At 48.0% G+C, this 57416-nt stretch carries 60 protein-coding genes and 1 pseudogene (2 of these 61 only partly in view); 31 read left to right on the top strand and 30 right to left on the bottom strand.

Translation table 11 applies throughout. The features are described 5' to 3' along the window. Both ATL17_RS12250 and ATL17_RS17245 read left to right on the top strand, forming a co-directional pair. Nucleotides 1-519, top strand: the end of a protein-coding gene (locus ATL17_RS12250) for an MFS transporter (RefSeq protein WP_133573071.1). 708 nt of this gene lie to the left of the window's left edge; the window shows 519 of its 1227 coding nt (coding positions 709-1227); the start codon falls outside the window, past its left edge; its stop codon occupies nt 517-519. Nucleotides 520-1311: 792 nt separating this feature from the next. Further along, nucleotides 1312-1419 (top strand): annotated as a pseudogene (locus ATL17_RS17245) (DNA-binding response regulator); the annotation flags it as partial. Nucleotides 1420-1789: 370 nt separating this feature from the next. Here the strand turns inward: ATL17_RS17245 and ATL17_RS12245 are convergent. The 4 genes from ATL17_RS12245 to ATL17_RS12230 all read right to left on the bottom strand — a co-directional run bounded on the left by ATL17_RS12245 (nt 1790) and on the right by ATL17_RS12230 (nt 7739). Further along, nucleotides 1790-2746 (bottom strand): sensor domain-containing diguanylate cyclase, encoded by a 957-nt coding sequence (locus ATL17_RS12245; protein WP_166639022.1) that lies wholly within the window; start codon nt 2744-2746, stop codon nt 1790-1792. Between the two features lie 209 nt (nt 2747-2955). Then, nucleotides 2956-4791, bottom strand: coding sequence for a putative bifunctional diguanylate cyclase/phosphodiesterase (locus tag ATL17_RS12240; protein ID WP_166639021.1), 1836 nt, complete (start codon nt 4789-4791; stop codon nt 2956-2958). Between the two features lie 315 nt (nt 4792-5106). Then, nucleotides 5107-6258, bottom strand: coding sequence for an HPP family protein (locus ATL17_RS12235; RefSeq protein ID WP_133573068.1), 1152 nt, complete (start codon nt 6256-6258; stop codon nt 5107-5109). A gap of 167 nt (nt 6259-6425) precedes the next feature. Further along, complete coding sequence (locus ATL17_RS12230; RefSeq protein WP_133573067.1) at nt 6426-7739, bottom strand: putative bifunctional diguanylate cyclase/phosphodiesterase; 1314 nt, start codon at nt 7737-7739, stop codon at nt 6426-6428. Nucleotides 7740-8044: 305 nt separating this feature from the next. On the opposite strand from ATL17_RS12230, the gene ATL17_RS17240 reads away from it, so the two are divergent. From ATL17_RS17240 to ATL17_RS12210, 5 genes are all read left to right on the top strand, one after another. Further along, nucleotides 8045-8347: an ArsR/SmtB family transcription factor gene (locus ATL17_RS17240; RefSeq protein WP_133573066.1), complete on the top strand. Its 303-nt coding sequence runs from the start codon at nt 8045-8047 to the stop codon at nt 8345-8347. Between the two features lie 829 nt (nt 8348-9176). After that, nucleotides 9177-9458 carry a DUF1127 domain-containing protein gene (locus ATL17_RS12220; protein WP_133573065.1) on the top strand — a complete coding sequence of 94 codons (282 nt, stop codon included), beginning with the start codon at nt 9177-9179 and terminating at the stop codon, nt 9456-9458. Nucleotides 9459-9553: 95 nt separating this feature from the next. Continuing rightward, nucleotides 9554-10057, top strand: a complete 504-nt coding sequence (locus ATL17_RS12215; protein WP_133573064.1) for a PTS sugar transporter subunit IIA — start codon at nt 9554-9556, stop codon at nt 10055-10057. A 178-nt stretch (nt 10058-10235) separates the two neighbouring features. Then, on the top strand, nt 10236-10373 hold the full coding sequence (locus ATL17_RS16950) for a hypothetical protein (protein WP_162889368.1): 138 nt from the start codon (nt 10236-10238) through the stop codon (nt 10371-10373). Then, nucleotides 10342-11211, top strand: a complete 870-nt coding sequence (locus ATL17_RS12210) for a uroporphyrinogen-III synthase (RefSeq protein ID WP_133573063.1) — start codon at nt 10342-10344, stop codon at nt 11209-11211. The genes ATL17_RS16950 and ATL17_RS12210 overlap by 32 nt, the downstream gene beginning before the upstream one ends. A 40-nt stretch (nt 11212-11251) precedes the next feature. Here ATL17_RS12210 and rnk read toward each other — a convergent pair whose 3' ends face one another. Next, nucleotides 11252-11665, bottom strand: coding sequence for a nucleoside diphosphate kinase regulator (gene rnk, locus ATL17_RS12205; protein WP_133573062.1), 414 nt, complete (start codon nt 11663-11665; stop codon nt 11252-11254). A 322-nt stretch (nt 11666-11987) separates the two neighbouring features. Between rnk and ATL17_RS12200 the strand changes: the two genes are divergently transcribed. The 7 genes from ATL17_RS12200 (at nt 11988) to ccoS (ending at nt 17041) form a co-directional block, all read left to right on the top strand. After that, nucleotides 11988-12506, top strand: coding sequence for an RrF2 family transcriptional regulator (locus tag ATL17_RS12200; protein WP_208111196.1), 519 nt, complete (start codon nt 11988-11990; stop codon nt 12504-12506). Further along, nucleotides 12481-14115 (top strand): cytochrome-c oxidase, cbb3-type subunit I, encoded by a 1635-nt coding sequence (gene ccoN / locus ATL17_RS12195; RefSeq protein WP_133573061.1) that lies wholly within the window; start codon nt 12481-12483, stop codon nt 14113-14115. The genes ATL17_RS12200 and ccoN overlap by 26 nt, the downstream gene beginning before the upstream one ends. Nucleotides 14116-14131: 16 nt before the next feature. Next, complete coding sequence (gene ccoO / locus ATL17_RS12190; protein ID WP_133573060.1) at nt 14132-14860, top strand: cytochrome-c oxidase, cbb3-type subunit II; 729 nt, start codon at nt 14132-14134, stop codon at nt 14858-14860. After that, entirely contained in the window at nt 14860-15021 is a 162-nt protein-coding gene (locus ATL17_RS17235) for a cbb3-type cytochrome oxidase subunit 3 (RefSeq protein ID WP_133573059.1), read from the top strand. Before ccoO ends, ATL17_RS17235 begins: the two co-directional genes overlap by 1 nt. After that, a complete protein-coding gene (ccoP, locus tag ATL17_RS12180) occupies nt 15011-15928 on the top strand; it encodes a cytochrome-c oxidase, cbb3-type subunit III (protein ID WP_133573058.1) in 918 nt (305 codons plus the stop codon). The genes ATL17_RS17235 and ccoP overlap by 11 nt, the downstream gene beginning before the upstream one ends. A gap of 169 nt (nt 15929-16097) precedes the next feature. After that, on the top strand, nt 16098-16895 hold the full coding sequence (locus ATL17_RS12175) for a DUF2189 domain-containing protein (protein WP_208111195.1): 798 nt from the start codon (nt 16098-16100) through the stop codon (nt 16893-16895). Beyond that, complete coding sequence (ccoS, locus tag ATL17_RS12170) at nt 16892-17041, top strand: cbb3-type cytochrome oxidase assembly protein CcoS (protein WP_133573057.1); 150 nt, start codon at nt 16892-16894, stop codon at nt 17039-17041. Before ATL17_RS12175 ends, ccoS begins: the two co-directional genes overlap by 4 nt. An 821-nt stretch (nt 17042-17862) precedes the next feature. Here ccoS and ATL17_RS12165 read toward each other — a convergent pair. From ATL17_RS12165 to ATL17_RS12135, 7 genes are all read right to left on the bottom strand, one after another. Next, on the bottom strand, nt 17863-18300 hold the full coding sequence (locus ATL17_RS12165; protein ID WP_133573056.1) for a hypothetical protein: 438 nt from the start codon (nt 18298-18300) through the stop codon (nt 17863-17865). 1107 nt (nt 18301-19407) lie between these two features. Further along, nucleotides 19408-19881, bottom strand: coding sequence for a gamma-glutamylcyclotransferase family protein (locus ATL17_RS12160; protein ID WP_166639020.1), 474 nt, complete (start codon nt 19879-19881; stop codon nt 19408-19410). Between the two features lie 13 nt (nt 19882-19894). Then, nucleotides 19895-20938, bottom strand: a complete 1044-nt coding sequence (locus ATL17_RS12155; RefSeq protein ID WP_133573054.1) for an ABC transporter ATP-binding protein — start codon at nt 20936-20938, stop codon at nt 19895-19897. A gap of 9 nt (nt 20939-20947) precedes the next feature. Then, nucleotides 20948-21814, bottom strand: coding sequence for an ABC transporter permease (locus ATL17_RS12150; protein ID WP_133573053.1), 867 nt, complete (start codon nt 21812-21814; stop codon nt 20948-20950). Nucleotides 21815-21823: 9 nt separating this feature from the next. Further along, the gene (locus ATL17_RS12145; RefSeq protein ID WP_133573052.1) at nt 21824-22795 is read right to left on the bottom strand and encodes an ABC transporter permease; all 972 of its coding nucleotides are present in this window, start codon (nt 22793-22795) and stop codon (nt 21824-21826) included. Then, nucleotides 22788-23795 (bottom strand): oligopeptide/dipeptide ABC transporter ATP-binding protein, encoded by a 1008-nt coding sequence (locus ATL17_RS12140; RefSeq protein WP_133573051.1) that lies wholly within the window; start codon nt 23793-23795, stop codon nt 22788-22790. Before ATL17_RS12140 ends, ATL17_RS12145 begins: the two co-directional genes overlap by 8 nt. A gap of 22 nt (nt 23796-23817) precedes the next feature. Then, nucleotides 23818-25428 carry an ABC transporter substrate-binding protein gene (locus ATL17_RS12135; RefSeq protein ID WP_133573050.1) on the bottom strand — a complete coding sequence of 537 codons (1611 nt, stop codon included), beginning with the start codon at nt 25426-25428 and terminating at the stop codon, nt 23818-23820. A gap of 143 nt (nt 25429-25571) precedes the next feature. Between ATL17_RS12135 and ATL17_RS12130 the strand changes: the two genes are divergently transcribed. Further along, entirely contained in the window at nt 25572-26483 is a 912-nt protein-coding gene (locus ATL17_RS12130; protein ID WP_133573049.1) for a LysR substrate-binding domain-containing protein, read from the top strand. Nucleotides 26484-26864: 381 nt separating this feature from the next. On the opposite strand, the gene ATL17_RS17020 is transcribed toward ATL17_RS12130, so the two are convergent. From ATL17_RS17020 to ATL17_RS12090, 9 genes are all read right to left on the bottom strand, one after another. Next, nucleotides 26865-27107, bottom strand: a complete 243-nt coding sequence (locus ATL17_RS17020) for a cytochrome c family protein (protein WP_208111194.1) — start codon at nt 27105-27107, stop codon at nt 26865-26867. Further along, nucleotides 27088-27327, bottom strand: coding sequence for a c-type cytochrome (locus tag ATL17_RS17015; protein ID WP_208111193.1), 240 nt, complete (start codon nt 27325-27327; stop codon nt 27088-27090). The genes ATL17_RS17020 and ATL17_RS17015 overlap by 20 nt, the downstream gene beginning before the upstream one ends. Nucleotide 27328: 1 nt before the next feature. After that, on the bottom strand, nt 27329-27994 hold the full coding sequence (locus ATL17_RS12120; protein WP_133573048.1) for a L,D-transpeptidase: 666 nt from the start codon (nt 27992-27994) through the stop codon (nt 27329-27331). Between the two features lie 63 nt (nt 27995-28057). Further along, a complete protein-coding gene (locus tag ATL17_RS12115; protein ID WP_133573047.1) occupies nt 28058-28381 on the bottom strand; it encodes a hypothetical protein in 324 nt (107 codons plus the stop codon). Between the two features lie 56 nt (nt 28382-28437). Continuing rightward, on the bottom strand, nt 28438-29847 hold the full coding sequence (locus ATL17_RS12110) for a multicopper oxidase family protein (protein ID WP_133573046.1): 1410 nt from the start codon (nt 29845-29847) through the stop codon (nt 28438-28440). Further along, complete coding sequence (locus ATL17_RS12105) at nt 29831-30736, bottom strand: c-type cytochrome (protein WP_246028698.1); 906 nt, start codon at nt 30734-30736, stop codon at nt 29831-29833. Before ATL17_RS12105 ends, ATL17_RS12110 begins: the two co-directional genes overlap by 17 nt. After that, nucleotides 30736-31338 (bottom strand): c-type cytochrome, encoded by a 603-nt coding sequence (locus ATL17_RS12100; protein ID WP_133573045.1) that lies wholly within the window; start codon nt 31336-31338, stop codon nt 30736-30738. Before ATL17_RS12100 ends, ATL17_RS12105 begins: the two co-directional genes overlap by 1 nt. A gap of 42 nt (nt 31339-31380) precedes the next feature. After that, nucleotides 31381-31728, bottom strand: a complete 348-nt coding sequence (locus ATL17_RS12095; RefSeq protein WP_133573044.1) for a hypothetical protein — start codon at nt 31726-31728, stop codon at nt 31381-31383. Further along, nucleotides 31721-32128: a c-type cytochrome gene (locus ATL17_RS12090; protein ID WP_133573043.1), complete on the bottom strand. Its 408-nt coding sequence runs from the start codon at nt 32126-32128 to the stop codon at nt 31721-31723. The genes ATL17_RS12095 and ATL17_RS12090 overlap by 8 nt, the downstream gene beginning before the upstream one ends. Before the next feature lie 266 nt (nt 32129-32394). On the opposite strand from ATL17_RS12090, the gene ATL17_RS12085 reads away from it, so the two are divergent. The 3 genes from ATL17_RS12085 (at nt 32395) to ATL17_RS12075 (ending at nt 35183) form a co-directional block, all read left to right on the top strand. Beyond that, the gene (locus ATL17_RS12085; RefSeq protein WP_133573042.1) at nt 32395-32766 is read left to right on the top strand and encodes a c-type cytochrome; all 372 of its coding nucleotides are present in this window, start codon (nt 32395-32397) and stop codon (nt 32764-32766) included. Nucleotides 32767-32793: 27 nt separating this feature from the next. Beyond that, entirely contained in the window at nt 32794-34125 is a 1332-nt protein-coding gene (locus tag ATL17_RS12080; RefSeq protein WP_133573041.1) for an APC family permease, read from the top strand. A 236-nt stretch (nt 34126-34361) separates the two neighbouring features. Then, complete coding sequence (locus ATL17_RS12075; RefSeq protein WP_133573040.1) at nt 34362-35183, top strand: hypothetical protein; 822 nt, start codon at nt 34362-34364, stop codon at nt 35181-35183. A 39-nt stretch (nt 35184-35222) separates the two neighbouring features. Here ATL17_RS12075 and ATL17_RS12070 read toward each other — a convergent pair whose 3' ends face one another. Next, nucleotides 35223-36380 (bottom strand): hypothetical protein, encoded by a 1158-nt coding sequence (locus ATL17_RS12070; RefSeq protein WP_133573039.1) that lies wholly within the window; start codon nt 36378-36380, stop codon nt 35223-35225. 5 nt (nt 36381-36385) lie between these two features. Then, entirely contained in the window at nt 36386-36829 is a 444-nt protein-coding gene (locus ATL17_RS12065; protein ID WP_133573038.1) for a hypothetical protein, read from the bottom strand. A 136-nt stretch (nt 36830-36965) separates the two neighbouring features. On the opposite strand from ATL17_RS12065, the gene ATL17_RS12060 reads away from it, so the two are divergent. Continuing rightward, entirely contained in the window at nt 36966-39155 is a 2190-nt protein-coding gene (locus tag ATL17_RS12060; protein ID WP_166639019.1) for a sensor histidine kinase, read from the top strand. Then, complete coding sequence (locus ATL17_RS12055; protein WP_246028697.1) at nt 39152-39793, top strand: LuxR C-terminal-related transcriptional regulator; 642 nt, start codon at nt 39152-39154, stop codon at nt 39791-39793. The genes ATL17_RS12060 and ATL17_RS12055 overlap by 4 nt, the downstream gene beginning before the upstream one ends. Here the strand turns inward: ATL17_RS12055 and ATL17_RS12050 are convergent. From ATL17_RS12050 to ATL17_RS12035, 4 genes are all read right to left on the bottom strand, one after another. Continuing rightward, nucleotides 39790-40377, bottom strand: a complete 588-nt coding sequence (locus tag ATL17_RS12050) for a hypothetical protein (RefSeq protein WP_133573036.1) — start codon at nt 40375-40377, stop codon at nt 39790-39792. The two genes, ATL17_RS12055 and ATL17_RS12050, sit on opposite strands and share 4 nt — an antisense overlap. Continuing rightward, nucleotides 40374-40634, bottom strand: coding sequence for a hypothetical protein (locus ATL17_RS12045; RefSeq protein ID WP_133573035.1), 261 nt, complete (start codon nt 40632-40634; stop codon nt 40374-40376). Before ATL17_RS12045 ends, ATL17_RS12050 begins: the two co-directional genes overlap by 4 nt. 7 nt (nt 40635-40641) lie before the next feature. Further along, a complete protein-coding gene (locus tag ATL17_RS12040) occupies nt 40642-42195 on the bottom strand; it encodes a COG3904 family protein (RefSeq protein WP_133573034.1) in 1554 nt (517 codons plus the stop codon). A gap of 288 nt (nt 42196-42483) precedes the next feature. Continuing rightward, nucleotides 42484-42927 carry a MaoC family dehydratase gene (locus tag ATL17_RS12035; protein WP_133573033.1) on the bottom strand — a complete coding sequence of 148 codons (444 nt, stop codon included), beginning with the start codon at nt 42925-42927 and terminating at the stop codon, nt 42484-42486. Between the two features lie 91 nt (nt 42928-43018). On the opposite strand from ATL17_RS12035, the gene ATL17_RS12030 reads away from it, so the two are divergent. The 11 genes from ATL17_RS12030 to ATL17_RS11980 all read left to right on the top strand — a co-directional run bounded on the left by ATL17_RS12030 (nt 43019) and on the right by ATL17_RS11980 (nt 53210). After that, entirely contained in the window at nt 43019-43576 is a 558-nt protein-coding gene (locus ATL17_RS12030; RefSeq protein ID WP_246028696.1) for a MaoC family dehydratase, read from the top strand. Continuing rightward, nucleotides 43577-44716 (top strand): type 2 periplasmic-binding domain-containing protein, encoded by a 1140-nt coding sequence (locus tag ATL17_RS12025; protein ID WP_133573032.1) that lies wholly within the window; start codon nt 43577-43579, stop codon nt 44714-44716. Further along, nucleotides 44713-45894, top strand: a complete 1182-nt coding sequence (locus ATL17_RS12020; protein WP_133573031.1) for a CaiB/BaiF CoA transferase family protein — start codon at nt 44713-44715, stop codon at nt 45892-45894. Before ATL17_RS12025 ends, ATL17_RS12020 begins: the two co-directional genes overlap by 4 nt. Before the next feature lie 27 nt (nt 45895-45921). Next, complete coding sequence (locus ATL17_RS12015; RefSeq protein WP_133573179.1) at nt 45922-47235, top strand: extracellular solute-binding protein; 1314 nt, start codon at nt 45922-45924, stop codon at nt 47233-47235. 113 nt (nt 47236-47348) lie between these two features. Further along, nucleotides 47349-48242, top strand: a complete 894-nt coding sequence (locus tag ATL17_RS12010; protein ID WP_133573178.1) for a carbohydrate ABC transporter permease — start codon at nt 47349-47351, stop codon at nt 48240-48242. Continuing rightward, nucleotides 48242-49087: a carbohydrate ABC transporter permease gene (locus tag ATL17_RS12005; RefSeq protein ID WP_133573030.1), complete on the top strand. Its 846-nt coding sequence runs from the start codon at nt 48242-48244 to the stop codon at nt 49085-49087. Before ATL17_RS12010 ends, ATL17_RS12005 begins: the two co-directional genes overlap by 1 nt. Before the next feature lie 2 nt (nt 49088-49089). Continuing rightward, entirely contained in the window at nt 49090-50208 is a 1119-nt protein-coding gene (locus ATL17_RS12000; RefSeq protein ID WP_133573029.1) for an ABC transporter ATP-binding protein, read from the top strand. Beyond that, complete coding sequence (locus ATL17_RS11995; RefSeq protein ID WP_133573028.1) at nt 50201-51310, top strand: mandelate racemase/muconate lactonizing enzyme family protein; 1110 nt, start codon at nt 50201-50203, stop codon at nt 51308-51310. Before ATL17_RS12000 ends, ATL17_RS11995 begins: the two co-directional genes overlap by 8 nt. 29 nt (nt 51311-51339) lie before the next feature. After that, nucleotides 51340-51996: an RraA family protein gene (locus ATL17_RS11990; protein WP_133573027.1), complete on the top strand. Its 657-nt coding sequence runs from the start codon at nt 51340-51342 to the stop codon at nt 51994-51996. A gap of 48 nt (nt 51997-52044) precedes the next feature. Then, nucleotides 52045-52341 (top strand): SAF domain-containing protein, encoded by a 297-nt coding sequence (locus tag ATL17_RS11985; protein WP_133573026.1) that lies wholly within the window; start codon nt 52045-52047, stop codon nt 52339-52341. 17 nt (nt 52342-52358) lie between these two features. Next, nucleotides 52359-53210, top strand: a complete 852-nt coding sequence (locus ATL17_RS11980) for an amidohydrolase family protein (RefSeq protein ID WP_133573025.1) — start codon at nt 52359-52361, stop codon at nt 53208-53210. 16 nt (nt 53211-53226) lie between these two features. Here the strand turns inward: ATL17_RS11980 and ATL17_RS11975 are convergent, their stop codons facing one another. The 3 genes in view from ATL17_RS11975 to lanM are tightly spaced (at most 5 nt apart) and all read right to left on the bottom strand, a layout consistent with a single transcriptional unit that may run on beyond the window. Continuing rightward, nucleotides 53227-54783 (bottom strand): hypothetical protein, encoded by a 1557-nt coding sequence (locus ATL17_RS11975; protein ID WP_133573024.1) that lies wholly within the window; start codon nt 54781-54783, stop codon nt 53227-53229. 5 nt (nt 54784-54788) lie between these two features. After that, nucleotides 54789-56978, bottom strand: coding sequence for a peptidase domain-containing ABC transporter (locus ATL17_RS11970; protein ID WP_133573023.1), 2190 nt, complete (start codon nt 56976-56978; stop codon nt 54789-54791). Between the two features lie 3 nt (nt 56979-56981). Next, a protein-coding gene (lanM, locus tag ATL17_RS11965) for a type 2 lanthipeptide synthetase LanM (protein ID WP_133573022.1) crosses the window boundary here: on the bottom strand, nt 56982-57416 show its end. It continues 2793 nt past the right edge of the window; 435 of the gene's 3228 nt are visible here — the last part of the coding sequence; its start codon lies off the right edge, out of view; it ends in the stop codon at nt 56982-56984.

The raw sequence follows: 57416 nt of genomic DNA, 5'->3' as shown, positions 1-57416 counted from the left end.
TCGCTAGCCATTGGAACTATCGCGGCGGCCGGCCCAACTCTAATTATTGCTAGTCACTCAGCCTTAGAATGGGCAATCGTTGCAACAGCAATGGCAACGGGCTCACTATTCGGGTCAACAATTTCGCTTACTGGTGTAGCTCGGAACTTCCCCTGGCATATTGTGCACGTGTTGTGTGGTTTGGGCTTGGGGGTGCAGCTTTTTGTCCTCAGTTGGTCTTTCGCCATTTGGGGCGTGTGTGTGGCTAGTTTCGTGGGAGCAGCTTCCGTTTCCACAAGTGGTATTCGTTGGGACACAATGGGGCAGAGACTGTTCTCGGGAAAACGTCTTCACTCGTTTGCATCTTTGGATCAGTTTGCCAGTTCAGCCGGTATTCCAGCCGGTATGGTTTTGTTTGGCCTGTCAGGCTTGATAGGCGACACAACGTCAATAATCGTAGCGGTCGGGGGACTAGCATTCTTGTCTACGTTGCCTGTTCTAGCTTCCTTCGTGAAAAAAAGGAAGCAGCTGGCTCGTTAACGTGATGGTCCTACTCCGGCCACTGTGTTGCGTGAAACTTTTTACACTAACTGAGTTAATGAGGTTCTTTTATGCATGTTCCGAATGAAGTAACTAAGTCGCTTTCGCATAAAGGTTTTTTGATTAGGGAAAACCTGTTGCCAAATGAGGTTTTTGACAGGCATCGAGAAGCAGTGGTCAAAAATGGAGTATTCGCATTTCATTCAAATGACCCAAAAGTTTAATTTGACGGAGCGGCAAAGGTTTTGGAAGTAGAGAACGCGGGTATAGCATTCGGCGAAAGTCATGTATCAAAGTTGGCACTTTGAAATGTTTGCTTTTATGTCGAACATCGGCCCCGTTTTCTCTTTTATCAAATTGACGCATCCCAATAATCATTACCAGCGTCTTGAAACCCGCAAACATTGTATTTTTGACCAATTTCACTGGTTTTGCCCTTAAGTTGGTCCGGCGCGAACTGCCGGTCACGACACCTTCCAGCCATATCGATCAACTCATAAAATGTTAAATAAAAGAGGCCTGACGTAGCAAAGCTTTTACAAAGGCAAGTTGCAAAAGACACGTGACCGAGCCATTGCTGGATATCATTTGAATTGGTGCAATCCTGGTGGCATCAGTTGGTTGGGAAGAAGTCGTTTCGCGTTTCCCATACCTCCCCAACACTGTCGGGACATTGTATTGTACGAATTTGCAGTTTTGTTATCCTATCTGCTTCATATCCTTGTCCCTTTGCATCTTGTTGTTGATGGGGCGCCTCGCGCGCGGCAGCTAACAATTTGAGAGCAGGAGGTCCTCATACAACTCGCCAAAGGTTATTCATCGACAGAAATTGATCGAACTCTGGGCATCAGCCACCGCGCTGCAGTTGTGCATCGAGCTCGGGTATTCGAACAGGACTGATCTGAGCCATCAATCCACAGCTGATCATCATTGTCCGGCACAAACTGAAACCGCAACAGCACTAGTGGTTTTGCCGACGAATGGATCATGCAGCCAACGTCCGCTTTTGGGATTTGATGTCGAAGAAATGGTGGCGCATAAGCCTCAATCATATTTCTAATAAAGGATTGGCTGTCATCTGCATCTATAAGCAAATCTTGAATTTCCGGTTTAGGTAATTTACCACTTTGAGAACATCAATAGAGCGCCCATGCAAAGGAAATTCACTCGAGCCGCCTGCTTAAACGGCCACGCCACAAATGGGTGCCGTAGAAAGGGGCAAAGTGTGTTGAGATTTTCCGAAGCCTCAACTAAAAGCATATGTGGTGTCCTAAACCGCTTTGCTCACCTGATTGCGCCCATTGTTTTTCGCTCGGTAAAGCGCATCATCGGCACGGCTCAAAAGCTGATCAAAGGATATATCCCCCTGTTGGTATTCCGCCACCCCGAAGCTTGCTGTTATCTTGACCAAACGCCCACCGTTTTGTGATATCCGCAACCGCATTATGGATTGCCTGAATTCTTCTGCGACTGCGGCACCTTCATCCACTGTGAGTCCAGGCAACAAAAACAAAAACTCCTCACCGCCGATACGCGCAAACATGGCCGAGTTACAGTTCTTAATTGTTGGTACAAAATTGTGCGCCATCTTGGTGATATCCTTAAGCACGGTATCGCCAAGCGCATGACCATATGTGTCGTTGATAGATTTAAAGTGATCGACATCAAGCATTGCGATCGTCACCGGCGGCATGTTCTTTTGCTGAAGATAGCTTTCTGCTTCGTAAAAGACATGGCGCCGATTATAGGCACCGGTCAATTCATCAGTAATCGAAAGCTTGCGCAAAGATTGCTCAGCCCGCTTTTGGGCCGTAATATCTTGAAACAAGATTTGGATCACCGGCGTACCGTCCCAAGGCAACCGGCTGGTGGTAATTTTGATTAGTCGATTTGCCCGGTCCTTTATTGAGATCACACTTTCGGATTCGACAGCTTTCTGACCAGCCATAAAGGCACGTTGCAATAAACTATCTACAGATGAAAACTCATCTTCGCGAATAAAATCTAGAAAATGACGGCCAACCAACTCTGACTTTTGACCATGCAATAATTGGCATGCCTGGTCATTGGCGTAGAGTATGCCCTGCTGAGTGTGAAACAAAAGACCAATGGGCATAGCATCAAGCATCACACCTAACCGCTGCTCGGTATCAAACAGTGATTCTTGCGTTTTGACGATCGTGTTAACTTCGTCAATATCATCCGCAAATAGGTCGAACTCGTCCACGTTGTCTCGCATTATTGAAGGTTGATCCGTGGAAAAGCGTAGCGCAAAATACTTAAGAATTACCAATATCTATTAATAGATATGGGGCTGCCCTTAATACAAACTTGGATAACGTGTTCGACGAAGCTCTGCTATGAAGAGTTCCAATCAATGCGCTCCAATGTCCGCTTTTGGGATAGAATCATATCAGGTGATTTATATCCAACTGCTCAACCAAACCCAATCGAAAGAACTGCTGTGTTTTCCGCGATATATTGATCAACTTGGTTCGCTGACATCGGTTTGGCGAAGTAGAAGCCCTGCAATGTATGACAGCCAATTTTAGAAAGCATTTCTAGCTGCGCCATAGTCTCGACGCCCTCTGCAATGCAGCCAAAGCCAAACGATGAACACAACCGTACAATTGTCAGTGTGATTTCGTGGGCGCGCGGATCTTGATCGGCGCTTTGTACGAACGATTTGTCGATTTTGACATGATCCAAAGGCAACTTTTGCAAGTAGCTTAAGCTCGAGTTGCCAGAGCCAAAGTCATCTAACGCGATTTGCATACCAGCTTTGCGCAATCGATTAAGCGATTGGACGGCGCGTTCAAAATCTCGCATCACAGCGGTTTCTGTGATCTCAATCGTAATGCGTTTCGGATCAAAATTTCGATCCCTTATTAAAGCCAATATTTGGGTTATGGCTTCGTGTGAGCACAAATCCACCGCCGAAAGATTGAGCCCTAGTTTTAGATTTTGGGGCCATGTTTCGGCAACATCAAGTGACTTGCCAATTAGAATTTTTGTCAGCTTGCTTACTAGGCCTGTTTGCTCAGCAGCAGGTATGAAATGATCTGGCGGGACTGCCCCCATGGATGGGCTGTTCCATCTAGCTAGTGCTTCAAAGCCAATTATGTTGATGGACGCTATATCCCAAATGGGTTGGAACACCATCGAGAATTCTGCTTCAAAATCGGCTTCTCTTAGGTTCTTTGCCAAGTTTGCTGATGATAAAATACTATTTTCATGATGCAGATTGAACTCAACAATCTCACCTCTTTTTTCCTGCTTTGCGAAACAAAGTGCAAAATCTGCCCGTTCAAACAGCAATCCGGCTTCTTCAGCGGCGTCAGGATAGTATGCGATGCCAGCAGTGGCTGACACAACGGCGCTGCCTTCGTCAAATAAAATTGGATAGGAAATAACGCCTAATGCTCTCTCGATTACATCAACAACGACTTGGTGTGGCGTTTCCCAAATGATGATTGCAAACTCATCTCCCCCCAAACGGGCAAGGAATGAGTTGGGTGGCAAGCAATTTTTCAGTCTTGCCGCGATTTCAACCAGCGTTTTATCGCCGGTTGGGTGCCCAAAAACATCGTTGATAGGTTTAAACCCATCTAGGTCTAGAAGGACTAGTGCAAATTTCTCACAATCAGGATCTTCAATTCGAGTTTGGAGGAAGTGGAAAAAATGTCTTCGATTTGCTAGCTCAGTTAAGCTATCCAAATTTGCAATTTTGCGAATTTTAGTATTTGCCGCATTTAACTCTGATTGTTTTTCAATGCTGTTTCGAAAATGTTGATTGGCGCGATCAAGGACAAAGATCATAGCGCCGATGACCAACACCATATTAACAGCTATCGCGTGGAAAACGGGCTCCGGTTGCGTTATCAAAAATAAAGATGTCGGTATGACAACAATGGCAAACATAATGGCTGAGGCCTGCCGAATTGTCATCAGACAGGTGATAATTGTTGTAAGGGTAACGCCTATGAAAAAAACAACCTGACCTTTTGTGTATGCGTCGCCGTAAGTGAACAGGGATAGCGACCAAGTTACAAAAACTGCTGATAGCACGATTGCAAATATGAGCGTTATTCTCAGCGCATTTCGTGCCCGTCTGAGGCTGATTTGGGCGTTTCGTTTGTGAAGCCAACTAAGTGTCCTCACGCCGCTCAACAAGAGTAGGAAAGCAGGGAAATAAACTGTCAAATGACGCGGCGCCAAATCAAGATGCGTCACGCAAAGCGAGAGCATATTGATGCTCAAAATCAAATACATGAGCGGAACTTGACGTTGTGCCGTTCTATGGCGCGCGAAGATCACTGCGCTCGAGTCATGCCTCAAGCTAAAATATGTGCCAACTTTGCTAATAGCGCGCGATATCATCATCCACCAATTTGCCTAATGGCGTGTTAGTCTAACCAGTATTGGTTTTTATTTGATGAAGAGTTCGCACGAGAACCGCCTGGCCAATTGAATAAGCCGGGGGAGAGTCTTTGATGTTTTGCTTAGGTTGTGTCTGCTATTAGATGCGGATTGCGTCTAGGTGTGTTGTGAAATCATCCTGCAAATGAAGGAATTATTGATACCTGCTTAAGCGCATTTGCTAGATGTCACCATCTCCTGGCTAGTGAGCAGGGCACCTATAAGATTTGCCTGTGTGACCATGCCGATAAATTTACTGTTTATATCGATGATCGGAATTTGGTGGAGTCCTTTTTCCGCCAGTGCGGGCACCAGCTTCGCAATAGGTGTGTCTGAATCTGCAGAGACAACAGTTCGGGTCATGATGTCTTCCACTCGCAAAAATCGTGTTCCAGAAAGTAGACTTTCAACATTTGAGGTGAGTGTGCCCCCAACTTGCCCTTCAACACTGAGTGCACGAGATCTTACGAAATCATGTTGGCTAACAATGCCCACAAGGCGGGAATTTTCATCAACGACCGGCAGTGCATTTAATCCAGACTTTCTAAGGGTTGACCATGCCTTCTTGAGGCGAAGTTTAGGTGATAATGTGATGCAGCAAGGCTTCATGATTTCACCACACGACAAACCTTTTAACTTGCGTTGATAGGATTGTATTTGAACCTGGTTCATTATCCAATCCAATTGGTCAGGACTAACGTTCAAAACCTCATCATACCGTTTAAGTGCTTGGTTCAGATCATCCGGTAGCGTGGACAAATGAAGACTATCTACTTGAGTGCTCTTTTCACCTGTATCAGTTACTGGAATATGCGGATATTTTTTGCCGGACAGATTGTTAAATAGGACTGCCATTGAAAGCAAAATCAATGAATTTAAGGAAATGGGTGCAACAACCGCGTGATATCCGAATTCAGATATTGTAGGCTGACTTAAGATTACGGTAAGTGCTACAGCACCACTTGGTGGGTGTATGCACTTCGAAAAGAACATTAAGCCGATTGTGAGCGAAACAGCCAATGAGGCTGCTAAAACTACATCGTTTACGGCCAGTAAGATGATTAACCCAATCAAAAGTGCGACAGTGTTGCCAGCTAATATTGACCAGGGTTGAGCAAATGGACTTGTTGGTGCTCCGAATAGCAAGACAGCAGAGGCGCCCATCGGTGCAACAAGTATACCAATGGCTGCTTGGTCCGTCATAAACAGGCTGGTTGTAAACCCGGAGACCAAAAGACCAAGAAATGCACCTAATGACGCGCGGAAGATTTCGCGCTTACTCACAGGGGCAAGGGCTGGAAAAATATTTAGCTTACTCAAGTTCACTAAAATTCGTCACGCTATGTTGTCAATCTTGAGGGAACATATCTGTCATCTTAGAAAAAGCCAGATATGCATTGGCTTTTTTCGGTGAAAAAATAGAAAATGTGTCTCAAAACAAAAAGATGATGAGTATTGGGTTTAGTGCCCAAATTTCTACAAATCTTCTAAGCGAGATTTTGGCTCTCGAAATTCTCTAAATCTGTAGGCTTCCCATAAAGATATCCTTGGAAGTCGGAAGCGCCAAATTCACACAAAAGCTTATGCTGTTCTTCGGTTTCCACACCTTCGGCCACTACATTTTGTCCAAGATCATTGCATAGCTGAACCAGGTTTTTGACGAAGGTTTTGCTGTGATCATTCAGCGATGCATCTTTTACAAAACTGCGATCGATCTTAACGTGCTGAACAGGCAATTGTCGAAGGTAAGATAAAGAGGAATAACCGGTTCCAAAGTCATCTAAGGCCACGGTGACACCCAGCTCATTTAATGCCGCTAATTTTGCTCTGGCCAATTCAAACCCAGTCACCAGCACGCTTTCAGTGATTTCTAATGTGAGCTTATTGGGGTTTGCGCCTGTGCGGTTCAGTATCTTTCTTACATTCTCTTCAAACTTGTTGTGCATCAGCTGTTTGGCGCTAACATTAAGAGACAAATTCAAGTGTTGAAGCTTTGGATTTTTCTCCCACGATTTTAACACTGTACAGCCCTCTTCAAGGACCCAATTGCCAATATCCGACATCAGATCGAGTTGCTCAGCCTGAGGTATAAACGATGCTGGTGAGATTTCGCCTTTTTCGGGGTGATGCCACCTAATCAACGCTTCTGCGCCTACTATTTTCCGCGATTTATCTACCTGCGGTTGAAAGGCTAGTTTAAACTCCTTGTTCCACAAAGCCGACATCAGGCGCCGACTATCTTTGTCTTTCCGAACGAGCTCTGAATGGATGGCATGAACTGAAGCTGCCAACATAATGGTAGCCATCGTCGCATTTGCCCATGTACCAACAAATCTTAGCAAGTCTGGCATTTCTAGAACATATGGTGATGCCAATGGTGCGCTGGCCAGGATAACAAAGGTCAACAAACAAATCACGATGAGCGTGAGCTGGATTTTAGATTTTTCTCGCTGATAATTTAGATACCCAAGCGAAGCGACCGAAAGCAAATATATATGACTCACACGCGGATATTCAGCCGTTGGGACATCTAAAAGAACCCCCATTGTTACGGCGATTAGCACAAGTCCAGCTTGGGCCAAAAACAGTCCAAACCTGAGGTGACCTTTTCGCATAGAAAAGTAGATTACACCGCCAAGTGCCACGATAATGAGGTCCATCGCAACGACAAGCCACCAGCCCATAATGATAAATACAGCGGCCCATGCAATGCCAATCGCCACAAAAGACAGCGCCCCATACATGTAGGCCTTTGCCATTCGCTGACTAAAATCTGAAGCGGATTCTGTTTGGATTTCCACAAAAACCCCATTTTGTGAGAAGTCGATGAAACTTGAGTTTAATTAAATATAACTTAGTTACAATTATCGTTGGGTTAATTACGGTGCCGAGTAAACGCCAACATCTTTCTGAATTTCTGCGCAATCTCCTCCATGAACAGTTCAGCAACGTTCGGCTTATTCGCGCTACGAAATAAAATGCCGCTGCAATTTGTTTTGTGTGTAACAATTTTAATTGAATACCATGTAGCAATATGCCTCATTGTACCCACATTCGAAAAATTAGATGCATAATGGTATTAGTCGTTTCTTGAAGAGAGGCCGGTATGCTAAGCCATAAACAAATTGAAGATGCTGCCATTTTAGCTCATGCTTTCTCCTCAGCGACCCGAATACAAATTTGCCTAGAATTGCTGCAAGGTGAAAAGTGTGTTGAAGAGCTTGCTCATTCTACCGAGTTTACCGCACCAAACTGTTCTCAGCATTTACAGGTTCTGAAACGTCTCAAACTTGTACGCGCGTCCAGACGAGGACATTCCAATTTTTACAATCTCGAAAATGCCGCGCACATAAGATCCGTACTATGTGCATTGTCGCAACAAAGCGAACTATCTCTTTCTGATAACTAATATCGAAACCCCGAAAAACAATGAAATCAAACCAAGAGTTGGTACATCATATAAGCTTAAAAATACTGAAGCGCCTATCAGCGTGAATAGGTAACTATTTCATAGTTCTTCATTATATTTGTCCTGTACAGCGCAAAAATAAAGCCCGCACGGCAAGAGTCCCATTCGGGCTTGAAAATAGTTCAACACGCTTGGTTTGGATGGGGGCATCCATAGTTGAACCAGTAGGATCGTAAACACATTAGTTCTGCATAGTCAAAAATAGTTTTTCTGAAGGTAATTTGTGGTTCAATAAACCAAACCAATTCATTGAAATTCCAATATCAAAATACCTATCGTACATTTCAATTTAACCGTGTTGACTTAAATATTGTTCATGCTAACCTCACAGGCATGAACAAACAGCATTCAATTCGTTTTCAAAAGGCTCATATCGCCGACCGGGATGTCTAGCCGGAACCTACAATAGGTTCCGGAACAAAGTTCGTTATTTCCGATATCAACGCTAAATATTGACATCTCGCTCGCTGACAGATCGTGAGCGCCTCTAGCGATGTGCTGCTTTTGAGAGGCTGGAATGCAAGTTCTGAATAGATTTTACACAATTCCGAGGTTCCTGCTGTTTGCAGGTAACAATCTGACGCGCTGTTAGCCCTAGGCGCCTATTCCATAAAAGTGGCTAGCGCCTAGGGTTTCTCCAAATCACCTATTAATCAATCACTACTCTGGGAACATCACTTCCTCCGTACGGCGAAGCTTGGCCAACAGTCTTCTTTCGCCAGGAGCGAAATTTGTGTGTGTCCGAGGAAGTTCGGAATTGGAGGATGGTATGTCCATCAATGAGCAAAAACCAAACGCAACACCGCTACTAAGTGCACAAAGAAAACCAATCACCCTACTTCGTGAATGGTTGAGTTCGATTATGCGTAAATGGCGTCGACGCAAGATGATTGCCATGTATGAAACTCTTGATGATCACATTCTTTGGGATATCGGATTAAGCCGAGGCGAGATTAAGGACATGGTGAACAATCTAGACGCGCAAAAACTGCGTGAAAAGTCATCTTCCCAAATGTTGCCAACTAATCGAGCGGCAGAAAGAAACTCTTAGAGTAATACCCATCAGTGACTGCCGGCTGATGAGCGCGCTCTAAATCTGATTTTGCTATTTCGCCTAGATAGGTGGCGACATAAAGGAGAGATACAATGGCCATCATTGATGAGTCATTTGAGCTGGATTTCGCGATCGACACAAAATCACAATCACGGAAGGCCGCATTTTGGGCATTGGGTGATCGTATTGACTGTTTGCGTGATGGATCTTCAAGCGATGATATTGCGATGTATATCTGGCTGAGAGACCGGCTCGGGTCCGTTGCAATCGGCCACGGTGTTGCCATACCGCAGGTTGTTTTCCCAATGCACGAAAAACCACTGTTGTGCGTTACGCGATTGAACCAGCCCGTTGCTTTTGGCGGGCCGATGGAAAATCATCAAGTTGATCTGATCGTCGCAATTGCAGGGAATCCACGTGATCAAAGCATAATGCTTCGTTTGATCGGGCGCTGTGAATTAATGGCACAAAATCGGCAATTGTTACAAACATTACGAAACGCTTCATCCCAATCGGAGATTGCGCATATTTTTGCAAGGAATAACGCTCAACTTGCTCAATATCCTGTAGCCGAGCGCAGAAAGGTGCGGGCATGACCCCAAACTTCTCCCGATTGTCAAAGCCACTCAGTTTCAAAATTCCGGCTCAACCCTGGTGGTAATTGTAGCTCAATTATCACCAGGGGTACCTCTTTATCATTGATCTGATTTTTACAGATATCTCAGGAATGAATACGCCTCGTCTCATAAGGTGTGTGCGAGAAAGGATGCCAACATGGCAAAAAAGAAGGGTAATCAACAACGGCTACAACCAAAGAAAAAGAAGAAGAAAAACGCTCTGCACAGTGATGTAAATTCTGGTGGCGTCACTGGAGTGATTGATGCAGCTTCTTCAAAAGGAAAGCGCAAATAGCTTTAGTGCAGCGAAACAATCTACGGTTTTGCAAGATCGGCAGCAGGTTAGTAATAATCTGCTGCCTTTATTCGTCGTATCTTCGCCAAACACTAATGGAACGGCAATGCTGATACTTACAACGCGGCCCACAGAATTAGTCGAACCCTTTAACAGTGAGTTGCAACAAATTGGTTGCCAAACTTTCAATGAGGCTATGCTAAAGATCGTGCCATTGAAATGGTCACCCAAACGAGTTTCTAATGCCTCTGCTCTGGTGATTACTTCTATTAATGGTGCAAAAGAACTGGCAAAAATTGAAGACAGGCACCTACATGTTCCGATATTCGCGGTAGGTTTATCGACAGCAGAGCTAATGATCAATTTGGGGTATCGCAATGTGCACTATGCCAACGGCACCGCCGTTGATCTCATACGCGTGATATGCAGCACATTGTCTATATCCATAGGGCCCATATTGCATGTTGGCGGTAAACACATTTCGGTGGATATAGCGTCCGCTTTATCCCTTCGAGGCTACAATGCAAATCATCTAGCCGTATACGACGCTATTGCTGCGGCTAGTCTTTCACGCAAGACATGCAAACTCATAACGGCTGGGGAAATAGACGCTATTGTTTTCATGTCGAGAAGGACCGCACAAACGTTCTGTATGCTTTTGGAACAGAACAACCTTGTTCAGTATATAAATCAAATTAAAGCATTTGTGATGAGTAGGGAAATAGGACAAGATCTAACCAGCCTTGGATGGCGCGAGATATTTGTCGCACCATCTGCTTCACGATCGGCACTTGTCGAGCTAATCCAATATAATATGGAAACCGGAACTTCATACTGATGTCAAAAAATCTTGTCCGATTGAAATTTGTTTCACTTTTCTAGCGCCAAGGCGGTGGCACTTGGCTTACAGTGCGCACGGTCAGATCTAGAATCCTGCCATCTGAGGTTTTCCAAGGTATTGTTTGCCCACCAGAAAGACCAATAAGGGCTGCGCCAATTGGTGTTAAAATGGAGATTTTACCATTTGAAACATCGGCGTCTCTTGGCAGTACAAGTTGGAACGAACGATCAAAACCATCACTGGTGATGAAACTGACATACGAACCCATTTGGACCACTTCATCGGACAATTTTGCTTGGGATACAATGACCGCTCTTTCAAGCTCATCCATTAGCTGATCTGCGACGTCGCTTGCAGCACCAGTTGCGGCTTCCGCAATATTGTTAAGCTGTTCAAAATCCTTATCGCCGATAAAGATTTCAGGGAGTTTAGTTTCATATTTAACTGACATGAGTGAATACCCAATTTACGTTGCCAAATGAAGGCAAGCGTTTTGCTCTGCTAACTTCTATAATTGCGTCTTGGATAAGATCATTTATTAGATCGCGCCTCCCGAAGCCCGGAAGACGCAGTCCGAGCATCGGGCTACAGTCCTATTACGGGCTGCCCTTTTTGAATTTTCTGCAATGTCAGTTTCGCTCGTATCTTCATAGTGTTTATGATTGGCATCAACGAAGCAATTGTCAACTTCAAACGTGCCTTTATTTTGCTTGTTGATTATCCGGCATTAGAAAATGCCTGTTTCAATCTGGCTTCAGCATACTTGATCTTTTATGATTATAGGTGATAATTGGCATTTAAAATACCAATTTGATTCAGGCTCTACCAATTTGAAGTTAACATCATTTACAGACTACGGTTTGCGCATATCAATGCTGATTGCTGGGTCACCTAATAGGGTCTTTAGCACGACAGAATTGGCTGACTTTTTAAGTGTGCCTAAAAATCATTTGTCAAAGATCATACAAACCTTAGTGCGCGGAAAAGTTTTGGTTAGCAAGCGCGGACATGGCGGCGGTATTTCACTTTCAATGTCGCCAGAAAAAATCAAACTTGGTGACTTGATTAAGATCTTGGAGCAAAAACAAAGCTTGGTTGAATGCTTTTCGCCAAACAAGTCAAATTGCACAATCGAGCATTTGTGCCGACTAAAAGTTCGATTATCTCGCGCAGAAGAGAAGTTTCTCGAGGACCTTAATAGGTCAACGCTCCAGGATATCGCTATTGAAAATATATCCAATGAGAAAAACTGGAAAGGGAAGATCAATGATAAAATCGTTGAGCATTCCTGAGCGCCAAAGCATGTTGGCGATCGTCTTATTGTTTCTTGCGATCAGTGCTGCAATGGCTGGCTTGGCGGATCGCGGTGTTATGTCGACACACGGCCTTATGGCTTTTGGAATTTTGGTTTTGCTAGGTTTTTACATCGCTGGCTCTTTCTATGGACCTGATAAAAGCAAAGTCAGTAAATCCCGATATTACGATGACCCTACGCTTGCAGGTGTATTTCTATCTCTTTTTTGGGCCATTATTGGAATGGGGATCGGCGTTTGGGTTGCGGCGCTGTTGTACTGGCCAGATATGGCAGAAGGCATTTCATGGCTCAGCTTTGGTCGTATTCGTCCTGGTCATACCACCGGGATTATTTTTGGATTTGGCGGCAATGCGTTAATCGCTACGTCATTCCATGTCGTCCAGCGAACAACACGTGCGCGATTAGCTGACAGTGTCAGTCCCTGGTTAATTCTGTTGGGATACAACATCTTTTGTCTTTGGGCGGTTACTGGCTATTTGATGGGCAGTACCCAATCCAAAGAATACGCCGAAGCGGAATGGTATGCAGACATTTTACTAGTGTTGGTGTGGGTGGGATATTTTGTCCTTTATATCCGTACACTTGCACGACGCAACGAACCACACATCTATGTGGCTAATTGGTATTATCTGGCTTTTATTCTCGTCGTTGCCATACTCCATATTGTCAATAACTTAGCGGTTCCGGTGCGTTTAACTTCTGCGGAGAGTTTTCCAGTTTGGGCGGGCGTTCAAGACGCCATGGTCCAGTGGTGGTATGGACACAACGCGGTCGCCTTTTTCCTTACTGCTGGTTTTTTGGGAATGCTTTATTATTTTTTACCAATTAGATCGGGCCGTCCAATCTGGTCATACAGGCTATCAATCGTGAGTTTTTGGGGCATTGTATTTTTTTACATCTGGGTAGGCTCACACCATCTTCACTACACAGCGTTACCCTATTGGGCTCAAACACTTGGGATGACATTTTCTGTAATGCTGCTGGTGCCGTCTTGGGCCTCAGCAGGCAATGCATTGCTCACACTAAACGGTGCTTGGCATAAAGTGAGAGATGACGCCACGTTACGCTTTATGTTCGTTGCAGCAGTTTTCTACGGACTTTCAACTTTTGAGGGTTCATTTCTCGCAATCAGGCCGGTCAACTCCTTGAGCCATTACACTGATTGGACTGTTGGCCATGTTCACTCTGGAACATTAGGTTGGGTCGCCATGATAGTTTTTGGTGCCATTTATACCATAATTCCTCAACTGACCGGGCGAAAAGAGATGATTTGGCCAAGAGCGGTCGAGTGGCATTTCTGGTTGGCGGTTGCTGGTACACTCATTTACGTGGTCGCGATGTGGAACGCCGGCATCACTCAAGGCTTAATGTGGCGCGCTTATGATGAAAATGGCGCGCTCTCGTATAGCTTCATTGAGAGTGTGAAGGCTATGGCGCCATACTATTTGCTGCGCACAATTGGTGGGGCTCTATTTTTAGCAGGCGCGGTTCTTTGCGTTCTCAACTGTCGCGAAACCATGAAAAATGCACAAGGTGAGGCAACTGATCGTCCATTGGTGGCGCCTGTTGGGACCGTAGAAGCGTAATTTTGGAGGCTATGGCTTGCTTAAACTGCATTATAATCTTGAAAAAGTTTCAATGGGGCTCGTTGCGGCCATTATCGTTGCAGCCTCAATCGGCGGTATTGTAGAAATCGCGCCTTTGTTCACGATCGATGAAACGGTAGAGATCCCCGAAGACATGCGTCCCAATACACCTTTGGAACTTGCGGGGCGAGAAATTTATATTCGGGAGGGGTGCTACGCCTGCCACAGTCAGATGGTGCGCTCGCTTGCGGATGAATTAGATCGTTATGGACCATATTCTATGACCTCGGAAAGCGCATATGATCGTCCAATGCTCTGGGGTTCGAAACGTACCGGCCCAGATCTTGCACGATTAGGTGAGAAGTATTCTGACACGTGGCATGTTCAGCACCTACTAGATCCTCGCAGTGTTGTACCGGCGTCTATAATGCCGAGTTATAGTTGGCTTGATCAGGACTTGGATGCTGATCTTATAAAAGACCAGTTGACGACTCTTGCGAGGCTTGGGGTACCCTATAACGAGGAGATGATAAAACAGGCGCGCCAGGATCTGTTTGCACAAACGCAGCCAGATAGTGAATTTGTTGAGGGGCTCAATGCAAGATATGGTGAGCGCGTTGCGGTTAGATCATTTGACGGCGACGTTTCTCGACTTACTGAGTTGGATGCCCTCGTCGCCTATCTCCAATCCTTGGGACAATTGACTTTAGAGCCATATGACCTTTTTGAGGAGGTAGCTCAATAATGCACGATTTCTTGCTACTCTTTTCAAAAACAATCGGTCTGCTCTGGCTAATAGGTTTTTTTATAATAGTCGTAATTTGGGCGTATAGTCCTAAAAGAAAAAAAACTTACCGGCACGCGGCTCTCTCAATATTTTCGGAGGAGGCCCGTGATGAAAAATGAAACAGATCCCAAAGAGCTACCAGGTGCGGACCCTCATACAGGTAACCGTGAAATTGATCCGGTTACGGGATATGAAACGACGGGCCACGAATGGAGTGGGATTAAAGAATTAAATACCGCATTTCCTAAAATAGTGATTTGGGCTCTCATTATCACACATGTCTACGCTGTGGTTGCGTGGATTCTATTGCCTGCTTGGCCTTATGGGAACGATTACACAAAAGGGTTGCTCGGACTCGATCAAGGTGTTCAGGCCGTCGATAATTATAATCAGATGGTCTCAACTCGCAACGGGTGGCTCGATCAATTCGATAACGATGAGGTATTGCTAGAAGGCGTTGATGAAGAAGTTTGGAAAAAAGCTCAGTCAGCAGCCGACCGCCTTTATGCTGATAATTGTGCTGCGTGTCACGGTGAAGTTGCACAAGGAAATTTAGGCTATCCCGTCTTGAATGATGCATTTTGGCTTTGGGGGAGTGACCCTAAAGAAATTGCGAGGACGATCAAATTTGGCATAAATTCTACTCACGAAGAAACACGATATGCAGAAATGCCAGCTTTTGATTGGCTTGAAAAATCTGATCGAAGCGAGTTGACCCAATTTGTTGTCAATTTACGACATCAAGATGCGGAATTATCAGACAAGGGACAGCTACTTTTTGAAGAGAATTGCGCTGCCTGTCACGGTGACAATGGTTTAGGAGGATTAGAGAATGGTGCGCCTTCGCTGACCGACAGCAGTGTCATTTATGGCCAAGATCAAAGAGCTGTTGCTTACACGATAAGGCATGGCCGACAAGGCGTAATGCCAGCATGGGTAGGACGTCTTACGAGTGCCGAAATTAATTTGCTCAGTCTTTATCTGTCGAAATTAGGAACAATCAAAAATGTTGAAAGCGCGAAGTAGAAATGAAAATCAATCGACGCGGGGCCGTACTTCTCGCGATGTTGGCATTGTTAGTTTTTCTTGGAGCCAATCTACACCTGCTTTATGTCGCGTTGAACGCACAACCAAAGTGCATTGTTAATGAAAATGCACCACCATCCAAAAAAGTCTGTTAGCGGAGGAGTAGAGAATGATGGAATCCTTACCTGAAGTACGTAAACCTAGCGCTCCGCAATCTCCTTACTCAAAGAACTTTTCGATCTCCGCGACAAAAAGCTGGCTGGTCAGTGGATGGAACGATTTTATTACGGACCCAATTCCTAGCATAGCATTTGGTCTTGTTTTGACACTTATTTCTTGGGGTGTCATTTCGATTTTGTATTTCACAAATCTCTTATATTTGGGTTTACCTGCGCTCTCAGGTTTTTTGATTGTAGGCCCGTTCTTTGCAATGGGGCTTTATGAAAAAAGCCGCAAAAACTCCAAGGGAGAAGCCTTTTCTTTCACCGACATGGTGCGTTTTCGTCCAAGATCATCAACCCAGATTGCATTTGCTGGGCTTATGCTTGGTTTGCTGGTGCTTTTTTGGCTTAGATCAGCTGATTTGCTTTATGCTTTATTCTTCGGGATTAAGCCTTTCCCAGGGGCGATGGATGCGTTTATCAATGTATTCACGACGCCGACTGGATGGCTGTTGTTGATCACAGGAACGTTGGTCGGTGGTATGTTTGCATCATTCGCATTTGCCATAAGCGTCTTCGCCATTCCCATGTTGTCGATGACAAAAACAGATGCCCTGACAGCAATGGGGGTTAGCTTTTCCATGACTGTGAAAAACCTCCCTGTGATGGTGGTTTGGGGGGGATTTGTAACTGTCGGTCTGGTGATGTCTGTGCTTTCTGGGCTCATTTTACTTGTGTTTATTTTCCCCATCCTAGGGCATGCGACCTGGCACGTTTATTCTGCATTTATGGACGTGGCCGAATGAATTTAGTGGTACTCATAGCTGTATCAATTGGCCTGGGGTTAGTTGGCTTGGCTACTTTTTTATGGTCGGTAAAAAATGACCAATACGAAGATTTAGACGGTGCCTCTATGCGAATATTGGTTGTGGACACTGATTGTGAGGAGTGAACCTTACCAAGTCATGTTGGTGAGACAGCTCACTATTTCCCTAAAACGCCTCGTTCATTGAAATTAAATCAAGCCGCTAACAACTATTGTGAGTTTTCAGGTTGGCGTACGTAGCAACCAGCATCCGTGGCAAGCGCCTAGGACGCTCAATTCGATTTGAAGTTGTTGCATTTGTTGTGAAGGAGTATAATTTAGATTAGCGGGAAATGGGGCATTAAATGTCTGCATGTTTGCAGCATTTACATGTCCTTAAGCGGGTAAGGTTTGGGGCAGGACGACGCGAGGACAAAAAGTAATATATGATTGCTCATAGGGGGATGGAAACGCATTCAACTTTTTGCATGATATCAAGATAGATGCGGAATGTAGCGGAACCGCCAGCGGAGCGTAGTATAATAAAGTCTGACTTTGATATTTCACACAATGTTCAAGCCATCGCAAAATGAACATTCTTATCATGTTAGAATGAGAAAAACCCGCACCGGTGGGAGGACCATGCGGGTTTTAGGTTGATCCTCCCAAACAATCGGGGGGGGGTGATTGTTGGTTGGACCAATTCAAGCCTATCCAATAACTCACATCATGTCAAAGAAATTGGCCTAAGTAGCCAATGGTCCTATGTAAACTGTATATTGCAAAACCCGCATGGGAGAAGGCAGTCTTCCATGCGGGTTTCTAGATATTTATCCGCTATGTTAAGGCTGGACGAGGCGCGGATAAATATCTTTGATAGTAGTGGTAGCAATGGAAGCGGTCAAAGTTTGAGTAATCTTAAATGACGATTTGTCGCAGCAAATATGCGAGAGAAATAGGGAATAAGTTTAATCGGGATGAGCTAGAAATTTTATTATCGAGAACTCCTGACTTGTTTCAGAAATTCGGCGTGCATTTCTTTGCAAAAATGCTTCCAGATCCAATATTTCGACGCTACTGGGTTCCAAGTATGCGCGTAAAATATCTTTCTTATTAAAGACCTTGGTTTTTCGTTCACCTACCACAGAGGCGATCAATAAAGTCTGAGTTTGCTCTTGCTTCTTTCGTTCCGTTTTATGCCATCCTGTAATCTCAACTAGTTCTCGTTGTTTCGATCCTGAAACATCCAAAAACTCCACGAGTATAACAGGATTGTCATAACTCCCTATTGCTCCATTCTCTGGCATGCTCGACGCTGATTTGTTTTCCGCCCACAAGAATTGCACTAACATTAAAGCCAGTGCAAAAATTGCAAATACGGAAAAACTTAAAAATAGCAGAGTCATAAGATCCAAAGCGCGATTTGAAGGATATATATTTTGTGCCGAATGACGAAATATTCAAGGTAATTTTTGTTCGTAGTTGGGTGTGCGGAAATCGGTCATTTGAATTTGATCATTCTTGCCGACAAAGTGTGTAATTATGCCGCAATTTTATTACATGTTGTAAACTTGATAAAAGAAAATCGTGAGCTAGATTAGAAGTATGATAGCAATTGTACGACAAATAAACCTCTATTGGGTTCAGATCAAAACACTTTCTCCTCCCGAGGTGGTAGAGCGATACTGATTATCGCGCACCGCCTCGGGCTATGCATTTGTATCGTCTTGGCTATTCCAAGATTTTCGCATATGGAGGTCAGAATGCGGTTTCGTAACCCACCTAAATATTGTCATTTTTGCCGTGAATTCATTCCGAAATCAGCCACAAGATGTGTGTGGTGTTTCCGTCCACTTGAAGCAGTAGATGCTTCAAGTAAGCATTAGACTGAGAAGTTCGTGATGCTGTTGGAAAGGCAAGCGGAGCACGCTCGAGCACAATTAGTCCGCTTTGATTTCTAAATTACTGTTTAGAATTATCTTTGAATTGAGTAGGGGCCATGGATGAATTGTGGTCCCTCAATAAACTCTACAGATATCCATTCAATTGGTAATTTTATTAGGGACGTATTTGCCATTTCAAATTGCGATTATCTGACTGAACCATCAATAAATACTTAGTAGGCAAGAATTGTCGCTAAAACAATTGATGTCTATCATCCGGCAGGTGTTTTTATATTGGTTATTATGCGAGTATATCTAAATGCATTCTCAGCTAAATGATGTACATAAAGTTTTGGAGGCCTGCCATATTTCAAAATATGCGAATTTGATGAGCAGCAAGCGGTCATTGTAAATCGCCGCTATAGTTCGCATTGCAGCACTTAATACATATCTAAACTAGTCATTGACGAAGGTTCGCTTTGAAGAAATCAAATTAACTGCATCCATTGTTTGCTTCTGGGATGCTGTGCCTGTCGAAAAGAAAATCCCTCCCAGCATCCGATTTAAAGTGAGCCTTTGGGGTTGCCTACTCATTATCCCATGGTTACGCGTGCCCAAAGGCTCTTATACTCATCCTGGCGTTGTTGGATTAGGCTGCTTCATAGCGCTGTCGACCAATTTACGCAGAAAGTCTTTGTAAGCTGCAGGAAAGTCACAAGTTTCCAAACCCTTTAGTATAGGCGTGACATATTTCGGGGTAGGCGCCCACTTTTCCGGATTGCCGGGAATAATATAGGTTGAAGAGGGCACTTCATTTCCTGATTTGTCTACAAGCGTGATGGGCAGGTGAACCCATTGCTCATCAGGCACTTCCGCGGCGTTGTCCAGCTTTGCCATATCCTCTTCGGATAGTTCATATTGGATGCCATATGTCACAGCGCCAGTTTTGGGCACCAATGTGCAGCCGGCGAGGCCTGGCTTTGAACAATTGCCGAATGCCATTTCGTAGCCATCCAGCCGCATATAACCTTTGTTCGTGGCGCTAGGGCAAACAGAGCGCATGCTTTCTTCCACCAGTAAGGTGCCATAAGCAAAATAGTGCATAATATTCTCCAATTTATGATGTGGTTTTGGCGGTTTGCCAGAATGATTGGTCGTGAAATCTATCGCGCGATTGATCCATTTGATCTGCGTGGTGACATCGTGTTTGGCGGGCGGCATCGCTTGCCAAACTGGAAACCAGCGGCGGCATTTCAAGCTCACATTTAGATGTCGCTAGAGGGCAGCGCGGTGCAAAACGGCAGCCGTTGATTTGCTGTGATAAGTCTGGCGGAGCACCCGGAATTGAAATGGGTTCGTATTTTGTTGACGGATCTGGGATCGCATACCGCAAGCCAGCGGTGTATGGATGAAATGGCCGACGGACGACCTCGTGTGTTGGCCCCGTTTCAACAATCATACCGGCATACATGACGATAATGCGGGAACAGCTCTCCACGACGAGCGCCAAATCGTGCGTCACCAAAATCATCGAAAAAGCTTGTTCTTTTTGCAACAAATCCAATCGTTCAAAAATTTGATCCTGAACGATCACATCTAGTGCTGTCGTGGGTTCATCAGCGAGCACGATTTCAGGCGAAAGGGCCAATGCCATGGCAATCACAGCGCGTTGCCGCATGCCGCCAGAAAATTGATGCGGAAAATCATCCAATCGCTGCGGCGGAACGCCAACCAGCTCAAATAGCTCAGTTGCTCGGGTGCGCGCCTGTTGCCTATCAACGTCACGGTGCGACTGAATCGCTTCGATAATTTGATCGCCGATTTTATGAACCGGATTAAGTGCATTTAACGCACTCTGTGTGATCATGGCGATATCATTCCAACGCGACTGGCGGCGTTGTTCTGGGCTTGCTTGCAGCAGGTCACCTTCATGAAGCTTGATTGCGCCCCGGGTAATTTGAGCGTTGGGTGCCAAAACGCCCATGATTGCCTTGAGCAAAGTGGATTTGCCACATCCGCTTTCACCCACCAATCCGACACGCTCGCCTTTCTGGATCGAAAAGTTGACGTCCTGAAGCGCAGAGACGGGCTGTCCATCAACGTTATAGTGGGCATCAAGATTCTTGATTTCGAGCAAAATCTCTTTTTGATTGTTAGCCATCGTGCCGTCCTAACCTGCTTGCTTAATGCGTGGATTGACGACTTCTTCATAGGCACGGCCCATGAAATAAACTGATGTAACTAGGATCATGATTGCGATGCCAGGCGGTACGACCCACCATGGCGCCCGATACATCATTTGGCTGGCATAGGCATCATAAATGATTGACCCCCAACTCACGACATTGGGATCGCCAAATCCAAGGAAGCCAATGCTTGCCTCGGTGATAATCGCCCATGCCAACGCAAAGGTGATGCCGACGAGTGCGAATGGCATTACGTTGGGCGCGATCTCCCGATAAATGATGTCAAAATCGCTTGCACCTGTGGTGCGGGCAGCCGCAATGAATTGCCGCTCTCGCAGCGAAAGAACCTCCGCCCGCACGATCCTTGCAGTGGAGCGCCACATGACAGCCATCATCGCCAGAATTATGGTCCAGATATTTTGTCCGGTTAATGAGAGCAACACGATAATGAAGGGTAAGAAGGGTAGGCCTAGAAAAATGTCGGTTAATCGCATTAAAAAACTATCGACCGCGCCGCCAAGATAACCAGCCAAAAGCCCAACATTGACGCCAATTACAACAGTGCCCAACGCGGTCAAAAGACCTATGGTAAGCGCTGGCCGGGCACCCCACAGCATCTGGCTCCAAACATCTCTGCCCAACAAAGTTGTGCCCAGCCAATGATCCCAACTAGGTGGCGCAAGGCGAACCAGATTGCCCGCTGCATCGTAAACGCGCTCAGTTGGTCCGTAAGGCGCTGCAATCGGTCCAAGCACCGCCAACGACATGCAAATGGTGAAAACGATGAGGCTGATCTTGCCCGCATAAGACCGCCAGACAATTGAGAAGAAATTGAGAAATGTTCTCAGCATAACTGGCTCCTATTTGTAACTGATGCGCGGATCAAGCAGGCCGTACATAAGGTCTGCAAGCAATGTGCCGCCAACAGTTAGAACCGCAATGAGTAGGAAAGAGGCTTGCACCACCGGATAGTCAGAACGCCCAACTGCTTCGACCATCAGCAACCCAAGGCCCGGCCAAGAAAACACCGTTTCAATCACCACAGAGCCGGCCACCGCCCAGCCCAAAATCATAGGGAGTGTTGTGGCTAACGGTAGCAGTGAATTGCGCATGGCGTGGTGATATAAAATCTTATTTTCTGGCACGCCTTTCATGCGCGCAAGCTCGATATAATCCTCTCCGATGGTGGAGAGCATTGTTGACCGCATCAAGAGGAACGGAAAGCAGAATTGGTAGGCCACATTGACCATAAAGGGCAGCGCCAAATGATGCAGAAAATCGAGAGAGAAATACATCTGCCATGTCGCCTGCGGAAACTTGCCCGGACTTACAATATGCCCCACCGGAAACAAATCCAACTTCAATGAGAAGAATAGAATTGCGAGCATGCCCAGCCAGAACACGGGTGTTGATTGCAACGCCGTGGCCAACAATACAAGCAGCCCTTCCGCTTTGCTGCCACGTCGCCAAGCCATATAGGCGCCCACCAGTGCCCCAAGGAAATAGGCAAATATCATCGAGGGTAAAATCAACACCAGCGTATTGACCATGCGGTTGCCAATTTCGCCTGCAACCGGCCGCAAAGTATGAAAGGAAACGCCGAAATCAAATACCGTCAGGTTTTTGAGATAGATAAAATATTGCATCCAAAGTGGTTGGTCTAAACCAAACTGTGCCTTCAGCGCCGCTTGGGCTTTTGGATAAAGTGCCGGGCTAATCACCGTCGCGGTTGGATCGCCAGGCAACAACCGAAACATGAAAAACATGCCCGTAATCATCACAAACAAAGTCAGTGCGGCATGCCACAGGCGTTTGACTAAAAATCTACGCACGCTTCGTCCTCTCTATTTTCACATCGAATGCAAAATGACACTCAGCTCGGTGATAACCTCTATGGCGTTCTGCGGGCTGCTCCGTTGCACATTGCGGCTGAGCGTTAGGGCAGCGTGGATGGAACCGGCATCCTGTTGGGATGTTGGAGGCATTTGGAATGGCGCCGGAAATGTTTGGCCGGCCCCGCTTAACGTCAGGGTTCGGGTTCGGGCTCGCCGCAAGCAATGCCTGCGTATAAGGGTGGGTGGCCTGTTTGAAAATGTCGTCACAAAGACCACTTTCCACCACTCGACCCAAATACATGATGGCAAGCTTGTCGCAAATCGCGGGTACGGAGCTAAGGTCGTGTGTGATGTAAATCAGGCCAATGTTGCGCTCTTTGACCAAGCGTTTAAGCAGGCGGACGATGCTCCATTTGATCGACACATCTAGCATCGAGATGGGCTCATCAGCGACAATCAATTCTGGCTGGAGCACAAGTGCGCGTGCGATACAAACGCGTTGACGTTGGCCCCCGCTTAATTCGTGTGGAAATTTGTTTAAGTAACGCTTCGCTGGCATCATCTCAGCATCGTTTAATGCGTCGATTGCGCGGTCTTTCAGCTCTGCTTTGCTTAAACCCAATTGCTGGTAGATCAGTGGTCGGGTAACAATTTCTTCTATTGTGTGCTGAGGGTTTAGCGACCCATAGGGGTCTTGAAAGACCATCTGCACCTTCTGATGAAACTGCTTTCGATTGGACTTAATATCTTCTGCAATATCGTTGCCGTTGAAGAGCAGGGCACCGCTACTTGGTAGTTCAAGGCCAACAAGTATCCGTGCAAGGGTGGACTTTCCGCACCCGCTTTCACCAACTAGCCCAAGAACTTCGCCTGGCTGCAGCCGCAAACTCACACCGTCCACCGCGCGAATTTTTTGGGGATTAGAAAGTCCGAATAAATTTGAAAACCCCTCGCCAAGCACATAATGCTTGGCGAGATCTTGTACATCCAACAACATTGATCGCTACACGCCTAACTTACTATTCTGGAAAATGCAGGGCGCCATTTTCGTCCCAAGTAAATCCGGCATCGACAAGGATTTGCTTTGCTTTTTCGATGTCATATTCCGGCAATGGCAAGCTATCATTGTGCCAAAATGCATTGATCGGCACGATGGAACTTGCACTTCTCGTCGCGTCGCCGCCTAAAACTTCATCAACGATCTTTTCGTAAGGAATGGCAGCTGTAGCTGCTTGCCTCAAAGCTTTGTGTTTGAATATTTCACCAGAAGCCTTGTACCGGGCAGACATGTAGCCATTTGGATAGGTGCGGAAGATTTTTAAGTTTTCCTGCGCTTCAAATTCATCCACAACGGTTGGCACCAATGGTTGTAATGAAACATCAATGTCACCTTTTTTAAGCGCTGCGCCAACAACTTCTGCAGAACCAAAAATCACAAACAATAAGTCCGATTTCGGCTTCATAAAGTGATCCGCACGCCGCGTGAAATAAATTTCTTGGCCCTCTTTCCAATAATTCAGCGAATATGGGCCGCTGCCAACCGGATTTGTGTTGCGGAACTCTTGTGGTTTTGAAATACCCGTATCTTCAATCACGCTGCCCCAAACATGCTCCGGCACGATAAACACTTGCCCAAGTGTATGCAGGATAAATGGTGCATACGCCTCGGTGAGTTTAAAGCGGATTGTACCGTCATCTTGAATGATCACTTCATCCAGACGCTCAAGATATTTCTTGTAGTATGCCGCTTCCCATTCTTTGAAATAGTCAAATGAGAACTTAACATCTTCGGCGGTCAAAGGTTCACCATCTGAAAATGTATGGCCTTCACGCAAGGTGACATCAATTGTTGTCTCATCGACCACTATTATGTTGCTGGCCAACCGATTGCGTGGCTTGCCATCAGGCCCCAGCTCGATCAATCGATCGTATATAAGGCTGAGATTGTTGAAATCTTCAGCAATGTTTGCTGCCAATGGGTTAAAAGAGGCTTGGTCAATGGTCTGGCCCATCTTCACCGCTTGACCGGTTAAAGAAACCATTTCCAACTGGTTCCAAATTGATCGCAATCCATCCGGGGCAGGGACATAACCAGGTATCTCTAGGTTATCTGCATTTATTGCTGTAGTGGAAATCGCCGAGCCTATGACAGCTTCAGGTTGCAGGTCATAAAGCACTTCTTGTAATTCAAGAACAACGTCACGCCGAGCGTCTGCATCATAAATGGCAAGTTGTTTTTTGCCGAGTTCATCTACACGCTCATCAGCAAACTCACCTACATTCCAATCGCCTGGTGCCGAATGTGCAGAGTTGAATTGTGCATTTGTGAAAAAATCTGGCTCCATACGATAAGGAGCGCCAGACAGAACTGACATTACCACGTCAAAATCATGCTCAGAGAACCACTTACCCAACATTGGATTTGGAAATGGTTCAGGGTTGAGATTGACTTCCAGTCCGAGTTCTCGCCACCCTTCGGCAATGTAGCTACTTGTTTCGTAATAATGTTGATATTTGGCTGCTGGCCAGGTCAAAAAATCAACCGGGGGTACTTTTTCCCCTTGAGCGAATGCGGTTAAAGAGCTTGAGCTCAACAAGGCCGCCGCTAACGGCAATACATATCTTTTCATCGTTTTTCCTCCCCAATGCCAATGCAGACAGTGTTTTCACTTTTCGTGCATTGCTCGGCCAATCCAATTCGAATTGACGGAAACAAGTTAGGGACAGCTCAGCGCTTGTGTAAAACGAGTTAATCGCGCAATATCATTCCAAAATGGAATATAAAGAAAAGATGCGCCGTACATTACCTTCAATGAATTCGCTTGTTTGCTTCGAAGCTGTGTATCGATTGGGCAGCATTACGCTTGCCGCCGAAGAATTAAACATGACACAAAGCGCAGTAAGTCGCCGCATTCAGGTGCTCGAAAGCCAACTGGGGCAAAGCCTTTTTAGGCGAGAGCGTAAACGTCTATTTTTAGAGCCCGCAGCCGAAAACTACGGCAAAGACATGTCCCAGATTTTGAGTGAAATCGAGGCTTCAACAGCACGATTTTTGTCTCACAACCAGTCTATTGGACTGCTCACTGTTGCTGTGCCGCCCACCTTTGGATCACGCTGGCTTGTTCCAAAATTGAATAATTTTATTACTGAACACCCCGGTTTGGACCTGAATTTGGTGTCCAAGATACGCCCATTCAATTTCGATCAAGAAGACATCGATATGGCCATTCATTTTGGCAATCCGGAATGGCCCGGCGCAAAGCTTCAATTTCTAATGCCAGAACACGTCATTCCTGTCTGCTCACCAACATTGATTGGCCAAACACAACCAAAGAGTATTGCTGATATACTCGACTTTCCGTTGGTACATCACACAACTCGTCCCACGCTTTGGCAAACATGGTGTCAGTATTTTGAGTTGCCAACCAACAAAATTAAATCTGGTCCACGTTTCGAGCACTATGCCCACGTGATACAAGCTGCCGTGAATGGTATCGGCTTCGCTCTTATTCCCGATTTCTTAGTTCGAAATGAAATTTTACGTGGCGACCTGATTGTACCTGTTCAGGGACGCATGAAATGCGAAGAAGCATATTATTTTACATGGCCTAACAAACGCCGCGGAGATCGGCGGATAGAGACCTTTTCCAAATGGATTAAAGGACAATGCGCGTTAGCTGAATGACAATTGCAAATTTTTTGGAATCCATTCTCGATCCGCGGGCCGCCAAAGCTCGTCAAGACTCTGGTTGCGGTATGTCCGTTTTTGATCGCTTTCTAGTATTGGAAGCGAAATGCGTTGAACGTCCGCTTTGTGGATTTTTTTACACTGGCGACGTAGTCGAGACTTGAAATGCGGAAGGGGTCGATTTTGGAGACCGACCCTGCTGTTCTCAGCATAAATCTGGACACTTTCGGATATCGACGTGGCGTCTCCGAAATAAACGCTGAGATAGCGCACAGGTCTATTCGTCTTTATATGACCCAGGCGCAACCAACGAGCGAGCGCACATCAGAGTGCCGCGGAGGCACATTGAAGCGCCTCCGCGTGAGGATAGGCGCCCCTCTAAGTGCCACCAGCGTTCATTTGGTCGTGACGCTGCTGAATTTCTTCTGGCCAAGTGGATTTAATATAAGCCAAAACCGCGATGATTTGATCGTCGCTCAGCACCTCCTCATAAACCGGCAAATCTGTTTGATAGTCTGGATTGTTGATTAGCCGTGCGATCCCATATTTGTTCAGGTTGAACAGCAACTCATTACAATGATGCCAAGTGTGGCCCGTCTCATCATGCGGCGGCGCCGGCATGCGGGCATTTGACTTCGCCTTCAAGATTGTCACGATGGCATGCGGCACAATTGGCGGCATATATTTCCTCGCCTTTCGCCACCACTTGTGTGTTTTTATAAGGAAGAAGGCCCGTTTGTGCCTCTGCCTGTGGCGCTGCATATTGGGCATACCCCCAATATCCACCTGCTAAAATCAGCGCGGCCACCGCGCCGAGTGTCCATTTATTCAAGTTTTTCATTTTACATCACCACTATGGGGGTCTTATTCGGGACCCGCTGATAGAGATCGATAATATCGTGATTAAATAGCCTTACGCAGCCGCTGGAGACCGCTTTGCCAATGCTCCAATATTCGGGTGTGCCGTGCAGCCGATAAAGCGTGTCCCGTCCATCCTTAAAAATGTAAAGTGCACGGGCACCCAGCGGATTTTTCAACCCCGGCTGCATACCGCCATTTTCATGGCTATATTTTTCCAGATGCGGCTCCCGTTTGATCATTTCAGCAGGCGGTGTCCAGGTCGGCCATTTGCGTTTCCATTGCACCATGGCGCTGCCCGACCAAGAAAAGCCGGCGCGACCCAGGCCAACGCCATACCGTATCGCTTTGTTGTCCGGCTGCACCAGATAGAGGAAAAACGACGACGTATCGACGATGATCGTGCCCACAGGTTCTTTGGTGCGATAGCGCACAGTTTGACGATAATACTGCGGGTCGATTTTTTCCACCGGCAGGGCTGCGATCGGAAAACGCTCTTTCGGCAAAGGCCCATAGAGCGCTTTCGCCGCAGATAAATCAGGGGCATCGCTGGCCGTCGTTGTGCAACCAGCCAACACGCCAGTAAGCGCAAAAGCGCCTGCGCCTTTCAGCATATGTCGCCGTTCCAGCGAGAAATAAGATGAGTTCATTTTTACCACATATAACAATAAGCCATGCGCGCGGACGCTGGCAGTCCAACATCAAAAGGTGAATTAGATGTGGTGAAATATGGGGGGTGGTCCGTTGGGCCATTCCTGGATGGCCCGCATCGGCAAGATGAATGTTTCGGATGCGCGCTCCAGCTTTGGAGGCATCACAAGTGCAACACCACTTAGGATGGCGTGTACACACTCGCTGGCACAATCTGTTGCACCCAATGTGGCCGAATTATCATCACAGCAGCCATGCACATTCTCCACCGATTGCACATAAACATCGACCAGCGCAAAGCTTTTGCCTTGCGCTGCATTGCTGGCCATGCCGAGCTGGCCCAACAACAATGTGGCTGCGACCAATAGGGTGAAAATCCGGATCATAAACACAATCTAACCGCGACGAAGCGCCATTTCCAGTCCAAACATGTACATCAGTTTCAAGCCGTCACTTCAAACCAGGTATTCATGCCCGATGCCGCATGCTCAAGCATATGGCAATGGAACAGCCATTTACCCGGGTTGTCTGCCACAAACGCAATGCGCGTTGATTGCTCTGCCCCCACCAAGAACGTATCACGCCACAATGGACTTTGCTCAACGCCGCGCCCATCACGATCTTCGATCAGGAAGTGATGTCCATGCACATGCATCGCGTGCATAAAGGCGGTGATGTTGGAGACATTCAACTCCACAGTCTGCCCTTTCTTCACCCTGAACAGCGGCTCCTCAGCCAGGTTGGCGACATTATTGAATGCCCAAAACTGCTTGGTGCGTTGAAAGCCACTGCGGTCCAGCTTTTCACCCTGATAATAGATATTATCAAGTTGCCCCATCGCCCCGCCGGTCATGCGCAAGTCAAACTTGAACCGATCTTCTGCCGCTGGCATGGGCAGCTTGTTTGGCGTCGGCACCGCAAAGTCAGCTACTTTTTGCTCTGACGTATCCACCTCAAACGAGCAAAACGCAAATGGCTCTTGTGACAATTCCTCAAGCACAAAATCCTCTTCTGGCTCCACCAGTAGATCCACACGTTGGGCAGGACCAAGCAATAAAGGAGTATAGCCAAGCTCCATCGGGGCATCGGGCAGGGCCTGCCCATCAAACGTAAGGATTTTGCCCCCAAATCGTGCGGGATCAATGTCCAAGATGCGCGAATTGCTGGCATTGATCAGCCGCAATCGATTTGGTGCATTCTTGGGCAGTGAGATATTTGGCAGGCTTTGGCCGTTCACCGTCAGCCAATTGCCCAGGCGCCCCCCATGGCTCCAGTCCATAGGCGCACCTAAACTCGCTGCGTCAAACTTGCCTTCGCCGTCCAATCGCCAATCATCAATAATCAAAAGATGATCTTGCGCGTCCGGCAAAACGGTGCCGTCCGCGGGTTCAACAATCAAGCCGCCATAAAGGCCGCGGGCCACTTGTTCCCAGCTTTTGTGGTGCGCGTGATACCAATAGGTGCCGGCATCAGGGGCCACAAATTCATAGGTGAAGCTCTCACCGGGCGGCACAGGGTCTTGCGTTAATCCAGACACACCATCCATTTCATTAGCAATCCGCAATCCATGCCAGTGAATGGATGTTGGTTCCGGCAAGGCGTTGGTGAATTCAATGGTCACCTGCTCCCCTTGCTTGATGCGCAAGGTTGGCGCCGTCACCTGTCCATTGTAGCTCCACAATGTGGATTCTTGGGCATCAGAGGCGGGGTGCAATTTGTGCTGCACCGGCTGTGCTACCAGCTTGAAGGTGGTTCCGTCCCGCTCTTCTGCCAGGCTCATCGACGGCATCACCAATGCCGCCGCGCCGCCGCCTAATAGCTTTAGCGCATCTCGTCTACTGGTCTGCAACATTGGTCTCTCCCAGCAAATAAATCGAAATGGCCTCAAGGTCTTTCGGTGCGAGAAATGATGTGCCGTCACGCACCACTTCAACCATGCTACCGCCGAACACGTCGCCATCTGGCTTCACGCCACTTTTTAACGCATAAGCAAGCGCACTGTGGGTCCAGCCCTTATCCATAAGGGCAGATGCATGAATGGCAGGTGTTTTGCCGCCCGTTGGAAGTTTGTTCGCACCTTGTAATTCAAAGCTCGCCTTCCGCGCCCCGGCAAAATTACGTGGGGTATGGCATGCGCCGCAATGGGCGGGCCCTTTCACGATATATTTGCCGCGGTTCCAAGCATCCGAATGGTTCTCATCCGGCTCAAAAGGAGAAAAGTCCACAAACGCCGCGCGCCACAATTTCAGTCCCGGCCGGAAGTTAAACGGAAACTTCATTGCGTGCGGCACAGACGGTTCGTCCACGGCAGGCACGGTTTGAAATGCCGCCCATAAATCGGCAATGTCCTGATCCGGCATCTTGGCATAAAACGGATATGGAAATGATGGGTAATAGGGTTCCCCTTCTGGAGAGATGCCTTGCCGCACCGCTTTGGCAAACTCATCAATTGTCCAATCGCCCATGCCATGTTCGGCAGATTGGGTGAGATTGGGCGAGTAAAAGGTGCCAAAATTCGTGGCTAGCTTCACGCCGCCAGCCAAGGGCGCACCGCCATTTTCGCCATCCGTATGGCAAGCGATACAGCCCGACATTCTAGCCAAATAGGCGCCGCGTTTGGCATTGCCTTCAAGTTGTTTCAGTTCAGGTGGATTGCCAATGGGCCAAAACACAAGGGCAATGGTGGACGCAACAGCAATCGCTGTTGCGCCCATTAAAAGCACAATAAGCCTTTTCACCATTACTTTTTCTCGATGCGAAATTTGCCATGACAACTGGCACAGGTTTGCGCCAGCATATTGAACACGCCATCGGCGGGCATATTGGCCAGCTCTTCGGTGTCCATCATTTGCGTACCGCCCATCATGCCATCCGCACTGCCCATCATGTCCGAGCTATCCATCATACCCGAACCACTCATCATATCTGAGCTGTCCATCATGCCACTATTGTTCTGGCCTTGCATCATCAGCCCATTCGGCGCCGCGGCTTCCAAAGCAACGGCATAGGTTTCGAGCTGTTTCGCAAGAACTTCAAACTCCGACCCATCGGACCAGATTTCAGGCTTCGCTTCTGAAGGCGCACCATCACTTCCTTCGGGAAACAGTTCGGTCAGCGCTTCACCCGCATGTTGCTGAATGGTTTGCGCATTGGTTTTGACCACATCAGCATCATAATCGACATCACCACGCATCATCGACGATAGGGATTTAACGGCATTCCCCATCGCCATCATGCCGTCCATACGTTCTTTAACAACACCGGTTGCACCCCCGTGGGCCAGCGCAGCCCCGGTGATTGCCAATGAAAACACAGCGCCGATTGTAAGTTCAATTTTATTCATGATCGTCCTCTAAATTTTTGAAAAGCGGTTTGGGCTCAACATTTAGAGTCGGGGGGGAGGTATCTCCTGAGCGATCGACCGCGCCAAAAGCATCTGCAAATTGCTCTGAGCATAACTATGGGCGATGGCCACAAAACCAGTCGGTAAATGCCAACCGCTGATAGCAATTTTAACGCCGCAATGTACGCTTGCTTGATCATCACAACCCATTTCATAGCCAGTCGTGGCCCCATGGGCATGTGTATCTTGCGCCACCACCTCGTGTCCGTGATCGCCAAAAACCAACGTCGCACCATTAACAGGCAATGCTGTCGCAATGGCGAGCACAAATGCGAGCGCCAAAAACGTCACATTATGCACACTGAGTTTATGACAAGTCGTTTTAATCAATCCCGTTTGCCACCTGCAGTTTTCGGATATAGGCAATTATCGCCTGCATATCGCTTTCCTCAATGTCGACAGCTGGCATGTTGCCAAACGGCCAGTGATGAGCACGAACACCATTTCGTGCGGCCAGCATAAACGCAATGTCTGCATGATGGGAAGGCTCATAAATCTTATGCACAAGCGGCGGCCCAAGCCCTTCAAGTCCAGTTGCATTTTCGCCGTGGCAACTGGCACAATTATCATCAAACTTTGCTTTTCCAAGCGCCGTCTGCCCATTCACCTCAATAGGCGTTACTGAAACCATCGGCGCACGCGTCGGTGCAGGCGTGTTGCTCTGCACAAAAATGAAAGCCATTAGCGCCACAAAGGCCAGCGCGGAGATGATCAGGACATTCTTGTTCATGCTGTTCTTCTGCCCAGATAAAAAGTCCAAATTTAGGCGTTGGTTGACTTCTAGACGGAAGATGTAGGTTCCAGCAGGGGGAAGGTCAATCAACCAGTGTTTGTTTGCCGAAGTTAAATTGCCGCAGTGCGTCACTTCTCTCTTGACCTTCCAGCACTGGAAGGTTGTAACCTAGGCGCAAACTAGATTTGCGGGGGAAGGATGCAGCATTGAAGTATGTTTTATTGGGATTTGTAATCCTTGGGTTCATCGGGGTGGGATATAACATGCTCACCGCAACGAACTACCCTGACACTCAAAATATGTCAGGGCGCGTCGCGGTCAACGCAACAGAGCTTTCCCCCTTGGCAACAAAGGGCGAAGAGATCTTTAAAGCCAACTGCGCCAGCTGCCATGGTGAAAACGCAGGCGGCAGCGATAGCGGGCCACCATTGGTGCACGATATCTACAATCCGGGCCATCACGGCGATGGCGCGTTTTTAAGTGCGGCGCAAAATGGGGTGCCACAACATCACTGGAACTTTGGCAACATGCCGCCGCAACCAGATATGACGCAATTGCACATTGCCGCCATCGTTAAATATATTCGTGAACTACAGGTGGCCAACGGCGTTGAGTACAAAGCACATAATATGTGATCTACAAAGGTGGACGAAGGGGGAGATATGGAAAGCGACCGAAAACAAGGTGATTATAAAGCCAACTCAATTTCCCTGAGCGGCACGGTTGCCATGGGCACTGGCGTTATGATCGGGGCAGGCATCTTTGCCCTCACCGGGCAGATGGCCGAACTCGCGGGCAACCTATTCCCGCTCTCCTTCATCATTGGCGCAATTGTCACCCTGTTCAGCGCCTATAGCTACATCAAAATGTCGAACGCCTGGCCTTCCGCAGGAGGCATCGCGATGATCTTGCAAAAATGCTATGGCGCGGGCGCCGTTGCGGCGGGAGCAGCCTTGCTCATGGCCTTGAGCATGGTGATCGCAGAAAGCTTGGTGGCGCGCACCTTTGCCACCTATGTGTTGCGGTTCTTTGATATATCCGGCGGCATATTGGTGCCCATTCTGGCAGTTGGCGTTATATTTTTCGCCTTTATTGTCAATATTGCAGGCAACCGCTCCATCGGGATGATTTCCATTGTGATGGCTGTGTTTAAAATCGCTGGTATCGGCTTATTTGGTGGTGCGGCGCTTTGGGCCAGCGGCTTTGATTTCTCGATGGCCCAAACCGCTTCTTCAAATGTCGATGGGTTCGGCTTTGTCGCCTCAATCGCATTTGGCATTCTCGCCTTTAAAGGCTTTACCACCATCACCAATAGCGGCGCTGAAGTCGAAAACCCACACAAGAACGTGGGTCGCGCCATCGTGATTTCGATCCTGATTTGCACCGCCACCTATTTGCTGGTGGCCTTCGGCGTGAACGCCAGCCTGCCCATTGACCAGATCATCGCGGCCAAAGACTATGCGTTGGCAGAAGCTGCTGAGCCTGCCTTGGGGCAAATTGGCTTTACGCTCACCATCCTATTGGCTGCGATTGCGACGGCGTCGGGCGTCATTGCCAGCATTTTTGCAGTGTCGCGCATGTTGGCCATGCTCACCGATATGAAGATGATCCCGCACAGCCATTTCGGCATGAGTGGCACAATCCAGCGCCACACATTGATTTACACCGTCGTTATTGCCTCATTCCTCGCGATTTTTTTCGACCTGAGCCGTATCGCGTCGCTCGGCGCCTTTTTCTATCTGGTGATGGATATGCTGGTGCATTGGGGCGTGTTCCGCAATCGCCGAAAAGAGATCGGCGCTTCCCCCTATATCCTGATCGCCGCGCTGGTTTTTGATGCCGTCGTGCTTGCCGCGTTTAGCATAACCAAAGCGGGCAGCGACCCCACCATTGTGATCATCGCGTGGGTGGCCATCGCCGTGGTCTTTGCTTTTGAGCGGATTTATCTCGGCGAATGGATTGCTAGCGGGGGACGACATGAACATCAATCATGATTGCTGACAGCCCTGCTTGCCAAACTGGAGTTGCTGAGCGAGTCCCAATGTCCGCTTTTGGGATTGTTGTGACATTAAGCGAACATTGGCAGGTCAATTGCTAGTTGATAGCACCACGCAATTTTTTATTCAGAATACAAGTTTTCTCCGCAAATGCTTCCAAGCTACCTACCATGTTTAGGGGAGGGTGAGGCGACTTGGAATTTTCTATCTTCTTGAAAACGAAAGGATAGAAAATGATGTTGTGGTTCAAACCATATGCAGTTTTTTTGGGTGTTTGTCTTTCCACCTTGTTTGCGGTGCAAAGTGCATGGGCGGAGGAAGCTATACCGTTAGGAGATGGTAGTCATTTTATTGTTGATGAATATCTGATCCAAACCATCAAAGATACAGGTGAAGTCAAGCTGTTGGTTAAGGGGAAACCAGATTTCCAGCCAGAGAATTTCGGGCCGATACCCGCCGATTTCTTTGCCAGAAAGCTGGAGTCCTTGTGCGAAAATCTGGTCAATAACAGTTGGGACCAGCTTAAAGCGCAAAAGATCGGCAAAATTCGAATCCGGTGGGACTTTACGCCAGCCACAAGGCCTGAAGGCCTTTCAAATGATGTAAAGTGGTCTCGGTTTCATGAAGTTGATTTTGCCCTCAATGATGACCAGCAATGCATTTCAATGCCGTTGAGTGTTGCGCAGGATAACCTTACGCCGAAAACCCCAAGTGGAGTTGGCGCAACATTGCGTTATGTGGAAGAGGGTGACCAATGGGGTGAATTGCAGTTGGTTTATGCGCTGGGCAATGTTGAGCAAATGGCCAATGTGAAATTTATGAACAGTGCGGCGATGGAGCTTTGCCTTATTCATGGCAATAGTATCTTGGAGCAGCGGTTCAAATATTACAATCAATATGAAACAGCCACAGTTGCCATTCAGTTTGAACATAAAAACAAGCAGCGTGTCTCTATTGAACGGTTCATCTTTCCGGTGGTGGATAAGAAGTGCGAGACGGGGCTAAGCGATATGCTCAAAACACTTATCTTAGAAACAGCGAACGCAACTAACTAAACAAAAAAGAGCGCTGAGTTATCTCAGCGCTCCAATTGCTCATCGGCCTTGAAGTCCGAAAATTTTCCCCAGCATATAATCGGGAAGTTTCAATTCATTTTCAGCATTTTTGGTGGACAGCCAAAGTCGACCAAATTCGCGATAATGTAAGGCTGAAACGTCTTGTTTGGCGGGCAAGTCGAAATCAAAGCAAGTCATGTTGAAGGCTTTGCAATCGCGATATTTTCCCGAAAAGCTTTGTCCATCTTTAAGTAAAATCGTGGCGCGACCTTCAACCAATTTGTTGTAGTTGGCACCATAAAGAAAAAGGGTGAGGCCATCTGGGCTGTTTGCCATGACGTACGTGGTGGCCGCATGGCCCTCGCTTGTCTGAACGTAAACATTTCCAGTCTTGTTCAAAATTTCCCAGCTCTCAGCCCGCTTTGCTGTGGGGATCAGCACCGCGCCATCTTGACCTGAAGCGGTTTTCACCACACGCGCGAAGAAGCCGGCCTGCGCCATTGACCATTCTAGCGTGGCTGCATCAGCAAATTTATGCGCGATAAGTGTTGCATTGAAGCTGTTTTCAACATTTGCATCTTTAAATTCAGGTGTCGTGGCTGCCAACCGATAACGGCCTTTAATGTCTGGATCTTCTTCATACAAAAAATACAAATATTGTTGCGCTTGCTGCACGGAAAACTGACTGATTTCCTCTGCGCGGTCGCCATATTGGCTCTCGATCACGCTCTTCAAAGCGCCTAATGCATTTATTTCAATGATCTCAAGCTCAATTTTCGCGGGGTGACCGTCAGGTAAATTGAATAAGATCTGCGCAATAAAGAGATTGCGTAACGCCCGTTGCCATGCGTAGCCGCGTGCCTGGTTGATCAACTCAAGGGATGCTTCGCCTTCACATCCCGCTGTATCGGCCAAGCTTGCAGCTTTTATGTTGAGTTCTTTTGTAAAAGCATCGAACTGTGCACGGTCGATTTTACCAGCAGCATAATCTTGACTGATGGGGAGCGCATCAAGGGTTTCGTCCATCACCTCATCTAGGGTGTGTCGTTGGGTAAAATAAAACGGTGTGCAATCGCCCTGGTCTATTAGGCTGGCAGCTTTCAGCTGCACATATAGCTGATCATTCGCAAGGGGGGCGACAGGCGCTATTGCAATTTGGACAGTAAGGGCGAGCAGCGCGATCAATCCTTTTCGCATCCAACTTACTCCGTGCCGCAACGGCGATAAACCAGTGGCGTTTCCCACTTTGCTTTGCCGGTCCGTATGTCAACTTGATAGGCGAAAAATTCATCCTCAGTGGTCCAAACGGCCAATGTGCTTTCGCCCAATTCAGGCATCCAAACTGTGCGATCCATAAAGGCTGAAAGGGCAAAATCAACTTGCTCACCGATGACCGGCTTGTAGATGATGGAAGCTTCATCATGGCTTTCAATGCGAACGGGGTTTTCACAGGTTGCGGGACCAACGCTGGCGTGCCCATCGCCAGCGGGGTGATGGGTAGACCAAGCACCAACAAAGGTGCTCGCCACCCCGTTGGGGACGTCAGCAATGCTGGCTCTGGGAAATTCATTTGCTTTGAGTGCATCGCTTAGGCCAAACGCAGCAACCAAACTACCTAAGATTATGATGATATTTGTTTTTTTCATTTATTTTTCCTCATTTATGCTGCTTAATTAATCAACCAAATTGGCAGCGACACGACGCTTGGGGCAGCGCATTCAGGCGCAAATGCTAGATTTTTCGTGGTGGAATGGGGATACCCCGTTTGGGGTAAGGGAACACTTGGCAGCAACGGAACAAAGTGAACATCACTTGCCAACAATGTTGGCCTATGTTCGTACGCCTTTCTTCACGTTTGCTGCGGTGGTGGCTTTCACAATGATGTGCATTGCAGCGACTTTGTTCGCGACACTAAACACCCCATGGCTAGGCATACAGTTAGCCTCTGGCACAGGCAATGCCGTCATCGCCAAATCTGTTGCGACCTACGGGCCGTTCCGTGAAGTGGAGGCGGGCAGCAAAATCATATCGTTGGGCGCGAAGAATTTGCCAGAGCAACGCATCACGCCAAAAGATATTCTTGAAGAGCCAGATACATTGCCGACGTTCGAGCAATGGCAAGCGTTCAAACGTAATCAGGCCGCATTTGTTGCGATCATCAAGCAAGAGACGTTTTTTGCCACCATTGCGCCGCCCGATGCCGAAGTGAAGCGCCTCACAATTTCAGCCACTGATCAACGCCCGATCTCAGATTTGCCCATCGAATTTTGGATTCAAGTTTTGATTGCAACTTTTGGTTCGTTGCTTGGGGGATGGGTGTTGGCGTTTCGACTGAGTGAAAACAGTGCCCACTTTTTCGCGGTCTGTTGTCTTGGATTTTTAGGATCAATTCTCTCAAGTGCGATCTATGGCAACAGAGAGCTGGCAATTGATGTTGGTCTCTACGATTATCTGTCCAAAGTGAATTCGGCCAGCACATTGCTGTTTGCCGTTGCCTTTGCCAGCCTCCTGGCGGTTTATCCCAAAAAGCTAGCCAATAATTTTATGATCGCAAGCGTTTGGGGTGCAACTTTGGTGGTTTGGCTAGCCTATCAGCTCAACATGGTGCCATCGCCTTTATTATATGGCTACCTAGCGCTGCTCTATGCCACCAGTGTTCCACTTTTGGTGGGGCAGGCAATAAAAGCGCGCAAAGACCCCATAGCCCGCATGATCCTTTATTGGATCGCATTTTCCTTTTTTCTGGGCATCGTATTCTACATATTGGTGAGCGTTTTACCCATTATACTGGGTGAAGACGTTTTGATCCCGTATGCCTATACATTGCTCGTTTTCGTGCCGGTTTTCTTAGGGCTTGCGGTTGGCATCGGGCGATATCGTTTGTTTAATATCGATGTCTGGGCATTTCGGCTGCTGAGCTATTTTGTCGGCGTATTGGCATTACTCTTGGTCGACATTTTTCTATTATATATCCTTTCAATTGATCGCTTGCCCGCTTTTGGCATTGCGTTGCTCTTGATTGGCCTTCTCTATTTACCGCTGCGCAACTGGCTAAGCGGTGTGCTGTTCAAACGCCATTCCATTTCACAACTCGAATTTCGCCAAATTATCGATGTGGCGAATATGCGCAGCCAAGCCGAGCAAAATGATGCATGGCGAAAATTGATGGAACAGCAATTCCAACCACTTGAAACTTCAACGCAAGAGGCAGCGGAATACGCAAAAATTGAAATTGTAGATAATGGCTTAGCATTGCGCATCCCTGCCATTGAAGGATTAGATGCGCTAGAACTTAGATTTGCCAATCTGGGAAAAAGCCTGTTTGGGCCGAGGCAATTGAACCAGGCAGGTGATATGGTGGCGCTTATGAAAAATGCGTTGCAAAGCCAGCAGGCGTTTGCCCAAGGGGTGCGTGAAGAGCGCACGCGTATCGCGCAAGATTTGCATGACAATATTGGGGCGCAATTGCTTAGAACGCTGCATATCGCAAACCCCGGGCGCAAAGACGAACTGATCGCGGATACAATCACCGATTTGAAAGATATTGTGTTAAACGCGCAGGGCGATGGCATCAATCTTTCGCAAATGTGGGCGCAGTTGCGCTTTGAAAGTGCTGAGCGGTTAGAGGATCAAAACATCAGTTTGCATTGGCGCGCGGATATCGATGACGACACCTATCTGAATGCCAAGCCTGCGCACAATTTGCGTTCCATTTTGCGCGAAGCGCTAAGCAATGTCATCCGACACTCAAAAGCAAAAAATGTGGACGTTTCGCTGGTGCAAACCAAATACAAACTCAATTTAACTGTCGCCGACAATGGGGTCGGCATTGCAGACTTTGAAAGCGGTGGGCATGGCATTGCAAATATCAAATTGCGCGCGGAGCAATTGGGCGGCATGTTTGCATTTGCCGAAAGCACAGTCGGCACCACAATTGAGGTGAGCTTGCCGCTGAACTTGGAAAGTGAATGATGGAGATAACGTCACTTCTTATCGTTGAAGACTTGCCCGAAGCGAGGACAAGGTTGGGCGCAATTGTAGCCGAGGCATACACAAATGCTTACGTGCAATCCGTCGGCAATGTGCAACAGGCGCGTCGTGCAATAGACGAAAAACCATGGCAAATGGCGTTGGTCGATTTGGGCTTGCCCGATGGCTCTGGCCTTGATGTGATCCGCTACGCAAAGAAGAAACAACCAGATCTGATGTGTGTGGTCAGCACGGTCATCGGGGAGGATTCGCAAATTGTGGCAGCGCTTTCTGCTGGCGCACAGGGATACCTGTTGAAAGCCCAGCCAGACACGCAAATCACCAAACAATTGCGCCAGCTGCAAGATGGGGTTCCAGCCCTTTCACCCGCAATTGCGCTTCGAATTATGCAGCATTTTCAACGCACGGGCCCTGTGGTCAGTTCTAGTGAAAGCCTGTCTGCCCGCGAAACTGAGGTCTTGAAGCTAATTGCCAAGGGGCTGCGGAATAGCGACGTGGCCATCGCATTGGGGCTTGCCGAAACAACGATCGCGACACACATCAAGTCCGTTTATCGCAAGCTCGGTATTTCCTCGCGCGCGGAGGCAGCATTGCATGCGTCGCGGCTGGGCCTGACTTAATAAGGGTAGGCTTTGGGCAAAGGCGCGTTGCTGCACTCTGTTAAACGAAATATGCCGCGAGGCATTGGATCTCGGTCCAGCTCGGAAGCTTCAGTCAACAGGTGGGCATTGTACCAAAGCGATAGGCCAATTTCCGGCATTGCAATAAAGGCTGGCGCGGATGAGATGGATACAGGCGGTTCATGCAGAAAGTGCAAGTTCTCATCCATCGGATAAAATCGAAGCGAAATCAGAATTTCATCGGCGATATCCTCGGCATAATCCAAGTGCAGTTCTCGTGGCCCATCCTGACGCGCGGCTTCATCATTGGGGTTTGAAACGGGGTGTAAAGTAATGCCGCTATAGCCATTAGAAACGTTGAAATTGAACCAATATTGTTGGTTAGGCGTGGTCAGTCGAAGATATAGGTCAGATGCGATATTGGCGAATTTGTTGGCTTCAACAAAACGAACCTCAAACGCCAAACCTTGTTCTTCAAAACGGTAAATTGCTCGATTGGCCGGACAATCAAGCGCAACAGCTTGTGCCGTGAGCATCCCGACAAAAGCAAACATATAAAGTGAACGAAAGAGCAGATTTTTCATTGGAATGCGATCCCGATCACGATGGATGACAAAAGCAGCAACGCCGTCAGCAAACCAAGTGTAAGCCGATAAGCCAGATAGCGTGGTTCAGTTAGGCCCAATCTGAACACAGCGATTGTTGTGCCCAAGTCAGGCAAGCTTCGCCGCGATCTTCGCACGGCTTCTTTGCGCAACTCCCACAAAAAACCAATGGCAAGCACAACCCACGCGGCAAAGATTGAACTGAGAATGATAAATAGTGTCGCTAACCAGCCCATTTCATCCTCAATTCGCACATTTGAGCTGCACGCCAGCAAAGGAATAGCTGCACGCAATTTGATAGAGGGAAGTAAAATCGTCTGACCCATCCGGCGCAATTTCTTCAATGCGGATCAGGCTTGAATAATCATTCAACAAACCAACCCAAGCAAATTTGGCACCCGAGTTTGGATATTTACCAGCAAATATAAAGCCGGTTTCAGAAATCGATTGATGGGTAAACTTCATGTTCATTGTGGGGAATTCAGACTTGCCCATATTGAACAATAAAGGGCTGCCGACCTGCTCAATAATGCTCAGATTATCGCGCTGCAAAATGCGTGAATATGCAGATTGGTCAATGACTTGCATCGATAGATCAGTAGCAGGAAGGGGGAGATTACTTTCGATTTCACCAAGTTCGTTGAGCGTTGCAAAACGGCGTTGCTGCAAATAATAAGTGAACAGTAAAACGCTGCCATCAATAACTTGGGTGGGGTTGGTGAACGCCTGTGTCATCGCATCGCGCTGGAAAATCCGTTGTGTAGCTGAACCACCTAATCCCAAAGTTGACCACCCACTATTGCGGCTAAACATGGACAGAAGCGGCGTGACGGCGCCGGTCACACCTGGGCCATTATAAAGCGCGATGTCCAATTCATCGGTTTGTTTAAGTTGCGCGGTCGGCAATCCACAATAGCTTAGTTGCAACGGGTTTGCGTGATCGAGCTGATAACCACTCAGCATCTGTCCGTTGGAATCTTTCGCGAAGTTTTCCAGAAACGGCATGTCAAAAATCTCGTCAAAACCGCTTGGTAGCCGAGAAAAGTGGTGCGCCAGCAGATAGATACAGGCGTTGCGCACGCGATCTTCTTTATCAGAATTCCAAAATGAAACTGGCGCAGGTGGCAATTGAGAGCGGGTGAGATAAAAATCTTCGCCCAAAACAACATCATAGGTTTGGTCAGGCCCCATGCTGACAATATAGGCCAGAACTTGCTTGTCCACGTTCCATGACACCAATTCTTGGATCATCAGGGCGATTTCATCTCGCGTAGAACCGAGCACTTCCTCCATGCCAAATTCAGCAACAAGCGTATCCAAAGAATCCGCTGCAATGTAAGGTGCGTGAAAGCCCAAAGTGGCAGCGGGTTCAACCATTCGATCCACATAAGTGCCAACTGAGATTTGCGTGGAATAGCCAGAGCCGCCCAAAAAGGCGAAGGCACATGCAGAATAACAATAGTCACCCGCTTGCACGACACTTGCGATTGAAAATTGACGCAGTGTGTTGGCCAGCATAAGCCCTTCACGATAATTGCCGCCCGGGCTATTCAAGCTAATCACACCACAATTGCCGCCTTCAACGGGCAGATCGTCGGTGTCACATTCAATATATCGCTCGATTAACTGAACAAGCTTTTCATTGTCTCCAGCAACCACCGGACCTTCAAACCGAATGTGTGGCGCAAACCGATCCGCAGAATAATGCATCGAGATCAACTTAATCTCGGCACCAAAAGATGTTGAGCCTGAAAGAAGCAGGCTGCAAAAAGCCAAAACAACACGATGCCAATTCATATGCCTTCTCCACCAAATAGATTGAACTAAATTTATGTGGACACACGGCCTCGGCCCATACTCTGTTCAGGGGAGGAATCACGTAAGGCTAATTGAAGGGGGTAATCAGGTGACTATGAAATTGAATGCTAAAAGGCGTGCGCAATAGCTTATTACACATTTTGCAATCCAGTATGGTGATGCATTGGCTCGGTGCTGTTTTAATCGCCTGAGCAAGCGGGCGTGCGGCACGATCTAACGGTTGCATGTCTCAAACTTCAGCGGCACCTATTGCCCTTAACAGCAATATTACTCTCTCTTCACGAGCAAAATATGTTCGCAGAACAGGACGGTTTCGCCGTTTTGGTTTTTGACGCTGCATGCTTCCACCACCTGTCCGTAGCCTTCGCGTTTGGGATCGATCTGCGCTTTTGTGATTTCGATTTCCGTGTGGATGGTATCGCCGATGAACACGGGTTTTGGAAAGCGTAGGCGTTCATAGCCGTAGGTCATGGCGTGCGGGTTGATGGTGGTGGCGGTGAGGCCAATGCCGATTGTGAAGGTCATGGTGCCGTGGGCAATGCGGGCGCCGAAGGGTTGGGTCTTGCAAAATTCTGCATCCATATGGTGCGGAAAGAAATCTCCGCTATGGCCGGCATGAACGACAAAATCAGTCTCAGTGATGGTGCGCGCAAGGGTTTTGCGGGTTTCACCAATTTCAAAGCTCTCAAAAAAACGTGGCACTTCTTGCATAGGTCGCTCCTGTATACTTTTGTATATAAAAATAGATTTGACATATGAAATAGTCAAGCTTATGTTGCTGAGAATTGGGAGGGACATGAGCATGGCAATTGAGATTGGTAGACACGCTCGGCCGCAGGAAGACATGCCAGCTGAGCACGGCTCTATCCCGGTATGGAACGCTGAAAATTGGTATTACGAAGACTTTGAAGTTGGCGACAAAATTAGAAGTTTGCGTCGCACGATTTCTGAGGGCGAGGCCATGCAGTTCAACATGATGGTGATGGATCTTCACCCTTATGTTGCAGATCAGCATTTTGCCGAAAAAGAAGGTGTTTTCGGAAAGCGCTTGGTCGCTGGCGCGCAAGTGTTTTCTTATGGCCTCGGCTTGGCGGCCACCAATTGCGTAAATTCATTTTCCTATGGCTATGACCGCCTGCGCTTTATCAAGCCAGTATTCATTGGCGACACCATCTACACCATCCGCGAGAACCTCTCCAAGGAGCCTAAATATGACGATATGGGGCTCGTTAAAGTGAGCTACAGCGTCTTTAAGGAGGAGGGCGTTCAAGTGCTGTACTGCGAGCATTTGATGACAGTGAAATATAAAGACGGGCAGCCCGAAAAGAGCAGCCAGAGCCGACAAGCAGGTGTTTCGTAAATGAGTAATGAGATCACCACACTTAAAGGCATGACTTGGGATCACGCACGTGGGTTTGATCCCATGGTTGTCACCTCAGAGGTTTTCGCCGATCAAAGTGACCAAAAAATTCGGATTGTTTGGGAAAAGCGATCACTGCAGGCATTTGCTGATCGGCCAATTGAAGATATGGCCGACGAATATGATCTGATGGTCATCGACCACCCCCATGTTGGCGATATTGCCGCAACAGGACTGTTGCTCCAGTTTGATGGGCAAGGTTATGACGCTGAACTTCAAACGCTTGAAGCGCAATCATGTGGTGTATCTCATCCTTCCTACAATTTTGACGGGAAGCAATGGGCATTGGCAATTGATGCGGCGACCCCAGTATCAGCCTTTCGGCCAGACTTGCTGGATGAAGCGCCACAGAAATGGGATGAGGTTGTTGCTTTGGCCGAGGCGAATAAAGTGATCTGGCCACTCATCCCGATCAATGCCCTGATGAGCTATTTCAATATATTGGCCAACATCGGCAGCGACTTTGGCAAAGAAGATATTGGCGTTGATCCAAAAGTAGGCGCAGACGCGCTGACTGAGCTGCGCCGGGTAAGCCTCAACTTGTCCCGCGAGAGTTTCGATCTCGACCCCATCGGTGCCTATGAGTGGCTTTCCTGCCGGAACAGTCATTCATATTGCCCATATCTATATGGATATACCAACTATTCCCGCGTAGGCTTCCGTCCAAACCGTGTGTGTGTGGCGAATATTCCCGCATTCGGGGAAAACGGTCCAATTGGCTCGCCAATTGGCGGAACAGGCATCGCCATTTCAGCGCGCACAAAGCACAAAGACATTGCGTTACAATATGCATTTTGGATCGCATCTGAAGAATGCCAAAGCGGTGCCTTCTTTCAAGCAGGTGGACAGCCTGCAAATGTGCGGTCTTGGCTGAACGAGGATTGCAATCAGCAGACCGACAATTTCTTCCTGAACACCTTAGAAACGCTTGAAAAATCTTATCTACGCCCACGCCATAAAGGCTATATGGGCTTTCAAGATGTGGCGGGCGACGTGGTGCGCGATTGTTTGATGGGCAAGGCTACCGAAGCGGATGCCGCAGCGAAGGTGAATGACCTTTATCAAAGGAGCTTTCGATGACCCCAACCATCGATACCCGCGATAAAGGAATGCTGGATGGCCTGCTGGTGGTTGATTTTTCCCAGTTCCTGGCTGGGCCACTGGCAGGTCTAAAGCTTGCAGATATGGGCGCGCGCGTGATCAAAGTTGAACGGCCAGAAGTCGGCGACCTGTGCCGCTATCTCTATCTGACAGATGTTGAGGTGCATGGCGCGAACACACTTTTTCACGCAATCAACCGCAACAAGCAAAGCTATTCGGCGAATCTTAAAGATGCGGAAGACCTTGAGCGCGTCAAAGCACTTTGTGCGAAGGCAGATGTGATCATTCAAAACTTCCGGCCTGGTATTATGAAAAAACTTGGCCTCGATTATGATCAGGTCAAGGCGATAAATCCCAAGGTCGTTTATGCCTCTATATCTGGTTATGGCGAGGAGGGGGATTGGCAAAATCTGCCAGGACAAGACCTCTTGGCTCAAGCGCGATCTGGCCTGCTTTGGCTAAGCGGCAATGCGGAGGACACGCCAACAGCAATGGGTTTGGCCGTGGCAGACCAGCTTGCAGGCAATATCGCTGTGCAGGGCATCTTGGCAGGACTGATCAACAGCGCGCGCAATGGTCAGGGCGTGCATGTGCAAACAAGCCTGCTGGAAGCATTGGTCGATTTCCAATTCGAAGTGCTCACAACCCATCTCAATGATGAGAAAAAGCGGTTGCCGCAGCGCAGCGAAGTGAACAATGCGCACGCATATCTTTCCGCGCCTTATGGGGTTTATCAAACCAAAGATGGCTTTATCGCCATTGCGATGACCCCAGTTGATAAGCTCGGTGCGTTCATAAGCTGTGATGCGCTTCTTGCGTTTGACAATGAAAAACAATGGTTTGAGCAGCGCGACGAGATCAAAACCATTTTGGCCGACCATTTGAAAACACAAACCACCAGCTATTGGATGGAAATCTTTGTGGCCCACGATGTGTGGGCGTCTGAGGTTTTGGACTGGCCGCAGCTTTTCAAATCTACAAGCTTCAAAAATCTGGACTTCTTCCAAGATCTCGATCTTGGGGAAGGTCATTCCATGAAAGCAATTCGCTCTCCAATTCGCATCAATGGCGATGTGTTGAAGAGCTCTCGGCCCGCGCCGTCAATTGGCGAGCACAATGCCGAAATTAACCGTGAGTTTAATCTCATGGAGGTCTAATTCAATCTATCACCAAGGGAGGAAATGATGGGATTGTTTAGTAAACTATCGACCGCACTGTTAGCAGGTGCTACGGCGGTCACTATGTTCGCAGGCGGCGCAAGCGCTGGTGAATTTGACGGATACACATTACGTGTAAAACTGATCGGTGGCGCACAATATGAGCCGCTATATACACGCATCCCCGAATGGGAGGCGGCAACAGGCGCCAAAGTGGAAATCCTTTCACGGAAAAACCACTTCGAACTAGATCGCGAGATTAAACAAGATATCGCGTCTGGCTCAATCAATTGGTGCGTTGGTTCAAACCACACAAGCTTTGCCCCACAATATGGTTCGCTCTATGTCGACTTGAACGTAATTCTGCCAGACGATGTGATTGGCAGCATTTCTAACAATGTGAACAAGGCCAGCACCGTCGATGGCCGCTTGGTACAATTGGCGCGTCACTCTGATGTGTCGAACCTTTATTACATCAAATCTCTTTATGAGGACGAGAAGAACCAAGCAGATTTTAAAGCTGAATATGGCTATGATCTGGCGCCACCAGAGACTTGGGATCAGGTGAAAGATCAGGCGATCTTCTTCGCTGATCCGCCAAACTTCTATGGCACCCAATATGTGGGTAAAGACGAAGGCATCTCCGGGCGCTTCTATGAAATGTTGGTTGCAGAGGGCGGCAGCTTCTTTGGAAGTGACGGCAAAGTTGCTTTCAACTCAGAAGAAGGCGTGCGGGCGCTACAATGGTTCGTCGACCTTTATGAAGCCAAAGCGGTTCCTGCAGGCGTGCCAAACTATCTTTGGGATGAAACGGGTCTAGGCTTTGCCTCAGGCACCGTTGCTCTAAGCCTTGACTGGGGCGGCTGGGCATCATTCTTCAACAGTGCAGACAGCAAAATCCAGGGCGATGTTGGCTTGATCCGCGCGCCAAAAGGCTCAAGCGGCAAGCGCACCGGTTGGTCTGGCTCACACTCATTCTCCATCACTGAAGCGTGTGACAACAAGCAAGCTGCAGCGTCTTTCATCACCTTCCTTACCAACTTTGATAGCCAAATGGTTGAGGCACGCACCGGCTTGTTGCCAACGCGTCCTGATGCCCTAGAAGCGATCATTGAGGAATCTAAAGCAAAAGGTGACGATTGGTTGGTGCATGTGTTTGAAACCTTCGGCACATCAATGGCTGAAGATGCATTTGCAGTTCCGCCGACACATTTGTGGATTCCAATCTCAAACGAGTTGTTCCCTCAATTGCAGGCAGCAATCGTAGGCGAAAAAACAGCACAACAAGCGCTGGATGACGCCGCAGCGGCTGCAAACCAACTCATTGAAGACGAAAGCTAAGCGTTTCGCATAGCCTTTAAACCGAGAGTGGGGTTTCGACCCCACTCAACTTGCCGCATGGCAAATAGGTTGTTGGAGAAAACATGTCAGTTTTGACGAACATAAAAAGGAAGATGTTCTCGGAGCAAGCTACACCCTATGTGTTGCTGTTGCCTGCAGTGATCATGATTTTGATCGTGGTGCTGTTTCCGTTGATCTTCTCGCTCTACACAAGTTTTACCGGATATAAGCTAACGCGGCCCGACACTTTGTTTAAGATTGTTGGCTTCAGAAACTATGTGCGTATTTTCAGCGACTGGGATTTCTGGGTAGCATTTTTCCGCACCGTTGGCTTTCTCGCGGTTGTGATAAATCTTGAGTTTCTTTTGGGTCTGGGCATCGCGCTCTTGATCAATAAGGTCACATGGGGCCAGCGCACAATGCGCACCATTATGATGTTCCCCATGATGTTTTCACCCATCCTGGTGGGTTTCCAGTTCAAATTTATCTTCAACGACAATGTGGGCATTCTCAACAATGCGCTGCAGGCTTTGGGCATCACCGACGCTGCCATTCCATGGCTAGTTGATGGCTGGCTGGCCATGGGGGCAATCGCCTTTGCAGAAATTTGGATGAGCACCAGCATTTTCGCCATCCTGTTGTTGGCAGGACTTTTCGCCATGCCAAAAGACCCGCTGGAAGCAGCCCAAGTGGATGGCTGCAATGCGTGGCAAACCTTCCGGCACATCACGCTGCCATTTCTCATGCCCTTCGCTTACATCGCGATGACCATCCGGTCGCTTGATGTGGCGCGCGCCTATGATGTGGTGGACACAATGACAGGCGGCGGCCCAGCAGGGCGCACAGAACTGCTTTGGACGCTTATTGCCCGTACAGGTTATGACAGTGCAAATATGGGCATGGCCAATGCAATGGCCTATGTCTCCATTATCCTGTCGATCGCCTTCACTTACTATTTCTTCTCAAAGCTCGTCGCAGCCCGGCGTTATATGGGAGGCGCACAATAATGAGTACGCAAACAAAATCCATTATCAGTTGGGTTGTCACATTCATCGTCATGTTGATCATCACAACGCCGGGGCTCTGGGTAATTTTATCTGGCTTCCGCCCGCTACAAGAAATTTTGGCAAAGCCTGCCATTTGGATTCCGCAACGCCTTACACTCGATAATTTTCGAGCGATCTTCGGCATTGGTGAAACACAAATCGCGATCCCGGTTTTGGCTTATTTCCGCAATTCAATCATCATCGCAACCACAAGCACCGCAATCGCGATCATTGTGGGCATCTCTGGTGGTTATGCTTTCGCCCGCTATCGCTTTAAATTCAAAGACACGCTGTTTTTGGGCTTGATGCTGTCGCGCACGGTGCCGGGCATTGCCCTTAGCTTGCCTGTCTTTATCGTCTGGGCCCGCTTGGGGTGGATCGACACCCAGTTTGGCTTGATCCTTGTTTATGTCGCGCTCAATGTGCCGTTCACCATTTGGTTGATTGACGGTTTTTTCCGGCAAATCCCGAAGGAATTGGCCGAAGCAGCCGAAGTGGATGGATGCACCCGTTGGCAGGCATTTTGGAAAATTGAATTTCCACTCGCCAAATCGGGCATTGCCTCAGCCGGTATTTTCGCTTTCCTCACCAGTTGGAACGAATTTGCACTGGCCAGCAATCTGACGCGCTCCACAAACAGCAAAACGTTGCCTGTGGGCCTCACCGATTTTATCGCCCAATTCACGACAGACTGGGCCGGCATGTGTGCGATGGCATTTATCATCATCACACCAGCACTCATTCTGACATTTATCGTACAAAAACACCTCATTGCAGGCCTCACATTTGGCGGCGTAAAGGGATAAAAATGACTGAAGTATCACTCCAGCAAGTTGTTAAACGCTATGGCCAGCTCGAAGTTGTTCATGCGATTGACCTCGAAATTCGCCACTCAGAATTTGTTGTTTTGGTCGGCCCGTCTGGCTGCGGCAAATCCACAACTTTGCGCATGATTGCAGGGTTGGAAGAGATTTCTGACGGCAAAATTGTAATCGGTGATCGCGTTGTCAACAAATTGCCGCCGCGCGATCGCAACATCTCAATGGTGTTCCAAAACTATGCGCTTTATCCGCATATGACCGTGCGCGACAATTTGGGATTTGGCCTAAAGATTGCGAAACATAGCGACAGCGAAATCAACAAAAGGGTTGAAGAAGCCGCCGAAATTCTTGGCCTTGGCATGTTGATGGACCGTTTGCCAGCTGAATTGTCAGGCGGGCAACGTCAACGTGTTGCCATGGGCCGTGCCATTGTGCGAAACCCCGATGTTTTCTTGTTCGATGAGCCACTGTCCAATCTGGACGCCAAATTGCGCGTACAAATGCGCACAGAGATCAAGAAGCTCCACAAACGGGTCAACAACACCATCATCTATGTGACCCACGACCAAGTGGAAGCGATGACCTTGGCCGACAGGATCGTGATCATGCGCGATGGTCATATCGAGCAGGTGGGCACACCGCTCGAAGTGTTTGATCATCCAGTGAACACATTCGTGGCGTCCTTTATCGGCAGCCCGCCAATGAACCAACTCGACGGCAAAGTGATTGCCGGGGAGGGTGGCGAAAACCAAATCGCACTCGCGGACAACATCACCATCCCAGTGCCCAATCGCGCTAAGGCGCATGTTCAAGTTGGGCAGTATGTTATTGTTGGCATACGCCCCGACGATCTCACACCGAAAAATCATGGCATGAAGGATTCAGGTGAAACGGTGAGTTTTGATCTCACAGTTTCAATCTCCGAGCCTTTGGGCACGGAAACCATTTTGTTCTCTCAAATCGGCACAAAAGAGGTGCAAGGTAAAATGCTCAATCCACGGCCGATTGAAGGGGACGAGCGTTTGAACTTCAATCTTTCGCTGGATCGCGTGCATGTGTTTGATGCATCGACCGGTCAAAATGTGCTCGGCCCGCACCATGGCTAAGATCGAACGCATAGAAATTCAAATGGTTGATCTGGCGCCCAAAGTGCGCCGGACCGACGCCATTCAAAGTTTCGAAAGCCAGGAAACGCCCATCGTCAAAATAACTGATAGCGATGGCGCAGTGGGCATCGGCTATTCCTATACAATCGGGCAGGGTGGCCCAGCGATCATGTCGCTCTTGCACAAGACTTTGCTGCCCAAACTGATCGGTCGCGACCCTTCAAACATTGAAGCAATTTGGCGGGAGAGTTTGTTTGCAACCCATGCGACAAGTGTTGGCGCAATCACATCGCTTTCATTAGCGGCGATTGATACGGCGCTGTGGGATTTAAGATGCAAAAAAGCAGGTTTGCCGCTTTATAAAATGGCAGGCGGCGCAAAGGATCGTATCCAGCTCTATTCAACCGAAGGCGGCTGGCTGCATTTGACACCAGAACAATTGGCAGAAGACGCCCTTGCGCGGCAAAGCGATGGCTTTAAAGGCTCAAAGATCAAAATTGGTCACAAGCTGGGTGCGGATGATCAGGCGCGATTGAGCGCTGTTCGAAACGCAGTCGGTGACCGTTTTGAAATCATGACCGATGCCAACCAAAGTTTTTCTTTGTCAGAGGCACGTCGTCGCGCGCGCATGCTTGAAGAGTTCAATGTGGCATGGTTTGAAGAACCGCTGCACGCGGACGATGTCGGCGCCCATGAAAATCTTGCAGCATCAACAACGGTGCCCATTGCCGTTGGCGAAAGCATGTATTCGCTGTCGCAATTTAATGAATATCTACGTCGCGATGCGGCCTCGATTGTTCAAGTTGATGTGGCGCGGATAGGCGGCATAACCCCATGGCTCAAAGTTGCACATATGGCGGAAGCTTATAATGTTGCTGTCTGCCCGCATTTCTTGATGGAGCTGCATGTTTCCCTGTGTTGCGCCGTGCCCAACTCAAATTGGCTTGAATATATCCCGCAGCTTGATCAACTCACCCATTCGAAGATGAAAATTGAGGATGGTCACGGCGTGCCCACAAGCGAACCTGGATTGGGCATCGATTGGGATATGGACGCCATCAAATCCCGCAGTGTCGATGGCCTTTCGGCTGTGATCACTTGATGCGCGGTCGTAAAAGAAAAGAGTGAGCTATGTCCAATATCAAAGCTTTAACTGACGCGCTGAGCCAATGTTACACTGGCGTTGTGCACGACATTATGCGCAAAGAGGGTTTTCGAAATTTCACCCTTCCCAAAGAGCTGACCGCGTTGCTGCCAGATCAAATTTTATGTGGTCCTGTTTTCACCATTGAAGGGTGCGTGGATGAAACCGCAGATGGTCATCAAACACTTCTGGAATGGACGGACCTGCTGTCAAAAGCAAAGGCCGGACATATATGGGTTTCACAGCCACATGACCACACAATCGCGCATATGGGCGAACTATCCTCAGAGACCTTAAAGTCTAAAGGCGTGTTGGGTTGTGTGATCGATGGAGGCATTCGCGATACGCACTTCCTGAAAGCGCAGGGCTTTCAAGCTTGGCGGCGGTTTCACACCCCCCGCGATGTGGTGGGGCACTGGCTGCCAACCGGGTTCGATGTCGACATCATCATTGGCGACGTTTTGATCCAACCTGGCGACTTTTTGCTGGGTGATCTGGATGGCATGGTGCGTGTGCCAAAAAGCCATGTCGAAGACATCACCGCAAAATCCGAAGAGGCGATGAACACCGAAAACAAGGTGCGTACGGCCATTCTGTCGGGCACCGATCCGCAAGAAGCCTACCTGCAATTTGGGAAGTTCTAATGCAATGTTCATCAATGCACATGAGGGCACAAATTTGAAAGCAGTAAAATGGTGAGCAAAGAGGCCAAAGGTCACCGAGAAACAGATGCGCGTCTGTTGTTGTTGAATAATGCGGATAATGTTTTATCTGTCGCGCGTCCAATTCGGTTTGGCCAATTGGTGTCTATTGAAGGCAACAAAATTAGCCTCGATCACAATGCCGGTGTTGGTTCAAAAATTGCCCGATGTCGCATAAAACAAGGCGATGAGATCATGCAAAGCGGCGCATTTGTCGGCATCGCGACCAAAAGCATAAAAGCTGGACAATTGATCCATGCCCATAACTCAAAGCCAAACACAATTTAACAATTGGAGCTAACGGAATGACTTCGTTGATCGATACGCACCAACATCTCATGTACCCGCAAAAATTTGGCTATTCATGGGCCAATGATATTCCGGTGCTAAACGAAAAAACTTATGATGTAGACACATATGCGGGCTTAGTTGGTGAACAAGTCGAAGCCACCATTTTCATGGAAACTGGCGTCGATGAGGCTTTTTATCGTGACGAAACCCAGTTTGCCTTAGAGCTGGCCGCAGATAGTTCCAACAATATGGCTGGCATTATCGCGGCAGCCTTTCCTGAGAACGCCAAGGATTTTGACGACTGGCTGGAACAGACTGCACAAAACCCGTTGATCAGCGGGTACCGTCGCATCTTGCACGTCGTCGATAACGCCGTATCTCAAGATCAAACGTTCAGGCAAAATGTTCGAAAAATTGGCGCACATGGAAAAACATTCGATATGTGTTTTCTTGAAAGCCAGCTTCCGCTCGCTATTGAATTGGCAAAAGCGTGTGACAACACACAGCTCATCCTCAATCATTGTGGCGTGCCAAATGTAGCTGGTGGCGACATGCAGCAATGGAAACACCATATTGCCGAACTCGCGAAACTTGAGCATGTCGCTTGCAAAATCTCAGGCGTAGTCGCCTATTGCAACCCGGATCAAGACAGAGAAACTGCAGTGCGGCCATACATCGAATATGCCATTGAGCAATTCGGCGCCACCCGCTGCGTTTGGGGCAGCGATTGGCCCGTCGTGAACATGGCCGATGGCTTACCCGATTGGCTGGCAATTACCCACTCAATCTTCCAAGAAGAAAGCGCTGAAAACAAGCAACTGATCTTCGCCGACAATGCCCGCCGCATCTACCAACTGGCAAATTAGCGACAGCCAACCTCGACTAAATCGCAGACAAAATATTCTGCGCTTTTTTTGCGAGCCTTTTTCCGCGCAATTTGGCCTGATCGAGGCCAGACTGTGAGATTAAATTACCAATTGAGGTGTTTTGCGACAAAAACACCTCAAGACCATCTGGTGTAGCTGTCGCATATGGCAGATTATTTTGTCGTAAATCACTCATTTCGGCTTTCAGAAGCGACAATGTGTCGTGATCGTCAAATGCTGTTGGCAGTTTGCGCAATTGGGTAAAAAAGACCTCACGTGCAATCATGTCCCCAGCGTCACGAAGCATTGGCGCATTGCACAGCAGGTAGGAGTAAACTTCCATAGGACGAATAAAAGTCCGAACATAGCCATCTGAAAGCTGCAGCTCACCAAGTGCTTTTAGCACTTTAGGCAAATGCTCAAAAACGCTGAGTGCGCGCGCAGTGCAAGCGGGTGTCAATTCTAATTTTAATGTCTCGTCATCTTCGCTGTCAGGGTCAAAAAACATGCCAATGATGGTCTTAAGATCTTTAAGGTGATCCGGCTTGCCAAGAACTGGTGCAATGATCCCGTCGATCTGCGCCAAAACCAGTTTCCCATCGGAAAGCAATATGCCCTCAGGTTCTATGCCCGTCGCGCCGAATACCCACATGATTGTGGCAAACTCTGCCAAATCAGGCGCCAAATTTTGCAAGGTATTTTCATCAAGATCATTGAGATCCTTCCCGTCGATCCACTCAACCCAAGTTCCTTCGTCACACTGAGAAATTTGTGGCATGCGCCAATTTTTCATCATGCCTTGGGCTTGAAGCAAATCGAGAATGTTCGAAAACAAAGTATAGGGGTAAGCCGCGCGAGGATGTAACACACCCGCGCCTTCAGCAAGCACAACAGTTGTACCGCCACGATGCATATCTAGCGGCTCGATAAACAAATGTTCCAATGCAGCCAAGTTTACGTTGCTGGGTGCAGATTTTAGTGCTGATTTAAAGCGGCTTACTGTTTTGGAAAATGCACCGGAAACATCCCGCGCATGTCTAAGCGCAGCTGGCCGGCTTTGCCAAAACTCAACAGGATCAGGTACTTCTTTACCTTCGGAGGGAGAGTAGCAGGCTATATTTTGGTCGAGTACATAAAGCAGCTTTTGTAGTGCACCTTTAACAATGTCATGGTCAGGGCACATCTCATCGAGATGAACCAAGAAGTCGCCAATTTCATCCCAAACCTCTTGTACCAAAGGCTCGATCAATGTGCTTGTTTTGCTGTCTCTGGCCCAATCGCGCATAACAGCCAATTCGTTGAGTTGTGCATCTGGAGTTTTTAGCGGCCTTGCCCAATGTGGCGTATCGGGATTGAGCGGAATGCGCTGTGTGGGGCCAGCAGCATAAAATTTAACCAGGCTTTTTTTATCTGTTCCCAACAAGGCGCAACAAGTGTCCCAATCTTCCTTTGATTTGAGATCGCCAAGCATTTGCAGTTCAATTTCTTTATGGGGCAAAATCTCGACATCATCTGCTGTGCCGCTAAGCTCATTGATAAAGAGCCCATAGCTCCACCACTGCTGATTGCTCATCTCATTCACTCCAATGATTGGCTCTTTACGAGCGTCGCATAAACGCCATCAAGGGCAATAAGGTCTTCATGCGTACCTTGTTCAGCGACGCTGCCTTGATTAAGAACGATGATTTTATCCGCGCCACGAATTGTTGAAAGCCGATGCGCCACCACGACTACGGTGCAATTAGCATTGGCGATGGCATCTCCGATCAATGCTTCGCTCAGCGTGTCTAAACTGTTGGTCGCTTCATCCAAAAATAGGATGGCCGGATCACGCGCGAAGGCGCGCGCCAATGACAAACGTTGAAGTTGACCACCAGAGAGGCCACTGCCGGTTTCGCTGATGATTGTGGAAAGTCCCATCGGCATTTCCTGAATCTCATTCCACAGCCCAGCACTTTTCGCGGCTGTCACTACCCGCGCTTCACGATCTTCGTCATTTATATATTTGTTGCCGACAAGAATATTGTCGCGCAAGCTGCCGCCAACCATAAAGGGCTTTTGCATAACGGCGGCCATTTGCTCGCGCAAATGCGGCATATCCAATGCTGAAGCATTTTTTCCATCGAAAAATATTTCGCCATTTGTCGGGTGTGCCAATCCCAGCATGAGACGCAAAACGGTGCTTTTGCCGGAACCACTGGGACCAACAATAGCAACTGTGGTACCCGGTTCAATTGTTAGGTCTATATTGCGCAAACTAGGTTGGGAATCTGGCGTATATTGCAAACTCACATTTTGCAGTTCAATGTTGCCAGAAAAATCGATTTTTTCCCTCACCGATGATGATGTGTCCTTGCGCATCTCCTCGGGAACGGGCGTGTTGAGAACTTCAAGCAGCCGTTCAACATGGGTTTGCGCCATAACAAGCTGTTGCGCGCCCAGCATAATTGTTTGGAATGGCGCAATAGCCATTACGCCAATGCCAACAATGGCCAGCATAGTGCCCAATGAGTAGGTACCAGAAATCACCAGTGAGGCACCCAGAATAAGCAAGCTGAAATTCACAGCCTGACTCACAACAGGTCCAAACGATGCCATTAATTGTGTCGCGCGATTTGACTTGATGCTGGCATCCATAAATGCGCGGAATTTTTCTTTCCACTTATAAACGACATGCGGTTCAGCGCCCAATGCCTTGATGCTTTCAATCCCGGCAATCGCCTGCACGAGGATTGATTGCTGTTGAGCGCCGGTTTCAATTTCATATTGTCGAAGCGAGTGTAGCCAGCCCCAACTGATCCAAAGGAGCAGCAGGTAAATTAGGCCTGCAATAAATATGATCAACAAAAACAGAGGGGCGACAAAAAGCAAAATTGCGGCGTAGACAAGCAAAAAAGCGCCCTCTAGCAATGCGGTGACTAGGCTCTCTGTCATGACCTGCCGCACAATGGAGACCGCAGAAAACCGGCTGAGCATATCGCCTGATCCATGAGCCTCGAAAAAATCGAGGCGCAAATTCATGGTGTGGGCCACAAAGGATTCTTCAAGATAGCTGTCGATGCGTTGCCGTAGTTTAAGCAGCGAAAAGCTTTGCAATATGCGGCTGCCCCATGTTGTGACAACAATCACAACAGCGAGCAAGGCAACGGCGGTCAGCAAATCTGGTTGGCTTTCTCCAAGAACCTTGTCGACAATTAGCCAAGTTATTATTGGGCTTGAAAGCAGCAAAAGTTGCAGCAAAGTAGCCATGCCGATCACTTCGAAAAGCCGCTGCTTTAAGTGCGGTGCATTGCGAATTGTGGCCCAATATTGCGCCCAGACATGACGGCCTTCATTTTTGCGAAGTGAGAGTGCCTGCGTGGCCGAAAATTCAAGCACCACCCCAGAAAATTCTTCCCAGAATTGCTCAAGCGAAATCTGCTTTGTCCCAATTGCCGGGTCGAACAATTTGACGCCTTTTGCATCTGCCGCGCTGATCACCACAAAATGGTCGCCGCGCCAATGTGCGATTAAAGGATAATTACAGTTCGACAAATCAAAGCCGGGCTTGAGTAGCCGACCTTTTGTTTCAAGGCCCTCTGAATTTGCCGCAATGGCAATCGCCGCTGCGGTAATGCCATCTCGACCAACTGGCGTTAGTTCTCTGGCTTGTGCCAACGTTGTTTCTCTGCCGTGATAGGTCAATATCATGGCAAGACATGCCGCGCCGCAGTCTCGCGCAGCCAGCTGGCGGACGAGTTTAACTGATTTGCGATTGGCACGAACCATATATCAGAGTAGCTCCAAGCTCATCGCGTCAGGCATTTTAACTCCCGATACGGACTGTAAAAGGCCATATCCCATGCCCGCCAACCCGGTCAGAAAACCTGAAGGGATAATGCCAAACGGCATATCAGAAACCACATTGCCGGAACCAATCTCTTCGATCATGTCGTCGATGGTACTTTCAAAAAGAACGCGTTGCGGATCGTCTTCATTCGATGTGAGATTGAGGCCAATTACGCAATTGCCAAGTCGCCCGTGACAAAGCGTATGATTGCCGCCATGTCGGCGTTCCAAAATCGCATTTTTTGCAATCTCAAAATCTGTCGACAAGGCGCTCTTTGAAAGGGGCTGCCCTTCGGGATAGTCGATGCCGAGTTGCAACAAACGTTTCCGCGTTAGGCCAATGCCCGCGGCCCCATGGCACCAAGCGACTTGATATAC

Origin of the sequence: Maritalea mobilis (genome assembly GCF_004363175.1) — a bacterium.
GTDB lineage: Bacteria > Pseudomonadota > Alphaproteobacteria > Rhizobiales > Devosiaceae > Maritalea > Maritalea mobilis.
Note: the sequence above shows the minus strand (reverse complement) of the source record. Positions and strands in the feature narration are given on the sequence as shown.

Coding starts and splice junctions, on each gene's coding strand:
- ATL17_RS12080 (WP_133573041.1), top strand. CDS start 32,794: ATGGAAAGCGACCGAAAACAAGGTGATTATAAAGCCAACTCAATTTCC.
- ATL17_RS11990 (WP_133573027.1), top strand. CDS start 51,340: ATGTCCAATATCAAAGCTTTAACTGACGCGCTGAGCCAATGTTACACT.
- ATL17_RS12025 (WP_133573032.1), top strand. CDS start 43,577: ATGAGTAATGAGATCACCACACTTAAAGGCATGACTTGGGATCACGCA.
- ATL17_RS12240 (WP_166639021.1), bottom strand. CDS start 4,791: ATGTATTTGATTTTGAGCATCAATATGCTCTCGCTTTGCGTGACGCAT.
- ATL17_RS12015 (WP_133573179.1), top strand. CDS start 45,922: ATGGGATTGTTTAGTAAACTATCGACCGCACTGTTAGCAGGTGCTACG.
- ATL17_RS12220 (WP_133573065.1), top strand. CDS start 9,177: ATGTCCATCAATGAGCAAAAACCAAACGCAACACCGCTACTAAGTGCA.
- ATL17_RS12020 (WP_133573031.1), top strand. CDS start 44,713: ATGACCCCAACCATCGATACCCGCGATAAAGGAATGCTGGATGGCCTG.
- ccoN (WP_133573061.1), top strand. CDS start 12,481: ATGATAAAATCGTTGAGCATTCCTGAGCGCCAAAGCATGTTGGCGATC.
- ATL17_RS12085 (WP_133573042.1), top strand. CDS start 32,395: ATGCTCACCGCAACGAACTACCCTGACACTCAAAATATGTCAGGGCGC.
- ATL17_RS12200 (WP_208111196.1), top strand. CDS start 11,988: ATGATTATAGGTGATAATTGGCATTTAAAATACCAATTTGATTCAGGC.
- ATL17_RS12075 (WP_133573040.1), top strand. CDS start 34,362: ATGATGTTGTGGTTCAAACCATATGCAGTTTTTTTGGGTGTTTGTCTT.
- ATL17_RS12115 (WP_133573047.1), bottom strand. CDS start 28,381: ATGATCCGGATTTTCACCCTATTGGTCGCAGCCACATTGTTGTTGGGC.
- ATL17_RS11985 (WP_133573026.1), top strand. CDS start 52,045: ATGGTGAGCAAAGAGGCCAAAGGTCACCGAGAAACAGATGCGCGTCTG.
- ATL17_RS17015 (WP_208111193.1), bottom strand. CDS start 27,327: ATGAAAAACTTGAATAAATGGACACTCGGCGCGGTGGCCGCGCTGATT.
- ATL17_RS12150 (WP_133573053.1), bottom strand. CDS start 21,814: ATGCTGAGAACATTTCTCAATTTCTTCTCAATTGTCTGGCGGTCTTAT.
- ATL17_RS12130 (WP_133573049.1), top strand. CDS start 25,572: ATGGAATATAAAGAAAAGATGCGCCGTACATTACCTTCAATGAATTCG.
- ATL17_RS17020 (WP_208111194.1), bottom strand. CDS start 27,107: ATGCCGGCGCCGCCGCATGATGAGACGGGCCACACTTGGCATCATTGT.
- ccoS (WP_133573057.1), top strand. CDS start 16,892: ATGAATTTAGTGGTACTCATAGCTGTATCAATTGGCCTGGGGTTAGTT.
- ATL17_RS12210 (WP_133573063.1), top strand. CDS start 10,342: ATGCAGCTTCTTCAAAAGGAAAGCGCAAATAGCTTTAGTGCAGCGAAA.
- ATL17_RS12135 (WP_133573050.1), bottom strand. CDS start 25,428: ATGAAAAGATATGTATTGCCGTTAGCGGCGGCCTTGTTGAGCTCAAGC.
- ATL17_RS12035 (WP_133573033.1), bottom strand. CDS start 42,927: ATGCAAGAAGTGCCACGTTTTTTTGAGAGCTTTGAAATTGGTGAAACC.
- ATL17_RS12010 (WP_133573178.1), top strand. CDS start 47,349: ATGTTCTCGGAGCAAGCTACACCCTATGTGTTGCTGTTGCCTGCAGTG.
- ATL17_RS12065 (WP_133573038.1), bottom strand. CDS start 36,829: ATGAAAAAAACAAATATCATCATAATCTTAGGTAGTTTGGTTGCTGCG.
- ATL17_RS11975 (WP_133573024.1), bottom strand. CDS start 54,783: ATGAGCAATCAGCAGTGGTGGAGCTATGGGCTCTTTATCAATGAGCTT.
- ATL17_RS12090 (WP_133573043.1), bottom strand. CDS start 32,128: ATGAACAAGAATGTCCTGATCATCTCCGCGCTGGCCTTTGTGGCGCTA.
- ATL17_RS12000 (WP_133573029.1), top strand. CDS start 49,090: ATGACTGAAGTATCACTCCAGCAAGTTGTTAAACGCTATGGCCAGCTC.
- ATL17_RS12120 (WP_133573048.1), bottom strand. CDS start 27,994: ATGAACTCATCTTATTTCTCGCTGGAACGGCGACATATGCTGAAAGGC.
- ATL17_RS12050 (WP_133573036.1), bottom strand. CDS start 40,377: ATGAAAAATCTGCTCTTTCGTTCACTTTATATGTTTGCTTTTGTCGGG.
- ATL17_RS12070 (WP_133573039.1), bottom strand. CDS start 36,380: ATGCGAAAAGGATTGATCGCGCTGCTCGCCCTTACTGTCCAAATTGCA.
- ATL17_RS12005 (WP_133573030.1), top strand. CDS start 48,242: ATGAGTACGCAAACAAAATCCATTATCAGTTGGGTTGTCACATTCATC.
- ATL17_RS17235 (WP_133573059.1), top strand. CDS start 14,860: ATGCACGATTTCTTGCTACTCTTTTCAAAAACAATCGGTCTGCTCTGG.
- ATL17_RS12105 (WP_246028698.1), bottom strand. CDS start 30,736: ATGGTGAAAAGGCTTATTGTGCTTTTAATGGGCGCAACAGCGATTGCT.
- ATL17_RS12160 (WP_166639020.1), bottom strand. CDS start 19,881: ATGCACTATTTTGCTTATGGCACCTTACTGGTGGAAGAAAGCATGCGC.
- ATL17_RS12215 (WP_133573064.1), top strand. CDS start 9,554: ATGGCCATCATTGATGAGTCATTTGAGCTGGATTTCGCGATCGACACA.
- ATL17_RS12175 (WP_208111195.1), top strand. CDS start 16,098: ATGATGGAATCCTTACCTGAAGTACGTAAACCTAGCGCTCCGCAATCT.
- ATL17_RS12165 (WP_133573056.1), bottom strand. CDS start 18,300: ATGACTCTGCTATTTTTAAGTTTTTCCGTATTTGCAATTTTTGCACTG.
- ATL17_RS12055 (WP_246028697.1), top strand. CDS start 39,152: ATGATGGAGATAACGTCACTTCTTATCGTTGAAGACTTGCCCGAAGCG.
- ATL17_RS17240 (WP_133573066.1), top strand. CDS start 8,045: ATGCTAAGCCATAAACAAATTGAAGATGCTGCCATTTTAGCTCATGCT.
- ATL17_RS12100 (WP_133573045.1), bottom strand. CDS start 31,338: ATGAATAAAATTGAACTTACAATCGGCGCTGTGTTTTCATTGGCAATC.
- ATL17_RS12040 (WP_133573034.1), bottom strand. CDS start 42,195: ATGAATTGGCATCGTGTTGTTTTGGCTTTTTGCAGCCTGCTTCTTTCA.
- rnk (WP_133573062.1), bottom strand. CDS start 11,665: ATGTCAGTTAAATATGAAACTAAACTCCCTGAAATCTTTATCGGCGAT.
- ATL17_RS11970 (WP_133573023.1), bottom strand. CDS start 56,978: ATGGTTCGTGCCAATCGCAAATCAGTTAAACTCGTCCGCCAGCTGGCT.
- ATL17_RS12140 (WP_133573051.1), bottom strand. CDS start 23,795: ATGTTGTTGGATGTACAAGATCTCGCCAAGCATTATGTGCTTGGCGAG.
- ATL17_RS11995 (WP_133573028.1), top strand. CDS start 50,201: ATGGCTAAGATCGAACGCATAGAAATTCAAATGGTTGATCTGGCGCCC.
- ATL17_RS12030 (WP_246028696.1), top strand. CDS start 43,019: ATGGCAATTGAGATTGGTAGACACGCTCGGCCGCAGGAAGACATGCCA.
- ATL17_RS12110 (WP_133573046.1), bottom strand. CDS start 29,847: ATGTTGCAGACCAGTAGACGAGATGCGCTAAAGCTATTAGGCGGCGGC.
- ATL17_RS11980 (WP_133573025.1), top strand. CDS start 52,359: ATGACTTCGTTGATCGATACGCACCAACATCTCATGTACCCGCAAAAA.
- ATL17_RS12155 (WP_133573054.1), bottom strand. CDS start 20,938: ATGGCTAACAATCAAAAAGAGATTTTGCTCGAAATCAAGAATCTTGAT.
- ATL17_RS16950 (WP_162889368.1), top strand. CDS start 10,236: ATGGCAAAAAAGAAGGGTAATCAACAACGGCTACAACCAAAGAAAAAG.
- ccoP (WP_133573058.1), top strand. CDS start 15,011: ATGAAAAATGAAACAGATCCCAAAGAGCTACCAGGTGCGGACCCTCAT.
- ATL17_RS12045 (WP_133573035.1), bottom strand. CDS start 40,634: ATGGGCTGGTTAGCGACACTATTTATCATTCTCAGTTCAATCTTTGCC.